Genomic DNA, 57671 nt, shown 5'->3' on the forward strand with positions numbered 1-57671 from the left:
ACCGCATTAACATGGTTATGCCGGGTGAAACGGGTTACTGGGTATTTGGCGGGGAAGAAGCCGCCGGTACCCCTGGGGGCCGCACCGGCTCCGGCTCATCCGCAAACCCGGCAAACCTGCCCTGGGTGGATGCGCTCTGGGAGTCAATCAGACGATCGGCAACAGACTAGACGCGGTGCCCGCCGCCGTCGTGTTCCTTCCGGGACATGGCCAAAAGGGCAGGAAGGTTGGCAGCGCAAGTGGAAGAGAACACGGCAGCCATGCCGCAGGAATCCCGCCAGCCATCAGCACACGACCTCGATGTCCTCAGCCGCCAGCTGGGCAGGCCGGTGCGGGACGTGGTGGAGATTCCCGCACGCTGCGTATGTGGGAATCCGCTCGTGGCGGCCACGGCGCCCCGGCTCAGCAACGGGACCCCATTCCCCACCACGTTCTACCTGACCCACCCGGTCATCACGTCCGCTGTGTCTCGCCTGGAAGCGGGCGGGCTGATGAATGAGATGAATGATCGGCTGACCGCGGACCAGGAACTTGCGGATGCGTACCATGGTGCCCACGAGGCCTACCTGCAGGCGCGCAACGAGATCGCTGGACGTTCCGGGACCGGTGCCGTGCCTGAAATCGACGGGATCTCCGCTGGCGGCATGCCCACCCGCGTCAAGTGCTTGCACGTCCTGGTTGGCCACTCGCTGGCTGCCGGTCCCGGGGTCAACCCGCTGGGAGATGAGGCCCTGGAAGCAATTTCAGAGTGGTGGACCAAGGATCGTTGCTACTGCGATGGCGCCTGGGACACTGCGGGCGAGGCGCCCTCGAGGGATCTTAGCCGTCATGGTCCTCAAGGTTTGCCTGACATCGTGGGTCGCCCGGCACCGGTCCGTAAACCCAAGGCCGCGTCCGTTAGCGAAGTGGTGGAGGACGCATGAGCCGCGTTGCTGCCATTGACTGCGGAACCAACTCCATCCGTCTCCTCATTGCCGATGCCTCGGCGAACGGGGCACCCGGGCCGCTGACCGACGTCGTGCGTGAAATGCGTGTGGTGCGGCTTGGCCAGGGCGTAGATGCCACCGGAGAACTTGCTCCCGAGGCCTTGGAACGCACCTTCTCCGCCACGGCGGACTATGCAGCGCTTATCCGCGAACACGGTGCCACGCGCGTGCGCTTTGCAGCCACCTCGGCCACCCGCGACGCCAGGAACCGCCAGGTTTTCGTTGACGGGATCCGTGAGCTTCTGGGTGTGGAGCCTGAAGTTATCTCGGGTGATGAGGAAGCTGCGCTGTCCTTCGCAGGGGCAAGCAGTGTTTTGCCGGTAACGGGGGATGACGCCGTGCTGGTGGTTGACCTGGGCGGTGGCAGCACTGAATTCGTCCTCGGCGATGCCCATGGCGTGATTGCTGCGCGTTCGGTGGACATTGGCTGTGTACGGTTGACCGAACGGCACCTTCGCAGCGACCCACCTACGGCGGCGCAAATTGCAGCGGCAGAGGCCGACGTCGACGCCGCACTTGCCCTCGCGGCGAAGACGGTACCGCTGGACCGTGCCACAGCCGTGGTTGGCGTCGCGGGTTCCATCACCACCATCACTGCGCACGCCCTGGGCCTCAGCGAATACCAGCCGGACCGGATCCACGGCGCCTACCTGGACATTGAAACCATCAGCGACGCGTGCACCAGCCTGCTGGAGATGACCCGCGACGAGCGGGCGGTCCTTCCCTACATGCACCCGGGCCGCGTGGACGTTATTGGAGCTGGAGCCCTGGTGTGGCGGCGCATCCTGGAAAGGCTTGCTGCGGCGGGCAACGGTGCCATCGGCGGTGCAATTTCGAGCGAGCACGACATCCTGGATGGGATTGCCCTGAGTATCCGGGACTCCGCATGACCCTGCGATGCAACCGCCTGCTTTCTGCTGCCCTGGCCACGATGCTGGCCGGGGGAGCGTTGGCGGGTGCGCTGTTGACTGCACCGGCAGCGATGGCGGACGCCTGGCGGGACAAGGAGTACTGGCTCAAGGAATCGGGAATCACGAATGCCTGGCAGGTCTCCAAGGGTGCAGGAGTCAAGGTCGCCATCATCGATAGCGGCGTTGACGGGAACCACCCTGACCTCAAGGGCGTCGTCGTGGGCGGAACGGACGTTTCCGGAGCCGGGGCGCCCAACGGACAGAAAAGCATAGGCGCCAAGACAGAGCACGGAACCCTTGTGGCCACCATGCTGGCCGGGCGCGGCCACACCACGCCCACAGCTTCCCCGTCGCCCTCAGCCTCGCCGACGGTTCCTCCTGCCGGGGGACCGGACGGGATCATCGGCGTCGCGCCTGAAGCGGAGATCCTGGCAGTGTCCACCTGGCTGGGGTCACCTAATCCGGGAGGCAAGACGGACCAGGAACAGATTCCGGACGCCGTGCGCTGGGCCGTGGACAATGGCGCGAAGGTCATCAATATCTCCCTGGGCAGCACCTCACCGGTTTGGCCCCAAAGTTGGGATGCGGCCTTCCTGTATGCCGAGCAAAAGGATGTGGTGATCGTCGCCGCCGCGGGCAACCGGGTGGGTGGCAACGTGCAGGTTGGCGCTCCTGCCACCATTCCCGGCGTGCTCACCGTGGCAGGGCTCGACGGCGATGGCCGGGCCAGCGTCGACTCCTCCTCCCAGGGAATCAGCATTGGTGTTGCAGCACCGGCAGAAAATCTGTTGGGCGGCCTTCCCGGGGGCGGATACGCGCAATGGGCTGGAACGTCCGGGTCCGCGCCCATAGTTTCCGGCGTGGCCGCGCTCATCCGGTCCAAGTGGCCTGACATGAGTGCGAAGCAGGTCATCAACAGGATTGTGAGCACGGCCAAGGACGCCGGTGCCCCTGGCAAGGACCCCCTTTACGGCTACGGCGTGCTCAACGCAGAGGCAGCGCTGAAGGATCAGGTAGAGACAACAAGCACCAATCCACTCGGATCGATCGCGGACTGGATCCGCGTCCATCGGCGAGGTGACTTCAGCACGCCCTCCGAGGCCCCTGTGGCCAGTCCTACAAGCGCGGCACCCACCTTGGCAGATCCGACGGTTCCCGTCGCCGCTACTCCTGCACATGTGGATGACGCCCTTCCGGCCGCTGTCGTACTCGGATTCGGCGGCATTTTCGCAGTGATCATCGTGGGCGCATCCATTCAGTTGCGCAGGGTCGCCAAGAACCCTTCCACTGCCGGGGAAGAGGCTGAAACGGGAACGCTGGAAGCGGTGGATCCACCCACCCGGAAGTAGCTAGTGAAGATTTTCACAAAGTGCTGTACTCTGGTTTCATGGCAACCACCCCAGAGCTCATTGACCGTCCCCGGGTTCTCGTCGTCGGCGGCGGCTACGTCGGCCTGTACGTAGCCCTTAAACTGCAGAAGAAGATCGCGAATGCAGGTGGCATCGTCACCGTCGTAGATCCACTGCCCTACATGACGTACCAGCCGTTCCTCCCCGAGGTCGCTGGTGGCAACATCGAGGCACGCCACGCCGTCGTCTCCCACCGTCAGCACCTCAAGCAGACCGAACTCATCCAGGGCCGCGTCACCAGCATCGACCACGCAAACCGCACCGCGGTTGTGGCTCCTGCCAATGGTGAAGCTCCGTTCGAGGTTCCGTACTTCGACGTCGTCATCGCAGCCGGTGCCATCACCCGCACGTTCCCCATCAAGGGCCTCGCCGACAAGGGCATCGGCCTGAAGACCATTGAGGAAGCCGTAGCGCTTCGCAACAAGGTGCTGGAGCGCATCGAAGCCGCTTCCACCATGACGGACCCCGCAGAGCGCGCCAAGGCCCTCACCTTCGTGGTTGTCGGTGGCGGTTTTGCAGGCATCGAGTGCCTCACCGAAATGGAAGACCTCGCCCGCGCAGCGGTCAAGAAAAACCCGCGTGTCCGCCAGGAGGAAGTGCGCTTCATCCTCGTCGAAGCCATGGGCCGCATCATGCCCGAGGTCACCGCATCCCAGGCCGAGTGGGTCGTAGAGCACCTGCGTAGCCGCGATATCGAGGTCCTCCTCAACACCTCCCTGGACAGCGCAGAGGGCAACCTCAAGCTGATCAACCTCCCGGACAAGACGTCTGCCGGTGAAGTCGAAGCTGACACCCTCGTGTGGGCTGCCGGTGTGCAGGCCAACCCGATGATCCGCTCAACGGACTTCCCGCTGGAACCGCGCGGCCGCGTCCGCGTCCTCCCGGACCTCCGTATTGCCGGCGACGAAGGCATTGTCGAGAACGCTTGGGCAGCCGGCGACATCGCCGCTGTTCCGGACCTCACGGGCAAGGGCCTGCCGGACGGTACCTGTGTGCCGAATGCCCAGCACGCGCTCCGCCAGGCAAAGAAGCTCGCCAAGAACCTGTGGGCTTCCCGCTGGGACAAGCCGCTGCACGACTACAAGCACAAGAACCTTGGTGCTGTTGCCGGCTTCGGCGAGTGGAAGGGCGTTGCCAACATCAACCTGCTCGGCCGCATTGGCCTCAAGGGCGGCCTCGCATGGCTGGCACACCGTGGCTACCACGGCATGGCGATGCCCACGGTTGAGCGCAAGTTCCGCGTAATCTTCGGCTGGATCCTGGCCTTCTTTGCTGGCCGCGACACCACGCAGTTGATTGACCTGGACAACCCACGTGGCGCATTCGTTGCAGCTGCAACCCCGGCCCCCAAGCCGGCTGCTGCACCTGCACCTGCTCCCGCGCCTGCTGTTGCGGAAAAGCCTGCCGAGGACAAGACTCCGGTATCGGCTGACGCCAAGTAGTACACGTCCGACGACGGCTGCTCCCTCAGGGGAGTGGCCGTCGTCGTTTAAGCTGTTGCCATGCCTGGCGAAACCGATCTGAAGAACCTCCTGGAGTCCCTGCATCCTGTCATCAGGGATGGTGACTATGTGTACGCTCTCTGGCCGCACGGCAAACCGCTGGAAGGCGACATCGAGGCCGCCGTCCGGGAGGCCGAAGGTTTGACCGTGGTGCTGCGGCGCGACGAAGCAGACAGGCTTGGTCTTTCCTACGATTTCGTGGCCGCCTGGATCACGCTCCAGATCCATTCCGCCTTGGAGGCGGTGGGTTTGACGGCGGCCGTGAGTGCGGCGCTGACGCACGCAGGCATCAGCTGCAACGTCCTGGCGGGCTTTCATCATGACCACTTGCTGGTGCCCGTAGCGGAAGCGGACCGAGCGCTGGACGTGTTGCGTTTGCTGGCCCGGGGAGTGGTCCTGCGGACGGAGCGGCCAGAAGACCGTCCTGAGATCCTGGAACTGACCGCCCGGGCCTTTTCGGTGTCTCCAGTGACCGGCGAACCGGTCCAGGGGACGCCCTTGGAGGTTGGATTGCTGCGCGAGCTCTTCGAGTGCGACGAGTACATTCCAGAGTTGAGCATCGTAGCTGAGATCGGCGGGGACATTGTTGGCCACGCCATCAGTACCCGTGGCTGGATCGGCGACCTGGAACTTGTGGGGTTGGGTCCCATCGGAGTGCTTCCCCAGTTTCAGCGACGCGGCGTCGGCTCGGCCCTCATGCGTGAAACCGCCGCGCGTGCCACGGCGGCAGGGGAGCCTGCCATAGCTTTGTTGGGCAGCCCCCTGTACTACCCGCGCTTCGGCTACGTGCCCGCCACCTCCCTGGGTGTGGAACCGCCGGAGGCTGCCTGGGGCGATCACTTCCAGCTACTGCCGCTTCCGGCATGGCCCGACGGCGTTCGGGGGACCTTTCGCTACGCGGCGCCATTCGAACGCGTGTAGCTGGGATACCATGGTGCGGGCGCCCCAGTAGCCCAATTGGCAGAGGCAGCGGACTTAAAATCCGCGTGTTGTGGGTTCGAGTCCCACCTGGGGCACAAATGGAAGGGGAGGAGGTCACCTCTCCTTCCATTTCTTGCCCCAGTTTATTGGCCGCATTCTTCATACACTTTTCCCAGCAGGCTCGTAGATTCCCCACAGGCAACGAGTGTTATAGGGATGTGACCTGAATCACTTATCTTCCCGGATCAATTGCACTAGTTTGAGTCTTAATCAGGAACACCTGAGTTATCGCATCAAAGGCAGTTCGCACCTTTCGATCGAGGAGACAACGAATGTTTGATCTTTCCCAAGCGGCGCCCCGAGCCGCCAAGCTTACAGCGCTTGGCATTGGGGTTGCCCTCCTGGCCACAGCTTGTGGTGGGTCCTCCACGCCAAGCCAGACCGGGTCCAGTTCCGCCGCCGCTGCAGGCATCTCCTGCCCGGCTCCGAGTGCAGGGGCGGGAGCCGGCAACAGCCAGGCTGCTACCAACACGGGACCCGTACCTCCCTCGACCACCACTACCGCCACTCCTCTCAAGCTTGGATCGCTGCTGCCGACGACGGGGTCGCTCGCGTTCCTCGGCCCACCCGAAATCGCTGGCGTCAACCTCGGTATCAAGGAAGTCAATGATGCCGGCGGCGTCCTGGGCGCTCCTGTTGCCGTTGTGCACCGTGACTCCGGTGACACCAAGACCGACATCGCAACCCAGTCCACCACCGCCCTCCTGGGCCAGGGCGTGAGCGCAATCATCGGTGCAGCTTCGTCCGGTGTTTCCAAGACTGTTATCAACCAGATCACGGGCGCTGGGGTCATCCAGTTCTCGCCGGCGAACACGTCCCCTGACTTCACTACATGGGACGACAAAGGCCTGTACTGGCGTACTGCTCCCTCCGACGTCCTGCAGGGCAAGGTCCTCGGCAACTACATGGCTACCTGTGGTGCCCAGACCGTGGGCATGATCGTCCTCAACGACGCCTACGGCACGGGGCCTGCAGAAGAACGTCAAGGAAGCCTTTGAGGCCGCTGGCGGCAAGGTTGTAGCCGAGGAACTCTTCAACGAGGGTGACTCGCAGTTCAGCAGCCAGGTGGACAAGGTCATCGCCGCCAAGCCCGATGCCATCGCACTGATCACCTTCGACCAGGCAAAGAGCATCGTCCCCCTGATCACCGGCAAGGGAATCAAGCCCACGCAGCTGTTCATGGTTGACGGCAACACCTCGGACTACAGCAAGGACTTCCAGGCCGGCACCTTGAAGGGCGCACAGGGAACCATCCCCGGTACGTTCGCCAAGGACGCCTTCAAGCAGAAGCTCCTCGCCATCGATCCTGCACTGAAGGATTACAGCTACGCAGGCGAGTCCTACGACGCCGTGAACCTGATCTCGCTGGCCTCTGAAGCTGCCAAGAGCACCAAGGGCACGGACATTGCAGCCAAGCTCAAGGACGTTTCCCAAGGTGGCGAGAAGTGCACCGACTTCGCCTCCTGCGTAACCCTGCTTCGCCAGGGCAAGGACATCGACTACGACGGCCAGTCGGGTCCGGTAACGTTCTCCGACGCCGGTGACCCCACCGAGGCGTACATCGGTATCTACGAATACCAGGACAACAACACCTACAAGCCGGTCCGCGAAGAGTTCGGCAAGCTCTAAGCCAAATCCTGACCAGACCGCAACCGGAACAGGTCCCCTTCCTCTCGGAAGGGGACCTGTTCTGCTTCATGGGGTGTGTTGTGGGGCTGGTATGCGTGGTCGGGGGTGGTTTTGGGGCGTAGAGCAGGCCTGGCAACGGGCATACGAAGGAGGGCCTCGCAACGGCCGCACATGAAGGAGGGCCCTGGGTATACCCAAGGCCCTCCGTGCGTGCGTGATGCGGCTCCTAGACCTCGTCGGCCAGGGTTCCCAGGTACAACTGGATGACCTTGGGGTCTTTCATGAGTTCGCGACCCGTGCCTGTGTAGGCGTCCTTCCCTTGGTCCAGGACGTAGCCGCGGTCGCAGATCTGCAGGCAGCGGCGGGCGTTCTGTTCCACCATGATGACTGAGACGCCGGCGCGGTTGATCTCATGGACCCGCAGGAACGTCTCGTCCTGCTTGACGGGGGAGAGGCCCGCCGATGGCTCGTCGAGCAGGAGTACCGCGGGATCCATCATGAGTGCCCGCCCCATGGCTACCATCTGACGCTCCCCGCCTGAGAGGGAACCGGCCCGCTGGGCACGTCGCTTGGCCAGTTCGGGGAAGAGGCTGGCAACGAAGTCGAACCGCTCGGCGAAGTCCTTGGGCCGCTGGAACATGCCCATCTGGAGGTTCTCTTCGATGGTGAGCGTGGCGAAGACGTTGTTGGTCTGGGGTACAAAGCCGACGCCCTGCGTGACAAGCTTGTTGGCCTTCAGGCCGGTAAGATCCTGCCCTCTGACCACCACAGTGCCGGAGTGGACCTTGACCAGGCCGAACATGGCTTTCAGCAGGGTGGACTTACCGGCGCCGTTGGGGCCGATAATTCCAATCAGTTCGCCCTTGCGGGCCTCGATGGAGCAACCATTGAGGATGTTGACGCCGGGAATGTAGCCAGCCACCAGGTTGGTGACTTTGACGACGGAATCGCTGGCGGGTGCATCTGCTGAGGCGGGCATTGCGCTGGTGCTGCTCATTTCCCGTCCTCCTTCTTGGTTTCTACGATGTCGGAGAGGATACCTGCGTCTTCCGTTCCCACCACCGACTCTTCGTCGGCCTCAAGTTCTGCTTCGAGCACCTTGATGCCTTCTGCGTCACCGAGGTCGACGTCGTGGTGTGCGCCGAGGTAGGCGTCGATCACGGCAGGGTTCTTCATGACCTCGCCGGGAGGCCCTTCGGCCACGATCTTTCCTTCTGCCATGACTACTACCCAGTCTGCGATGTGGCGCACCATGTTCATGTCGTGCTCCACGAACAGGACCGTCATGCCTTCAGCCTTGAGGTTCTTGATGTGGTCCAGGAGGGACTGCGTCAGTGCCGGGTTCACGCCGGCCATCGGCTCGTCGAGCATGACGAGCTTGGGCCTGACCATGAGGGACCGTGCCATTTCCAGGAGCTTACGCTGGCCGCCGGAGAGTGAAGCGGCGTAGTCATCCTTCTTGGTGTCCAGCTTGAACTTCTCCAAGAGCACGTGTGCCTGTGCTGTGATCTCCTTCTCGCGGCCACCCCAGATGCCTTTGAACAGGGCTTTGGAAAGACGCTCGCCTGGCTGGTCCGCGGCACCGAGCCGCATGTTTTCCATGACTGTCAGCTTGCCCATGACTTTTGTCAGCTGGAATGTCCGCACCATGCCCATGCGTGCCACTTTGTAGGACGAGACGCCGGCAATGCTGTTTCCTTCGAACTGCCACTTGCCCGTGTTTGGGGTGTCGAAGCCGGTGAGCAGGTTGAACAGTGTGGTCTTGCCGGCACCGTTCGGCCCGATCAATGCAGTGATCTTGTGGCGCGGAATTTCCAGGTATTCCACGTCCACGGCGTTGATGCCGCCGAAGGAACGGGTGACGTTTTCGGCCACGACGATGGGATCGCGCTTCTTGCAGCCCGGGGTGTTTTCCCCGACCGCAATGGGGCGGGAATCGGTCATGTAGTCGATGCCTGCCTCGTCGCTTGGCGTAGCGGGGTGGGCAGAACTACCACTGTTGGAAGGCGTAGCTGGGTTCATTGGGTTGTTGCTGTTGTGTTCGTTGGTCTCACTCATGCGAAAGCAAGCTCCTTCTTATTGCCGAAGACGCCTTGCGGGCGGAAGATCATCAGGAGCATCAGGGCCACACCAACAAGGATGTAGCGCAGCTGGCCTGCCTGCACGGTGGTCAGCCAGGTGATGACTCCGGATTCGATGAGCCCATAAAGCAGGCTCTGCGTCAGCGAGAGCACTACCCAGAAGATCATGGCTCCGATCACCGGGCCCAGGACGGTTGCCATGCCGCCGAGCAGGAGACAGGTCCAAAGGAAGAACGTGAGCTCCGTGCCGTAGTTGGATGGTTGGACGGCGCCGCGGGGGAGGGTGAAGATCATGCCTGCAAGGGCACCCAGGATGCCGCCGATGATAAGGGCCTGCATCTTGTAGGAGTAGACGTTCTTACCAAGTGACCGAACGGCATTCTCGTCCTCGCGGATGCCCTTCAGGACGCGGCCCCATGGGCTGCGCATCAGCAGCCAGACAAGCAGGCAGCAGATAATGACCAGGCCCCAACCGACAACGCGGATGAAGAAGTCACGGTTGTTCATGCCCATGTAGGACCCCTCGGGGAAGGGATTCATGGAGTAGAAGCCACCCTCGAACGCGGCCAGTCCGTTTGCCGAACCCGTGACGCTGGTGAGCTGGTTGGTGGTGACAACGTAGCGCACAATTTCTGCTGCTGCGATCGTGACGATAGCGAGGTAGTCCGCCCGCAGGCGCAGGGTCGGAATGCCCAGGATAAAGGCGAAGATCACCGAACACAGGACCGCGATAAGCAGCCCGATGAAGAACGGCGTCTTGAAGGTCAACGTGGAGATGGCGAAGCCGTAGGCTCCCACTGCCATGAATCCGGCCTGGCCGAAGTTCAAAAGGCCTGAGTAGCCGAAGTGGACGGCGAGGCCCAGAGCAGCAAGTGCGTAGGCCGCCGTCGTCGGGCTGAACAATTCGCCAAGGGCGCTGGAAAGAATAAATCCGAAGTCCATGGCCCGCTCCTAACCCACACGCTCACGCCGGCCGAGGATACCCTGCGGTCGGAACAGAAGGACAACAATCATGATGAACAAGGCGCCAACGTACTTGAGGTCGGCGGGGAGGCCAAAGACAGTCGTCAACTCCACGAAGATCCCGACGACGATGGAGCCGATCAGGGCACCGAAGACAGTTCCCAGGCCACCGAGCGTCACGCCGGCGAAGATGAGCAGCAGGATTTGCGAGCCCATGTCGAAGGTCACGCCGGGCCGGTAGTAGGCCCACAGGATGCCGCCGAGGGAAGCGAGGACGCCGCCAACAATCCACACGAGCCGGATGACCGAGTCGACGTCGATGCCGGAAGCAGCCGCCAGGGCAGGATTGTCTGCCACCGCCCGGGTTGCTTTGCCCAGACGGGTCTTCAACAGGACGATGCCGATCAGGGCAATCACCACGGCACTGATCAACAAGGACCACAGGTTGTTCGGAGAGATGGAGATGGGCCCGATCTGGACCTCTGCGCTTTGGGCTCCGGGCAGCTGTTGGGTGGCGCCGCCGAAGAAGAACTGGATGACGTAGCGGATAGCCAGTGCCAGGCCGATGCTGACAATCATCATGGGCACCAGGCCCGAGCCGCGCCGTCGCAGAGGCCGCCAGAGCCCGGCATCCTGGACATACCCGAAGAGCCCGCCGCCGATCAGCGAGAGCAGGATGGCCAGCCAGAACGGCAAACCAAAACCGTTGAACATGAATACCAGGACAGCGCCCATGGTTACCATCTCGCCGTGGGCGAAGTTGGTAAGGCCTGTGGTACCGAAGATGAGGGACAATCCCACGGAGGCAAGTGCCAGGAGCAGGCCGAAGCTCAGTCCTGCAACGAGGCGATTGAGGAGGTTTTGGCCAAAGTCCTGCTGCTGGACGACGATGCCTTTGCCGAACGCGAAGATCACCGACAGGTTGGACGTTTGGTTGAACGTGACATCGCGGGGATTCTCCTGGCCGTCGGCCAGCTTGATGCCCTCCGGCAAGGTGGAGGTATCCAGCTCAACCCTGTACGTGCCCTGCACCGGGACGCCGATGCTCCAGGCGCCGTTGGCTCCGGAGGTTGCTTCGCCTTCGAATCCGTTGCCCGAGGCCTTGATCTTCACGCCCGGTATGGGAGCACGGGCGTCGTCGCGGAGGAAGCCGCTGATATTGTTCTGGAAATTCGTTGGGGATGGCGAAGGCGAGGGGGTGGTAGCCTCCGCCGAAGGGGCGGCGATCAACAGAGTGGCAATGAGGGCTGCGAAGAACGCCCCCACGGCTCTCTGCAGTCCCTTGGACCGTCTCATGGACGGGTCGCGCAGTGTGCTTCTCAAAATGGAAACCTCCACAGTGGGGGTGGTCCCGGCTGCGCCATTGCAGCCGGTGCGAACGGTCATGGGGCTTGTGAACAGTTCTTGCCTAGCTGCCTCGATTGTGATCTAAGTCACCCATGTGTGGCCTATGTTACCGCTCGGTGCGGCTAAAAAATGCACAGCATAGAGGTCAGAAGATCGCGATCGGATAACAACTGTGAAGCTATAGGCAACAAGCAATCTTCCACATTCGTGTCACGGTTGAGTTTCGTCTGGGTGAACAAGGGAACTTTCCCTGCCTTGGGCGCGTGGTAATTGGTACCGTGAATTATCACTTAGCCCTTTTTCAGGAGGACACCCGCAATGGCACTTGGCGGAAACCCTATCTTCAACGGAAAGAATTTCCGTGGAGCCAAACAGGCACCGCCTGTTCCGCAAAATCCGTACTCCAACCCGTACGGCCAACAGTTTAACCAGGCACCTGGCCGCGCGCCCGGACAGGTCCTCGACGCCCAGTCAGCTTGGTCCGCTCCGCAGCAGAACATGACCAACGAACAACTGCAGCAGATGTACAACCAGCCTGCAGCAGGACCCGCCGAAACCGGGCGGATGACCTACGACGACGTCATCATGAAGACCGTCGCGTGCCTTGTGGCCCTGGTCGTCGGCGCCGGCATCACGCTCTTTGTGGCTCCGGGCCTGTCCACGATGCTCATGATTGTCGGTGCACTGGGCGGTTTCGTCCTGGCACTGGTCAATACCTTCAAGAAGCAGCCTTCTCCCGCGCTGATCCTGGCCTATGCGGGCCTTGAGGGACTCTTCCTCGGTGGCCTGACCCGGATTCTTGACGGAATGTTCCCGGGCGTGGGCCTCCAAGCGGTCATCGGCACGCTGGCCGTCTTCGGCGTTACGCTGCTGCTGTTCAAGAGCGGTAAGGTCCGGGCAACGCCCAAGATGGTGCGCTTCTTCATGATCGCCACCATCGGCTACGCGGTCTTTGCGCTGATCAACCTCGTCATGATGTGGACCGGCGCGGTCCAGGAACCGTTCGGCCTGCGCACGAGTATCACGATTGCAGGCATCCCGCTGGGTGTCTTCATCGGCATCCTGGCGATTGGCCTGGCAGCTTTCTCGCTCATCATGGACTTCACCAGCATCGAAGAAGGCGTCCGTGCCGGCGCCCCGGAGCGCTACTCCTGGATCGCTGCCTTCGGCCTGACCGTCACCCTGGTTTGGCTCTACGTCGAAATCATTCGGCTCCTGGCGATTCTGCGCGGCGACGACTAAGTCCGCCCGGGTTCAGGAAAAATGCCCCCGAAATTATTTCGGGGGCATTTTTTTGTCTAAACGGGTTCAACCATGGGCGCCGTCCCAGAAGGCCTCAACCCAGGCGTTCGAAAACAACAGCCATTCCCTGGCCGCCTCCCACGCATAATGTGGCCAGGCCAAGGGTTCCGTCGCGTTCTTTCAAGCCATTGAGGAGCGTAGTGGTCATGCGTGCTCCAGTCATGCCGAAGGGGTGGCCCAAGGCAATGGCGCCGCCGTGGACGTTGAGCTTCTGTGGGTCGATGCCCAGTTCACGGGCGCTGGCAACCACTTGGACCGCAAAGGCTTCGTTGAGTTCCACGAGGTCGATATCGTCAATCGTCAGTCCTGCCAGTGCCAACGCCCGCCGCGTTGACTCAACTGGCCCCATGCCCATGAGTTCGGGTGAGAGGGCTGAAACGGCGGTGGAGACAACGCGCGCGAGCGGTTGTAGTCCAAGCTCGCGCGCACGGGAGTCACTCATCACCAGGACGGCGGCGGCACCATCGTTCAAGGGGCACGCATTGCCCGCGGTTACTGTACCTTGGGGCCGGAAAACGGGCTCAAGGGCGGATACGGCTTCCAAGGTCACTCCTGCCCTCGGGGAGTCATCCTGCTCAACCAGGGTCCCGTCCTTGCGCGTGTATGGTGTGATTTCGCGGGCGTAGAAGCCCGAGGCGATGGCTGCTTCGGCGCGATTCTGGCTCAGCACGCCCCACTCGTCCTGCTCTGCCCGGCCTATTCCGTAGCTGGTGGCCACATTCTCGGCTGTCTGGCCCATGGCGACATAGATATCGGGAAGCCTCCCGCCAAGCCGCGGATCCGTCCAGGGAATGTTCGACGCCGCCCGGGCAGCTGTCCGCTGGGCTGCTGATTCGAAAAGTGGGTTGTGGTTGCCGGCGTCGGTCTGTCCGGCCCCTGCCCAATTCTGGTATCTCGAGACACTTTCCACGCCGGCCGAGACGATCGCGTTCGCTTCACCGGCCTTGATGGCGTGGAATGCCATGCGAAGAGTCTGGAGGCTGGACGCGCAGAACCGGTTGATGGTCGCCGCCGGTACGCGGTCCAGTCCTGCAAGGACAGCGACGACGCGGGCCATGTTGGAGCCCGCTTCGCCGCTGGGTTCGGCGCATCCCAGCAGGATGTCATCAAGGCCGCCTCCATCTTCGGCGGCAGGATCGAAACCTGGAACTTTCGCGAATGCGGCCTGCACCATGGCGGTCGCAAGGTCGTCGGGGCGTTCGTCCTTGAGGGAGCCTTTGAAGGCCCGCCCGATTGGACTTCTGGCAGTGGAAACGATGACAGCCTCAGTCATGGCCCCAGCTTACGCCCGGCATCTGGAATGAAGACGGGCGTAAGCATGGGCGGTCAAGCCAAGCGAAGGGCGCCTGCTGCCGGAGTCACCGTGAAGATGTCAGGGGCGGTAAAGCCGCTCTCAGTGAAGGAACGCACGACGGCGTCGCGCACCTGCTGCTCCCGGCCTACCGGAGTCAGGGCGATGGCAGAGCCGCCGAAACCTCCGCCGGTCATGCGGGCGCCGATCGCGCCGTTGGCCCGGGATGTCTCCACCGCGAGGTCCAGCTCGGGGCAGGAGATCTCGAAGTCGTCGCGCATGGACATATGGCTGGCGTCCAGCAACGCACCAATGCTGGCCGGGCCTTCGCTGTTGAGGGTTTCCACGGTCTGGAGTACCCGGTCGTTTTCGGTGACGACGTGCCGGACCCTGCGAAGGGTTGTCTCATCCAGCAAGCCAGCGGCTTCCTCCAAGGATTCCACGCCGACGTCGCGCAGTGCTTTGACACCGAGAATTTCGGCACCCAACTCGCAGGAGGCGCGCCTGGAGGCGTAACCGCCGTCGGCGTGTGAATGCGACACCTTCGTATCGATGACCAGCAGGACCAGGCCCGATGCCTCGGCGTCGAAGGGGACAAGGTCAACGTGCTGGTCCCGGCAATCCAGGAAAACAGCATGACCCTTGGCTCCGCGCAGTGAAGCTGACTGGTCCATGATGCCGGTGGGTGCGCCGACGAACATGTTCTCAGCGCGCTGGGTGGCAAGCACCAGATCCTCCGCGCCTAAACCTGCCCCTGTGAGGTCGTTGAGGGCGGAAATGACGGCACATTCGATCGCGTGGGAGGACGAGAGCCCCGCACCCAGCGGCACGTCCGAATCGAGCAGCAGGTCAAAACCGGGAACGTCGATGCCACGCTCTTTCAAAGCCCAGGCAACGCCGAGCGGGTAGCGCGACCAACCGTTGCCGGATCCCGGCTCCAGGTTTGAGAGATCCGCCTCCACCAAGCCGTGGCCGCCGAACAGGGACAGCAGCCGCACCGTGGAGTCCGTACGAAGCCGAACAGCCACCTTGGCAGTCTTATCAATCGCGAACGGCAGGACGAAGCCCTCGTTGTAATCCGTGTGTTCACCGATCAGGTTCACGCGCCCCGGTGCCTGCCACACGCCGTCGGGAACTGAGCCGAAAGTTTCCTGGAAGCGGGCCGAAAGCACGCTGGTGTCAGTGGTGGTGCTCATGCTCGTGTGCCTTCCAGGGTGTCGGTCAACTGTGTGGTGTCGGTGGCTGCGGCGACATCGCGGAGTCGCTGCGCCACAGCTTCGGGGGTGGTGTCATTGATGAACGCGCCCATGGCTGCTTCGGAGCCTGCCAGGTACTTGAGCTTATCGGCAGCGCGGCGCGGTGAAGTCAGCTGCAGGTGCAACTGGCCGGCGGGGCGCAGGACCGGGTCCAGCGGTGCCTGGTGCCAGGCGGAGATATACGGCATGGGTGTGGGGTAGAGGGCATCAAGCCGCTTCAGCAGGTCCAGGTAGACGTGGGAGAGCTCGTCGCGTTCTTCACCCGTCAGGGCCGCGAGGTCAGGGACGCTGCGGTGGGGGACCAGATGGATTTCCAGAGGCCAGCGGGCGGCGAAAGGCACGTAGGCACTGAAGTGCTTGGCTTCGAGGACCATGCGGCTGCCATCCTCGCGTTCTGCTTTGAGCAGTGACGCGCCGAGCGTTTCTTTCGCGTCGACGTCGTCGTAGTATTTGCGGGCTACCGCGCCCAGAGTGGCAGCCCGGGGCGTGACGTAGGGGTAGGCGTAAATCTGGCCGTGGGGGTGGTGCAGCGTGACTCCGATATCGGCGCCGCGGTTCTCGAAGGGGAAGACCTGCTTGATGCCGGGCAGGGCACTCAACGCCTCTGTACGTTGCGCCCATGCCTCGATGACGGTGCGGGCGCGGGTCTCTCCCAATTCGGCGAAGGATCCGGTGTGCTGCGGCGTGAAGGCCACAACTTCGCAGCGACCGAAGGCGGGCCCGGTGACCCCGTGGCCGGCGAGTCCGTTGCGGGGGATCTCCGGGATGTCGCCCAGTGCCGGTCCCAGTGAGGGGAATCGGTTTTCGAACACCACGACGTCGTAATCCGGGGCGGGGATCTCGGATGGGTTATCAGCAGTGGTGGGGCAGATAGGACATTGGTGGGCCGGGGGGAGGTGGGTGCGGCTTTGGCGATGGGCTGCCACAGCTACCCATTCGCCGGACAGGGCGTCGTATCTGACCTCTCCGGGCTCGCCACGTGCCGGAAGCCCGCGGTGGTCCACCAGCGAGTCCGGTGTGCGCTCGGGAGTTCCGGGGTCGTCAAAGTAGATCAACTCACGGCTGTCAGCGAGGCGGGTTCGGGTCATACGGATCATGGGTCCATCATCCCACAAAGTAATCAAAAACGCATAGTTTCAAACAAAAGTTAACAAGTTGATCCGGGGAAGTGAGCAGGCATGCAGTACGGTATTGCCATGCCTGCCTCTCCGCCCCCTGCATCGTTGCCAGACGCCCAAAGCCCGGCCGAATCAGCACCCCGCCGCTTCGCCACCGGCCGCCAATTCGAGCTTCGACGGGACGATGCGCTCGCCGTCGTGACCGAGCTTGCTGCAGGCCTTCGGCTGTACTCCCGCGGAGGCATCCAACTCACCGAAAGTTACGGTGATGCCGAGATTCCGCCAGGCGCCACAGGCATCACGCTCGCCCCGTGGGCCAACCGGGTGGAGGATGGCGTCTGGTACCTCAACGGCAAGAAGCAGCAGCTCGATATCACCGAGGTCTCACGCAACAACGCCAGCCACGGACTTCTCCGGAACACGGGCTACACCCTGGTGGACGAGTCCGAGTTCTCGATGACACTGGAAGCAACTGTCTTCCCCCAGCACGGATACCCTTTCCTTGTCCGGCACATCGTTCGGTATGAGCTCGACGAAAACCTGGACCTTCGTGTCTCACAGACGATGGTCAACGATTCCCAGGACGATGCTCCCGTGGTCCTGGGCGCCCACCCCTATCTTCGGCTGGGGGAGGTGGCCGCCGAAGACTTGGTCCTGACCGTCAAGGCAGCCACCCGCCTGGTAGCGGACGAGCGATTGATTCCCCGCAGCACCGCTGCGGTGGAGGGCGACTTTGACCTTTCTGCGGGTCGGGCGCTGGGCAGCTTGGACATTGACGTCGCCTTGACGGACCTGACGTTCGACGGCGGTGTGGCCCGCCATACGCTGACCGCGCCGGATGGACGCAGCGTGTCGCTGGAGCAGGACCAGAACTGCCAGTATGTCCACGTATTCGTCACGGACACCTTCCCTGGCCGATCAAAAGTAGTCGCTATTGAGCCCATGACCGGTCCAGCCAACGCCTTTAACAGCGGGGATGGTTTGCGTTGGCTTGCGCCGGGGGAGACCTTCACCATGGCGTGGGGGATTACCGCCTCCCTCTAGGCCACCTGTGCGGCGGGCCGGTTTCCCATACAGGGCGGGCTGCGGAATTATGGGTTCATGACGCCAACACCGGACGCCAAATCACGTTCTGACCGACAAATAGCCCAAGACATTCCCTACGGGGTGCGCATTGCGGCAGCATGGTCGTGGCGCATGGGCCTGATCCTGCTGATGATCGGCGCTCTGGTCTGGCTGCTGGGCAAGGTCAGCTTCCTCATCATTCCGGTGATGGTGGCGGCCCTCCTCGCCGGACTCCTCTACCCGGTGGTGCTCTGGCTGCGCAAGCGGAATCTGCCCAACGGTGCGGCGGTGGCTATCACAGTGTTGGGTTTCATCGGTGTTATCGGGGGTGCCCTTGCGCTGGTCGGCAGGCAACTTGTCTCAGGATTCGGGGAGCTTTGGACCGAGGCGCTGACAGGAATCCAGCAGATCCAGGACTGGCTGTCTGCCGGCCCCCCTGCACCTGACAGCAGACCAAATTGACCAGTACATTTCCGACGGCGTCACAGCCCTGCAGGACAACAGCAGCAGCATCCTTAGCGGTGCCCTGTCCTTTGGCAGCACGGCCGGACACTTTGCCGCCGGATTGGTCCTGGCCCTGTTCATCCTGATCTTCTTTCTGCTCGAAGGCAGCCGTATCTGGGGCTTCCTGGTCCGACTCCTGCCCAAGACAGCCCGAAGGGCCGCTGATGGTGCCGGACGGCGCGGCTGGACCTCCATGGTCAGCTATGTGCGGATCCAGATGTTCGTTGCCTTCGTCGACGCCGTGGGCATCGGAGCCGGTGCCGCGATCATCCAGGTTCCGCTCGCGCTTCCGCTTGCGGTCCTGGTGTTCATCGGTTCGTTCATTCCCGTGGTGGGTGCGCTGGTTACCGGTGCGATCGCCGTCCTGCTGGCCCTTGTGGCGAACGGACCCGTGAATGCGCTGATCATGCTGGCCATCGTCCTGCTGGTCCAGCAGCTTGAAAGCCACATCCTGCAGCCGCTGGTCATGGGTAAGGCTGTGGCCCTCCATCCCGTGGCAGTGATCCTTTCGGTAGCTGCCGGATCCTATCTCGCGGGCATTCCCGGAGCATTGTTCGCAGTTCCGCTGCTCGCCGTAGTAAACACGGCGGTTCGCTACATTGCCGGCCGGACGTGGGAACATGATGAAGGATTGGGCGCGGCCGAGCTGCAGCCTGGAGACGCATCGTCGGAAACTAATGGCGACTCCAACTTCAAGGAAGTCCACCTTCCTGGAGCCGGATCCCGCAGCGGCAGCAGCGCTGCCGGCAAGACCAAGGCCGCAGATAACACCTCCGTCCAGGAGCCTGCAGTTGACACCAACAAAGGAGAATAGTCAGTGAATACCCTCGATACCCTGCCCGTCACGCTGGACGATGTCCTCAAGGCGCAGGAGCTGCTCGAGGGCATTATTACCAAGACTCCAGTGGAGTCGTCCCGTGCGCTGGGCAGCCTCGTGGGCGGCAATGTCTTCTTCAAATGCGAGAACCTGCAGCGTGCCGGATCCTTCAAGGTCCGCGGCGCCTACGTACGGATGGCACGCCTGACTGATGCCGAGAAGAAGCGCGGAGTGGTGGCTGCCTCTGCAGGCAACCATGCCCAGGGCGTAGCCGTAGCCGCAAAGAGCCTTGGCATCAACGCGCGCATCTATATGCCGCTCGGTGTCGCGCTGCCCAAGCTTGCTGCAACGCGCAGCCATGGCGCCGAAGTCATCCTTCACGGCCACAATGTGGATGAGGCTTTGGCTGAAGCCCAGCGCTACGCCAACGAAACAGGCGCAGTCTTTGTGCACCCCTTTGACAACGTGGACGTCGTCGCCGGCCAGGGCACCATCGGACTGGAGATCCTGGACCAGATCCCCAACGTGGACACCATCCTCATGGGCGTCGGCGGCGGCGGACTGCTTGCAGGCGTCGCAGTGGCCATCAAGGCACGGGCCAAAGAGCTCGGTCGCGAGATCCGGGTCATCGGAGTGCAGGCCGAAAACGCGGCCGCTTATCCTCCGTCCCTCGCCGCGGACGCCCTGGTGCCGCTGAAAAAGGTTTCGACCATGGCTGATGGCATCGCAGTAGGCCGGCCGGGGCAACTTCCTTTCAGCATCATCCGCGAGCTCGTGGACGATGTTGTGACGGTGAGCGAAGATTCCCTTGCCCGGGCCCTGATCTTCCTGCTGGAACGGGCCAAGATGGTCGTGGAGCCGGCAGGCGCGGTGGGAGTAGCCGCCCTGATGGATGGCAAGATCGAAAACCCGGGGAACACCGCCGTCGTGCTTTCCGGCGGCAACATCGATCCGATGCTGATGCTCAAGGTCATCCAGCGCGGTCTGTCGGCGGCGGGCCGGTTCATGACGGTTCGAATGATGCTGGATGACCGCCCGGGCTCACTGGCGACGATCGCCCGCATCATTGCCGAAAACGACGCCAACGTCACAGGCCTGGACCACACGCGCCTGGGTGGTTCCATCAGCATGGGCGATGTCTCCATCACCATCAACCTGGAAACGAAGGGCCACGAACATGGCGAGCAGGTCCTCGGCGCCTTGAGGGCCGAAGGCTTCCAGCCGATCGTGGTGCACTGACGGGAGTCGCGGATATGGTGCTCGAAACGCCTGACGGATCCAAGGCCGAGGCCAAGGAGACACTCGCGGGCCGAGCCAAGGGCGGCCTGCTGTTCATGGGCAGCTTCGTGATCCTGCTGTACGTCATCGAGTTCCTGAACACGCTGATGAGGCATGGCCTTAACGGTACTTTTGGGCTTCGTTCCCGCAGCATGGACGGAGTGCTGGACATCCTGACTTTCCCGCTGCTGCACGCGAACCTCAACCACTTGCTGTCCAACACCCTGCCCCTCATCATCTTCGGCTTCCTGGTTTTCCTGGCCGGTATCAGGGTCTTCCTCACAGCCTTGGCCTTCAGCTGGCTGGGTTCAGGCCTGATGGTATGGCTGATTGGTGGAGGAGGAGTCACGGTGGGGGCGTCGGGGCTGGTGTTCGGGTTCTTCGCGTTCCTGCTGGTCAGGGGATTCTTCAACAGGAACTGGTGGCAGATTCTGCTGTCCGTGGTCCTCTTCATGGCGTACGGCAGCATCCTCTTCGGGGTGCTGCCCACCGTCATGGGCTTTATTTCGTGGCAGGCCCATTTGGGTGGGGCCATTGGAGGGATTGTCGCGGCCCTCCTGTTGCGTCCCAAGTCCAAGCTCGCAGCCTGAGCCAACTAGGTCGCAGCAGAGCGCGTTTTGAACGCCCAAAACGCGCTCTGCTGCGACCTAGTTGGGGAGGCAGGCACGAAAAACGCCGGCCCACCCTGCAAAGGGGTGGACCGGCGTCGGGCTTTTTCGCGCTGCCTAGGCGACGTACGGCTTGGCGGAAACGATCTCCACCGGAATTTCCTTGCCGTTGGGGGCGGTGTAGCTGAGCTTGTCGCCCTCCTTGTGGCCGATGATGGCAGCGCCCAGCGGAGACTTCTCGCTGAAGACATCGAGGTCGGAGTCGCCGGCGATCTCCCGGGAGCCGAGCAGGAACGTCTCTTCGTCCCCGGCGATGCGGGCAACAACCAACATGCCAGGTTCTACGATTCCGTCATCGGCAGGAGCTTCGCCCACCTGGGCATCGCGCAGGAGCGCGGTGAGCTGACGGATGCGGGCTTCAATCTTGCCCTGCTCTTCCTTGGCTGCGTGGTATCCGCCGTTTTCCTTGAGGTCGCCTTCCTGGCGGGCGGCTTCGATCTTCTGGACGATTTCCGCCCGGCCAGCGCCGGAAAGGTGGTCCAGCTCAGCCTTCAAGCGGTCGAAAGCTTCCTGGGTAAGCCAAGCTGCTGTGGCGCTGTTGGTGGTAGACACGGATTTCTCCTCTTGATCTGACAAAGCAAAGACCCCGCCGAGGTGGCCACTCGTGAAACTCAGTAACCAACTTAACGGGGTGAAGGTTTCATCCATTGTAGTAAATCCTCTGGACGAACCCAAACTGGTTGAGTTGTGGGTCACATGATTGTTATTTCCCGCTGTCCACGATCCAGCAATTATCCACTACTCCAGAGACGGCAGGGGACTCGGTTCTCAACACTGTGCGTTGGGCTGTTGTGCTGCCGCCATCGGCACCGTCCTTGGGGTCATTGGGGCCGATCTCAATCACTTTCCAGCCCACCACCGCAAACTTGGAATCCATGGCCTTCACGGCGCATTTGGCCGTGGCTCCCGGGTATTTAGTGACCTGGTAATCTACCTCGGCCCGTGTGCCATCCACGGTGCTGTAGCCGATGTCCTTGAACGTCACGGGGGCTTGTGCCGAGGACGTTGCCACCCATGCTGCGAACACAATTCCAAGGACCAGGGCCACGATGACGATGTTCCGCTTCGATGTGCGGGTCAAGCCGCGCTTTTGACCACCGTAGCGATTGGCTAGGCTGTTGCTTGCCGGTAGTTCGTTGGCCAATTGGTCCTCTGAAGTCACCTATCCAGTTTAGTGCGGATCCCGGCGCCTCCTGCACAGTCCTGATTTTGCACCATCCATGAAAGAGGAGCCGTCAAGTGACAGCGTCCAGCAGTTCCGAGCAGCAGCTGCGGCTGCTCGCCGTCCACGCTCATCCGGACGATGAATCCAGCAAGGGTGCAGCCACCATGGCGATGTATGCCGCTGCAGGAGTAGACGTCATGGTCGCTACCTGCACAGACGGTTCCCGGGGCGACATCCAGAACCCTGGCATGGTGGACGCTCCGCACCCCAAGCGCGACATGGCAGGTGCCCGCCGCTTGGAAATGGCCAATGCGGCTGCCGTGCTTGGGATTCGGCAGCGATGGCTTGGCTTTGTGGACTCCGGCCTGCCCGAGGGCGATCCCCTTCCACCGCTTCCCCCGGGATGCTTTGCCCTGCAGCCATTGGAGCGTGCCACGGCACCGCTGGTCCGTCTGGTCCGGGACTTCAAGCCGCACGTCATCATCAGCTATGACGAAAACGGTGGCTATCCGCACCCGGACCACATCATGGCCCACAAGGTTGCCGTCGAGGCGTTTGAGGCAGCGGGTGACGCCGCACGCTACCCGGGAACGGGGGAGGCGTGGGCGCCCAGCAAGCTCTACTACGACCGCGCCTTCAGCCCGGAGCGCTTCCGTGCGCTGCACTTTGCGCTGGAGGAGGCTGGGCTGCAGTCGCCCTATGCTGAGCGGCTGGCAGCCTGGCTTGAAGCAGACGCCGAGGGCCACACTCCTCCCGCTCCCGCGCACCAGACCACCACGCAAGTGGACTGCGGCGACTTCTTCGAGGCCCGCGATGACGCTCTTCGGGCGCACCGGACACAGATCGATCCGATGGGTTTCTTCTTTGCGGTCTCACCTGACCTGCAGCGGAAGGTATGGCCTTGGGAGGACTACACGCTGATCAAGTCCAGGGTGTCCACCGATCTGCCCGAAAAGGATCTGTTTGCGGGGATAAGATAGGTGTTGCCACCAGTTTCTATCGTTTGTAGAAATCGGCGGCGGCCATCGAACAGCCCAGTTCCACGCTGAAGTCAGTCGACATGCATCAGCTCCCATAGAAGGTTTGAACGTGCACCACTTGATCCTCGCCTTGACCGTCAGTCCGTCGCCGGACCCCACCGGGACGCTGCGGCCTGGCCTGTCCGAGGACCAGGTGACGCCCGGAACCTGGGGCTTCGTCCTCACGGCCTTCATCGTGATCCTCACGACCTTCCTCATCGTTGACATGGTTCGCCGTATCCGCCGGGTCCGGTACCGTGCGCAGGTTGAGGAGGCGCGCTTGGCTGCGGAAGGCGGAACCCTTGATGGTGCGGGCGGCGACGCCGGCACCACGGATGAGAACGGCGATGCCGCACCCGGAAACCGCTAACCCACGCGGAAACAACTGGCCCGGGGCTGCGAATGTCCTGGGTTCGGAGCCCTCTGCCTATTTGCGCCAACACGCAGGTAACCCGGTCTTCTGGCGTCCTTTCGGCGATGAAGCGTTTGCCCTTGCCGCCGCCCGGGATGTCCCTGTCTTCCTCTCCATCGGATATGCGGCCTGCCACTGGTGCCACGTCATGGCCCATGAGTCCTTTGAGGACCAGGAAACTGCGGACTACCTCAATGCGCACTTCGTGCCCGTCAAAGTGGATCGCGAAGAACGGCCGGACGTCGATTCCGTCTACATGACGGCCACGCAGGCCATCAGTGGTGAGGGCGGCTGGCCAATGTCCGTTTTCCTGACGCCGGAGGGCCTCGCCTTCCATGCGGGCACGTACTTCCCGCCCGTTCCCTTGCCTGGCCGGCCGTCCTTCCGGAATGTGCTTGAAGCGGTCCATGAGGCGTGGGTTGAGCGCCGTGAAGCTGTTGAACAGAACGCGAGGGGACTGGCCGCGAACATGGCCAGCGCACAGCTGTCCTCTGCCGTTCGGCTTGACGGACCGCCGGAGGTGGTGGATGCCCAGCTGCTTTCAGATGCAGTAAGGGTTTTGGCCCGCTCTGAAGACCCCGACGCCGGTGGGTTCGGCAGCGCTCCCAAGTTTCCGCCGTCGGCGGTTCTTGAGTTCCTGATCCGCCACGCCGCGGCCCTGTCGGAGACTGCGGAGGATGCGCAGGGCATGGCTGGGCGTGCGCTGGCCGGGATGGCACGTTCGGCATTGTGCGACCAGCTCGACGGCGGTTTCGCCCGGTACTCGGTCACGGCGGATTGGTCCGTGCCGCACTTCGAGAAGATGCTCTACGACAACGCCCAGCTTCTGCGCGTCTATGCCCACTGGGTGCGGCTTGGAGGCAATGAGGTGTTCCCGGCTGAGGAAGCTGCGGAGGTAGCGTCCAGGTGCGCGGACTGGATGCTGGCCTCGCTGGGGCTGCCTGGGGGTGGCCTGGCTTCGTCGCTGGACGCCGATACGGTGGTGGACGGTGTGCACCACGAGGGGGGATCGTACCTCTGGACGCCGGGGTCGTTGCATGAGGTCCTCGGCCCCGACGATGGCCAGGACGTGGCCCGCATGATGAATGTTGGCGCCCAGGGGACCGTCTCGGAATTGGGTTCGCCGCTGCATCCCGGACGGCCCTTGTCCGCCTCAGAGTCCAGGCTCTGGCAGCGGGTCAGTCCTACCCTCCTTGCCGCGCGGGATCTCCGGAACCAGCCTGCAAGGGACGAGAAGGTCGTGGCCGGTTGGAACGGGCTCGCGATAGCGGGGCTTGCCGAGGCCGGAGCCGTGCTGGACCGCCCGGATCTCGTGGCTGCCGCCGGGAAGGTTGCTGCCTATCTTGAGAACGTGCATTGGAATGCCGAAGACGGGCTCCTGGTCCGGGTCTCGCACGATTCCCAGGCCCGTGGCATCGGGGGACTCCTGGAAGACTACGCGTTCTGCGCAGAGGGCCTGTTTTCCCTGTACTCGGTGACGGGGACAAAGCGCTGGTACCGTCTTGCGGAACAACTCATCCGGGCCGCTGAAACGCGTTTTGTGGACGACGGACACCTTGCTGATTCGGCGGGGGAGTCAGCGCAGGTGTTCAACGCCCAGGGGCAGCGTGCTGCCCTGGATCCGTTCGACAATTCCACGCCCAGCGGGGCAGCCGGATTTGCTGGAGTGCTGCTGACGTATTCGGCGTACTCGGGCTCGCACGCGCACCGGCTCATGGCGGGGAACATCCTGGGCCTGCTCCCTCCGCTGGCTACACGCGCACCCCGGGTTGCCGGTTGGCTCCTTGCTACGGCGCAGGCGGCGCTGGCGGGTCCGGTGGAGGCCGCCGTCGCTGGTTCCGACTCATCCCTGCGGCAGGAATTGCACAGCGCGCTCTTGAAGTCCGCCAGCCCGGGCATGGTGGTTGCCGTGCAAATGGACGACGCCGGGTCCCCGGCTGGTGAGGGTGAGGTTCCGCTGCTGATTCATCGCACGGGTGCGCCAGATGGCTCGCCACAAGTGTATTTGTGCCGGGATATGGTGTGCGGGAGGCCCGTGGGGACTGTCGCGGAGGTGCAATCCATGCTGGCGCGGATGGCCTCCGGCGCTAGCTGAGGACGGCCATCATGATGGCAACGAAGTGGGCCGCGAACGCCAGGACAGTGAACGCATGGAAGAGTTCGTGGAACCCAAAGTGCTGGACACTGAAATTCGGCTTCTTGATGGCGTAGAAGACCGCCCCGGCGATATAGAGGGCGCCGCCGATGCAGATGAGCGCGGCAGAGGGGGCGTTCGCTGTGAAGAACTGGGGGAGGTAGAAGAGCGCCCCGCAGCCCAGCGCAATGTAGATCGGGACGTATAACCAACGCGGAGCGTCGGTCCATAGAACCCTGAACAGGACTCCGGCTATGGCAGCGGACCAGATAATCCACAGCAGGGTGACGGCCTGGGAGCGCTCCAGAAGTGACCAGGCCAGCGGCGTGTAGCTTCCGGCGATCACCAACATGATGTTCGTGTGGTCCAGGCGCTTGAGCACCAGCCGGGTCTTCGGGGACCAGTTGCCGCGGTGGTAAACGGCGCTGACACCGAACAGCAGGACGCCTGTTACCGCATAGATCGTGGAGGTAATCTTTCGGTCGGTTGTGGGGGCAAGCGCCACCAGGACGATTCCGGCCGCGAGGGCGAAAGGGGCGGCGACGGCGTGGATCCAACCGCGCCATGCGGGCTTGATAGTGAGCAGCTCGGCCATCATTAAAGAGTAACCTCCGCTCCGGTAAGTTACTGAAGAGTAAGTCTGGCTGGATGTGAATGCGACCCGGCCCTGCACCTGCGAGGCAGTTCGGGAAGGTAGCCTTGGATGTGCGCCGTCGTCGTAAAAGCAAGGAAGTCAGGTGAGAGTCCGGTGGAGCTGCCCGGTTTCCTCTATGGCTTCTACGAGCGCCAGCTCCTTCGCTCCCTGAAGCAGGACCGCATCCCCAGGCACATCGGTGTCATGGTGGATGGCAACCGCAGGTGGGCCCGCCAGTTCAATGCGCCAACCAGCCAGGGACACCAGGCCGGCGCGGACAAAATCCACGAATTCCTTGGCTGGTGCCAGGAGCTTGGCGTCAAGGTAGTGACGCTGTACATGCTGTCCACAGACAACATGAACCGCTCCGGCGAAGAGCTTGACCTGCTCATGGGCATCATCGCCAACACCATGGACCGGCTGGACGAAAACGAGGACGTCTCCGTGCACGCCATGGGTGCGCCAGAGCTTCTGCCGGACTACTTGGCCGAACGCCTGAACAAGCTAACGGCCCGCACTCCGGTCCACGAAAAAATCCACGTGAACGTGGCAGTGGGCTATGGCGGGCGGCGTGAAATCGTCGATGCCGTGAAAGAACTGCTCCGCGACGCCGTCGCCAAGGGGCGGACCATGTCCGACGTCGCAGATGAACTTTCGGTGGACGACATCTCAAGGTTCCTTTACACGCGCGGCCAGCCGGACCCGGACCTGGTCATCCGCACGTCCGGTGAGCAGCGGCTCTCCGGATTCCTGATGTGGCAGAGCGCCTACAGCGAGTTCTACTTCTGCGAAGCCCTCTGGCCCGCATTCCGCAAGGTCGATTTCCTCCGGGCGCTCAGGGACTATGCCGGGCGCCAACGCCGCTACGGAACTTAGGTGCGCTTCGGTTCACCAAAATTTTACGATCCGGACATGCGACTTGCCGATGACACATTACGGAAATGAATGTGCCGAGGATTACGTTAATCCCATCAGCAGGCAAAACCGCCCGCTGATCGGGGAGGCCAGTAGATGGAGCGAACTATCGCACCAGTTACATGGGAGGCCACGCCCGGCCTTCCGGCCGAGCCGCTTCACCATTAGGCCGGGCGACCGCCCGGGGCTGGAGTCGATGTGGCTATTTCTGAGCAACTGCCCGCAATGGTTTCCGACGGGGAAAGTGCAGCTACCTCTCGCGCCAAGAGGGTCTCACAAAAAGCGCGGACCGCACCATCCGCCACAGGCCGCAGCTATGTGATCGATACATCCGTCTTGCTCTCGGATCCGCACGCATTGCTGCGCTTCGCTGAGCACGAGGTCATCGTCCCGATCGTGGTCATCAGTGAACTGGAAGGCAAACGCCACGATCCCGAACTCGGGTATTTTGCCCGCAAAGCCTTGCGCCTCCTGGACGACCTCCGCATTGAACATGGCGGACTGGACCACGCAATACCTATCGGTGCCGACGGCGGCATGCTCCGGGTAGAGATGAACCACATTTCCACGGAGGTCCTGCCCGCAGGCTTCCGCGGAGGCGACAATGACAGCCGCATCCTGGCCGTAGCCAAGAACCTGGCCAACGAGGGCCACAACGTGACTGTGGTGTCCAAGGACCTCCCCATGCGCGTCAAAGCCTCGGCCATGGGATTGCACGCAGACGAATACCGCAACGAACTGGTCAAGGATTCCGGCTGGACCGGCATAGCCGAAGTGGAAGCCAGCGAAGACGAGATCACCACGCTTTACGGCCACGAGCCCGTTTTCATCCCTTCCGCCGCTGAACTTCCCGTCAATACCGGGCTTGTCCTCCTGTCCAACCGTGGCTCGGCACTGGGCCGCGTAGGGGCCGACAAGCAAGTCCGCCTCGTCAAAGGCGACCGCGACGTGTTCGGCCTGCATGGCCGTTCGGCGGAACAACGGCTCGCCATCGACCTCCTCATGGATCCCGCAGTGGGCATTGTCTCCATCGGTGGGCGGGCCGGCACCGGCAAATCGGCCTTGGCACTCTGTGCGGGCCTCGAAGCCGTCCTGGAGCGGCGCGAACACCGCAAGGTGGTCGTCTTCCGGCCCCTTTACGCTGTAGGGGGCCAGGAACTTGGATACCTGCCCGGGTCTGAATCGGAAAAGATGAACCCTTGGGCGCAGGCCGTGTTCGACACCCTGGGAGCGTTGGTCAGCCAGGAAGTCGTGGAAGAAGTCATGGACCGCGGCATGCTCGAGGTGCTGCCTCTCACCCACATCCGCGGACGCTCACTGCACGACGCCTTCGTGATCGTGGACGAGGCCCAGTCCTTGGAGAAGAACGTCCTCCTGACGGTGATGAGCCGCATCGGCCAGAACTCCAAGATCGTCCTCACCCATGACGTCGCCCAGCGCGACAACCTCCGTGTCGGCCGGCACGACGGCGTGGCCGCCGTCGTCGAAACCCTCAAGGGACATCCGCTGTTTGGCCACATCACCCTGACCCGGTCCGAGCGGTCGCCGATTGCGGCCCTGGTGACGGAGTTGCTAGAAGGGGCCGAAATCTAACCCCATCGACCAGGTGCCATAGCGGCGAAGGCCAGGCATCCTCTGCGTGCTAGCTCGTTCCTCGCTTTTGACGCACGCTGCCGGATGCCTGGCCTTCGCCTTGTCAGGCGGCCCGCCGGAAGTTGCTAGATGGCTATGTATTGGGAAAGGGCTTCGTGGCCGAGGACTTTGAGGGTCCAGTTGGGGCGGATGAACGTTTCCGGGGTGAGGCGGACTCTTTGGACTTCTTCGACTTTGTCGCCCCAGCCGTCGCGGACGAGGCCGTTGAGTTCGTAGCCCAGACGCAGGGAGACGCCCAGGGATTGCTTGTTCCAGACGGCAGCCTCGGACTCCGCAACTTCCGCTTTCAGGTAGTCGAAGGCATAGCTTACGACGGCGGCGCGCATCTCTTTGCCGAAGCCCTGGCCTTGCGCGGACCGCTTGAGCCAGGAGCCCGTGCCCACGGTCTTTAGCGTCTTGAAGTTCTTGGCGCCAATGTCCTGAACGCCCAGGAAGTCGTCGTTGTGCCAAACGCCAAGGAGGAGGGTCCAGGCGTCAGGCGTGAATCCGGCCCTGCAGCGCCAGTACCACTGGGCCATGTTGGGAGCGAGTTCGTCGTCCGGGAGTTCTGCCCACGGCGTGCTGAACGGGCTCTTGCCGGGCTCATGGACGCCGGAACGGGCGGCCGCGACGGCAGCCGGGATATCGGCGTCGAGAACTGGACGGAGAGTCAGCCGGGGCGTCGTGAGCGTGAGTCCGAAGGGCGGCCAGATTTCCGTGAGCGTGGTCATCGGTGCAGCTTAGCCCGGCTGTCGAGGGCATGCGAGTCACAGGGCTGGTGCCAGCCTCATGAGTGGTGAACCCGCTATTCCGTTGTTGGCCAACCAAGGAATAGCGGGTTCACGACGTTTGCGGATCCTGGGGATGTCAGGCTGCTGGGCCGATGTCCCAGGAGATATGGCGCCGAACGTCGGTCAGGTTCATTGATTCGGCAAGGAAAAGATCGTCCAGCATGTATTCGTCAACGGCCAGAATCTTTAGCCAATGACCTTTGCCAGCCGTATCGCCGTCCAGGCTTTGGCTGGCCACGCAGACGCCCGTCCCGGCATCCACGCGGATCAGCGTCCGCCCCGGGTGGGCCAAAGGTTGGGAAGGATCCAAGGGCACGTAGGTCCGGCCACGGGTCACCACCGTTTCCAAGGCCAAGCGTCCCTCATGGTCAACTTCCCGGGGCTCTTCCAGGGACACGGGATTGGAATCCGGGAACTCCAGCGGGACGGGCGCATTGCCGGCAAGTTCCACCGGATCCAGTGCTGCAGCCAGCCGTCCGTTGCCGAAGGACGGTTCGCCGTATGCCGCCTCCGGGCGCCTCCGGACCAAGCCAGCGCCATCATAGACCGGGGTCACCAGGTGGGCAGGAAGCAACCATGAGCGTCGCGTCGCACTGACGTAGAGGTCGTCCCGGGAATCATTGATGCCCGTGGTGCTGTGCAGCAGCTTTCCGTCAGGAGTTTCCAGCCGCAGCGCGCCGGGCCGCCTGAGCCATGCACGGACCAGATTGGCGCCCGTCCCGGGCCGTTCGAGGTATTCGAAACGCAGACTCGTCCATTTCCACGGGGAAGAACGGCAAAGGTTGCGGAATGTGGAGGACAAGTCCTGCGGTTGCCCGTTGTTGCCGTTGGCCGGGCCAAAACCTGTTCCGAAACCTGATCCACCTGCACTGTAGCGGCCCATATCCACAGTTTACCTACGCGTTCAACCCGGCCCTTGGAGTAATTCGGGATAGCATCTGCAGGGTGATCCGACGACTCGCCGACCTCTGGGACGCCAGCCCACTGGGCTTCTGGCTGGTGGTTCTTGCCTGTGCGTACTTCGTGGTGATGGCCGTGCGCCTGACCATTATTGATATCCGGAGTCATCTGCTGCCGAACCGGATCGTCTTTCCCTCCTATGCGGTGGGCGGGGTACTGCTGCTGGGCGCTGCTGTCCTGGTGTTCTTTGGCGGCCCGGATGCTGCGCTGGATGCCTCGATGTTCGGTATCCCCGGGCTAGGAGTGCTGGCCGGTGGCGGCGTGCTGTGGCTGTTCTACTTCCTGCTCCGCTTGGTCTATCCCCCCGGTATGGGGTTTGGGGATGTGAAGCTGGCCGGAGTGCTTGGGCTCTACCTCGGCTACCTTGGGTGGGCCCATGTCTTCGCCGGCACCTTCGCTGCTTTCTTGCTCGGCGGGTTGTGGAGCCTGGTGATCCTTGTGTCCAGGCGCGGAACACTGGGTTCGGCAATCCCGTTCGGGCCGTTCATGCTCGCAGGAGCCTTGGTGAGCATGGTGCTTTTGCCTGCTTGATTCTTGCAGTCGCACCCGCAGCCAACTGCGGCCGAACTGCAACGCTTCCCGTATTCTCAGCGTTCACCGGGCTGCGGCATGCTTAGCACTGTGCACGCTTGACGCACTGGCCTCGACAGCAGGATTGATGTGAAGGATTTTTGACTCCATGGGCGCACCGGAATTTATCCTCAAGCTTCGGGAGAAGATCGGGAATGACCCCCTGTGGTTGCCGGCGGTCAGGGGAGTGGTTTTCGACGACGATGGCCGGGTGCTGCTCTGCCAAAGGGCGGACAATCACCACTGGACGGTGATCACCGGCATCCTTGAGCCAGGCGAGCATCCCGCACCCGGCCTGGTCAGGGAAATCTTCGAGGAAACTGCGGTTGTGGCAGAAACTGAGCGGATCATCGCCGTCGGGGTTGTAGGTCCGGTGACCTTTCCGAACGGCGACATCTGCGACTTCCTGGACATCACTTTCCGCTGCAGATATATTTCCGGCGAAGCCCAGGTAAACGATGATGAATCGATCGCCGTTGGCTGGTTTGGCCTGGATGAACTGCCTGACATGAGCGAGGGAAACCTTCAAGCCATCAGGCTTGCCACGGAGCCCGAAGGCCCCGTGGCGTACCAGGTGGAGGACTAAGCTATGTGGCGCCGGCGTCAGCTGGTGCCCGTCTGGGCTTCTGCCCATGGCCCGGGAACGCCAACGGCCGGCACCCTTTTCGAAGAAGGTGCCGGCCGTCGTCGTGCTTTGGGTTTTAGGCCAAACGTCAGGCCTTGTGCGCCGGGGACGTCATGGTGGTGACGTCCAGGGCCTTGTCGAGTTCTGCCTCGGAGACCTTGCCTTCGCCTTCACCCACGAAGCCGAGCTTCTCGGTTGCCTGGCGGATGGTGAGGCCCTCCTTGACAGCGATCTTGGCAATCTTGGCGGCGTTCTCGTAGCCAATGAACTTGTTCAGCGGCGTCACGATGGACGGGGATGCCTCAGCCAGGAAGCGGGCGCGCTCCACATTGGCGGTGATGCCGTCGATCATCTTGTCGGCCATCACGCGGCTGGTGTTGGCCAGCAGGCGGATGGACTCCAGGAGGTTGGCGGCCATGACGGGGATGCCTACGTTGAGTTCGAAGGCGCCGTTGGTGCCGGACCATGCGATCGCGGTGTCGTTGCCGATAACCTGGGCGCACACCATGATGGAGGCTTCGCAGATAACGGGGTTGACCTTGCCCGGCATGATCGAGGAGCCCGGCTGAAGGTCCGGGATGGCGATCTCGCCGAGGCCCGTGTTGGGGCCCGAACCCATCCAGCGGAGGTCGTTGTTGATCTTCATGAAGGAGATCGCGATGTTGCGCAGCTGGCTGGAGCCCTCGATGAGGCCGTCGCGGTTTGCCTGTGCTTCGAAGTGGTCGCGGGCCTCGGTCAGCGGCAGGCCGGTGTCGGCTGCGAGCAATTCGATGACGCGCTCCGGGAAACCGGCAGGAGTGTTGATGCCGGTGCCAACAGCGGTGCCTCCAAGGGGGACCTCGGCGACGCGGGGGAGTGCTGCGTTGATGCGCTCGATGCCGTAACGGACCTGGGCGGCGTAGCCACCGAACTCCTGGCCGAGCATCACCGGCGTGGCATCCATGAGGTGCGTGCGGCCGGACTTGACGACGTCCTTGAACTCCACGGCCTTACGGTCCAGGGAATCGGCCAGGTATTCCAGGGCCGGGATCAGGTCATTGATCAGGGCCGAGGTGGCGGCAACGTGCACGGACGTCGGGAACACATCGTTGGAGGACTGCGAAGCGTTCACGTGGTCGTTGGGGTGGACCACTTTGTCGCTGCCCGCAGCTGCGAGGGCACGCGAAGCGAGCTCTGCGATGACCTCGTTGGTGTTCATGTTGGAGGAAGTGCCCGAGCCGGTCTGGAAGACGTCAATCGGGAAGTCGCCGTCGTACTTTCCGGTCGCTACCTCATCGGCAGCTGCGGCGATGGCCTCGGCGAGCTCACCATCGAGCACCCCCAGTTCGGCGTTCGCCAGTGCAGCGGCCTTCTTGACGCGTGCAAGGGCTTCGATGTGAGTGCGCTCAAGCGTCTTGCCGGAGATGGGGAAGTTCTCCACAGCACGCTGCGTCTGGGCGCGGTACAGGGCGTTCACGGGGACGCGAACTTCGCCCATCGTGTCATGTTCAATACGGAACTCAGTGGTGGAAGTCATGGGGCTAGCTTAGGGCGACTTAATGGTTCACAGAAAACCCGGAATGGAGTGCTACGTGCTCCGGCCTGACGACCGGAGCACGGCCGACTAGAGCTTGCCGATCCCGGAAACGAGGGCCGCGCGGCCCTCATCGAGCTTGTAGGACAGGCCCACGACGGCGACGCGGCCGTCGTCGATGGCGTCGGAAATCACACGCGAACTGTCGGCCAGCCGGGCCGCGGTTTGCTTGACGTGCTCCACCACCATGTCGTTGACGTCTTCCTGGTCATTGCGCTTGGCAGTCAATACCGACGGCGTGATGCGTTCCACCAGGTCACGAATGAACCCAATTGGCATCTCACCCGTTTCCACCGCGGCCTTGGTGGCCTTCACGGCTCCACAGCTGTCGTGGCCGAGAATGACGATCAGTGGAACACGGAGTTCGGCAATGCTGTATTCAAGCGAACCAAGGACGGCGTCATCAATCACCTGCCCCGCCGTGCGAACCACGAAGGCGTCGCCCAAGCCGAGATCGAAGATGATCTCTGCGGCAAGCCTGGAATCCGAGCAACCGAAGATGACGGCAAAGGGATTCTGGTTCTCCACCAGGGACGAGCGTCGCGATGCATCCTGGTTGGGGTGTAGGGATTCACCGGAAACAAAACGTTCATTGCCCTCTTGGAGGCGGCGCCAAGCAAGGGCGGGAGTCAGATAGGTAGGCACCTGATTACTTTACGGCCCGGAGGCGGCGGCTCGTAAAACTGTTGCGCTGCGTGTGCTTATGAGGTCGGCGCTGCAGAGGCCGAAGCTGCAGCGGCCTGGTCCGCGGACTTAACCACGGCGGCAGCGAGGGAAGCGAATTCTTCAAGGTTCGCCGTGCCGCTGAGAATGATGGTGGTTCCGTGGTAGTCGAGCACCATGCTGCGCTTGTCCTTGCCGGAATCGTGGAGCTCCCAGTCCTGGCCACCGGCGTTACGGGTGCCCGTCAGGGGCAGGTTACCTGTCTGCTGCAGAACCCACGTGGGATTCGCCTTGTTGGTCTGGGTGAGGCCGATGAAGGACTCCTTGGGAGTCAGGTAACCAACTTCCCAAGTGGGCACGCCCGTCCCGGTGCCGGATTCCCAACGGGCGTAGTTCGGCTTGAATGTGTCGCCGGTTTCCGGCGTGACAGGTGTGAATCCCGCCACATCGGCAGCGTTGCGGGCTATGGAAGCTACGTCAACGGCGGGCCGAAAGCCCTCACCCTTGGGTGCAGGGTTCATCAACACAATAGGAAGGAATGCGAGGACACACAGCACCAGCGCAATGATCATGCCAATGACGGAGGCATTGGCCCGCTTGGCGGCTTTTGCCGGAATGACGGGTTTATAGGGGGCATCCACAGCGTCCGGGACGCTGCCGGGGTTTGCCTCTGCAGCCTGGGGCTGGTTGCCGGCGGCGGGCTTGTCCTGCGTTTCACTCACACCTCCATAGTCCCTCATCCCGGCTATGAACACACAACCGGGAACCTCACCGCAGGAACTGCCCGCCGTGGTCATCCAGCGACTCCAAACGCATGCGGCGACTATGATCGTTCATAGAGGGACCCCAGGTTGCCTCGTGCAACCGTGTCCGGTCCCGTGAATCGTCACTCGAAGAAGAGGTTCAAGTGTCTCCTGCACCAATGACCCAGCAGTATTCCACGATTTCGCCGTCGCTCGCCGTCGGCACCGACGAACCCGACCGCAACCTGGCGCTGGAACTCGTCCGTGTCACCGAGGCCGCGGCAATTGCCGGTGGCCACTGGGTAGGTTTCGGCGACAAGAACAAGGCAGACGGCGCCGCCGTCGACGCCATGCGTTCGTTCCTTCACACCGTCCACTTCAATGGAGTCGTGGTCATCGGTGAAGGCGAAAAAGACGAAGCCCCCATGTTGTTCAACGGCGAGCAGGTTGGTGACGGCACCGGTCCCGAATGCGACGTCGCGGTGGACCCCATCGACGGAACCCGCCTGACCGCCCTCGGCATCAACAACGCCCTTGCCGTCCTGGCAGTAGCAGAGCGCGGCTCCATGTTCGATCCGTCCGCGGTCTTCTACATGGAAAAGCTGGTCACAGGCCCCGAAGCTGCCGACATGGTGGATCTGCGCCTGCCCGTGAAGCAGAACCTGCACCTGATCGCCAAGGCCAAGGGCGTCAAGGTCAACCAGCTCAACGTCATGATCCTGGACCGCGACCGGCACCGCCCGCTCGTGGAGGAAATCCGCGAAGCCGGTGCACGCACCAAGTTCATCATGGACGGCGACGTCGCAGGTGCCATCGCCGCAGCCCGGTCCGGAACCGGCGTGGACGCACTGATGGGCATCGGCGGAACCCCCGAAGGCATCGTTGCCGCCTGCGCCATCAAGTCCCTCGGCGGTGTTATCCAAGGCCGCCTGTGGCCCACGTCGGACGACGAAAAGCAGAAGGCCATCGACGCCGGACACGACCTCGACCGCGTCCTTTCCACCAACGACCTCGTCACCTCGGACAACTGCTACTTCGCAGCAACCGGTATCACCGACGGCGACCTCCTCCGCGGCGTTCGCTACCAGAAGGACCGCGTCCTGACGCAGTCCATCGTGATGCGCTCGAAGTCCGGAACGGTGCGCTTCGTTGATGCCGAGCACCACGCCAGCAAGTGGGAGACGTACGCGCGCAAGCCGTAACCTTCCCATGGCGTAACGCGCCTTTGGACGCAAATAGCGCCCCATCGCTCTGCGGCTATCTCCTCGTACCTCGTCGATTTGATGCCGCTCCCGCGATGGGGCGCTTTTCGCTGTCCGGAGGCGTAAGTGCCGCGACTTCCGGCTTCGCGCTGTTGTGGGATCAGCGGAGTTTGTCGCGGAGCTTTCGGGCCAGTTGGTAGGCGCCGTAGCGGAGTTTGTTCACTGGGAGGTCCCAGGTGCCGGGGTAGGCTACTTCGCGGCCTCCGAAGGACTTCTTGAAGGACGTGAAGCCTGCCCACTTATGGTCCGGCTGGTCTTCAGGGGCCACACCCCAGAGGTCCACGTGCTTCAGGCCCTTCTCCTTGGCATCTGCCATGAGGTTGACCAGGAGCGGAATGCCGGCGCTGAGCTTGCGGTGCGTGTCGTCCAGTGCGGCATGGGCATAGGTGCGCGTGTCCGAGGAATCGTAGGTGAACGCGGCAGCGATCGGCTCGCCCTCCAGCTCAGCTATGAACAGCGTTCCGGCGCCGGAGGGTAGCAAGCATTCAGCCACCTGGGTGAGGTACTCATCGCTTTGTGGCTTGAAGCCGTTGCGTGCTGCCGTCAGGTGGAGGAAATGCAGGAGAACCTTGATGTCTGCAGGATCCTGGGATGCCCGGAACGTCACGCCCTTCTTGTGGATGTTGCGGTAGAGGTTCCGGTTGGTCGGCTTCATTCCGCCAAGAACGTCCTTGAAATCGCCCTCAAGGTCCACGATCCAGCTCAACTCCGGCTGCAGGTTCACGGGCGCCGGCTGGAGGCCACGGGCACGGAGGAGTGCATCGGCCTCGGACGCTGTGAAGCCTGCTGACACAGGTTCCATGCGCACGAAGACAGCACGTTCCTTCTTCGCCAATTCCACCAAGGCAGCCGTCGCGGCGTCGAAGGCGTCCACGGACTTTGCCACGGGCCCATAAGGGGCGTAGATAACCTTGCCGGCCGGGTTCTTTTCCTCAATGGCGAGGAAGCTCCAGCCGGGGCCGGACTGCTCATGGACCCGGCGGCCGAGCGAACGCTGGACGTCAGCCCAAGCGGGCGACTGCAGAAAAAAGTCCACGGCTCAGTTACCCAGTCCTGTGGTCACGGCGAAGGCAATACTTGTTTCGGTGGCGCCTTGCACAGGATGAACATTCACCGGGTTCTCCACCTCAGGGATGAACGCGGCGCCGCCGCGCTGCAGCGGGAGGTCGCTCTTGGGCGAGTCGAGGACCACGGAACCGGCAACAACCACGACGACGGCGGGTCCGGACTGTGCCAGCGGCACCGGTTCGGCGCCCGGGCCCGAGTTCGATCCGCTGGAGTTGGAACTCCTTGAAGGGCGGGCGGTACAGTTCCTGGCCAAACTCTGTTCCACTGGCCTCAACGCGGGGTACGCCCATCGATTCAAAGCGGATGGTCTTGATCAGTTCCGGGACATCCACATGCTTGGGCGTGAGTCCGCCGCGCAGCACATTGTCCGAGGAAGCCATGACTTCCACGCCCAGGCCGTGCAGGTAGGCGTGAACGTTGCCGGCCGGCAGGTACACGGCCTCGCCCGGCTGAAGGGAAAGGTGGTTGAGGAGCAGGGAAATGAGCACACCGGGATCGCCGGGGAAAGCTTCATTGATTCCCAGCATTGCGGCCAGCGCATCTTCGTGGGGCTCTTGGGGTGCGCCTGCACGCAGGACGGCTTCTACCTCATGAATGGCATCCGAGACGTCGCTGCCGCCCTCAATCAGGCGGGTGAAGGCAGCTTTGAGGGCATCGGATTCGTTGGGAAGGCTGAGGTCGGAGATGACGTCGCTGATGATTGCGGGGACCTCCACTGCGGCGGAATCCAAAACCGAGGCAAGGTGCTCAAAAACGCTTTTGGCTGCTGCAGGGGAGCGGAACCCGCACAATGCCCGGAACGGCGTGAGCGCAAAAATCATCTCCGGTTTGTGGTTATCGTCCCGGTAGTTGCGTTCGGGGGAATCAGCGGGGATCCCTGCGGCGTTCTCGCGGGCGAAGCCTTCGCGCGCTTGCTCCAGGCTCGGGTGCACTTGCAAGGAAAGTGGCTGTTCTGCGGCCAGGATCTTGGTGAGGAACGGTAGCCGGGGGCCGAACTCGGCCAGGCTGTCGGTTCCCAGGAAGTGGGTTGGGTTCGAGGCGATCAGGGCATCGAGCGGTTGTGTAACCCCATTCGGATGAATGGCTGTGGACGGCGAATCGGGGTGGGCGCCGATCCACATTTCTGCCTCCGGGCCACCTGACGACGGCCGCCCCAGCAAGCCGGCGATCGCCGTCGTCGAACCCCACGCGTAGGGCCGCAAAACATTCTCAATCTGATACACGAAGGAAAGTCCTTATCGTCGCGCTGAACGTAGGGTGGTGGTGCTGCTGGGGCTACAGCGGGGCGCATTGCCCATTGGTTGCCACGAGGTCCCGGATGCCTTGCTCGTCGCCCTGGGCCTTGAGGCCGTTGAGCAGTTCTTCGGTGATGGGCGTACCGTCCGGCGTGGTGGTCACCGGCGTGAAATCAGAGGACGACGGCGACGGCTGCTGGCCCGCCGGCAGTCCGGCCGGGAGGCTGCCCTGGACCGGGCCCGCTGCCACGACATGAGAGCCCGCCTTGGCGTCGTTGGACACCATGGAGTCATCGGCCTTGGGACTGTCCTTGGACGTCAACAGCTCCTGGACTTTGGAGTGGATCAGATCGAAGTCCGGCACCGTGGAGAAGGAGGCATCGAAATCGGGAGGACCAATAGTGAGGCGCTTGACCGGTTGGCTCTTGGACTTCAAGGCAAGGTCCACAAAGCTTCCGAGCTGCGCGGAGGAGATGTTGGATTCCACCACCTTGGTGCCTGCGTTGGCGATGTCCTCGAACTTGGTCAGCAGCGTGCCGGGGTCCAGCTGCTTGAGCATGGCCTGCTGTACGCATTGCTGGCGTGCAATGCGGGCGTAGTCGTCAACGAACTCGCGGGAACGGCCATACCAAAGGGCGTGGAAGCCATCCAGGTGCTGGTCGCCAGCCGGGATCCAGCCATCGGGCATGCCGTGGATCCCGTTGGCCTCGTCAGTGACGGGACCACTGATGGGTACCCAGCCGCCAGCCTTGATGCGGATGCCGCCCATGGCATCGATGAGCTTTGCGAACCCGTCCATATCCACCAGCACATACGCCTGCACGGTGATACCCAAGGTCCCGGATACAGCTTCCAGGGTGGCCTGTGCGCCAGGATCGGCAACCCCCGGGTACAGGTCCTTGTGATTGTTGGTGACCTCGGTGTTGACGGCGTTGATGAGGCATTCATCGCCGCAGTTATAGCCGTCGGGGTAGATCTTCCGCATGGGGGAGTCCTCGCTGAACTGGGCGTTCTGCAGGTTCCTGGGCACGGAAATTATGGCACTTTCACCGGTTTTAGCGTCGACGCTGATGACCGAAAGGCTGTCCGGACGCCTACCCGTACGGTCATCACCGGCGTCGCCTCCCATCATCAGGAAGTTATAGCGACCATCCACGGGATCGATGGCAGGGCCGGCGTTGAATATGCTGCCGATCGCGTTGCGGCTGACATTCAGGACATACGCGAGGTACCCCAATGACCCGCTGGCCAGGACTGTTGTCACGGCAAGGACGACGGCAATGATGGGCCGCATCCCCGGTGCCAGCAGGTTGGGCCTGATGATCCGCAGGGTGTTCAGGAACAGATAGGCCCAGCCCAATGCAAGGGCAACGAGGACAACGATGATGAACAGCGATCCCACCGGATGGGTGACGATGCTGAGCAGCATGCTCCGGTTCACCAAAGCGATCAAGAGCGTCAGCAAAGCCAGCGCCCACACAGTGAGGGTGATGCGCAGGGCGAGGCGGCCCAGCTTGCGGTCACCTGCCACGATCTGGGCGCTGCCGGGGATGAAGAGCGTGAGGAGGACCAGCACGAAGGCGCGTTTGGTCCGCACCGGGGCGCTGGCCCCGGCTGGATAGCGGACTGGATCAGTCAGCGCGGCGCCGGACTGATTCGAATTCTTGTGCATGGTGGTCATCCGCTGCCTTCCTAGCGGCTGCTCCGGGCGGAAGCGTTGGCAGGGGAAAAGACCTCTTCCACCTTGTGGCGCAGGTTTTCGCCCTTCTTCGTGGCGACGTCGTTCAGCTCCTGCGCGAAGCGGAGCAGGTCCTCACGAAGACGGACGGCAAGGTCATCCGTGCCGGAGGCGAGCATCCGTACAGCCAGGAGTCCTGCGTTGCGGGCCCCCGCGATGGAGACTGTGGCAACCGGGACCCCGGCAGGCATTTGCACGATGGACAAAAGTGAGTCCATGCCGTCCAAGGTCTTCAAGGGAACGGGGACGCCGATCACGGGCAGGGGAGTGACCGAAGCCAACATTCCAGGCAAGTGCGCTGCGCCGCCTGCTCCGGCGATGATGACGCGCAGGCCGCGCTCGTGGGCAGTCTGGCCGTAGCGGATCATCTCGGTGGGCATGCGGTGCGCCGAGACGACGTCCGCCTCAAAGGGGATGCCGAACTCAGCCAGGGCGTCCGCAGCGGCTTCCATGACGGGCCAGTCGGAGTCCGAGCCCATGACGAGACCTACGAGTGGGGCTGTTGATGCTGATGTCATTCGGTCTCCTCGGGGGTGGTCTGTGCGGGCATCCGGCCGTCGCGGATGATGTTGGCCACTGCAGTGGCGCGTTGGCGGACGGAATCTACCTCCGAGGCAGACGTGCCGGCCAGGTTGACATGGCCGATCTTCCGCCCTGGCCGCACGGACTTGCCGTAGCAGTGCACCTTCGCTGCCGGCTCGTAAGCCAACGCCATGGGGAAGGCCTCGAAGAGGTTCTGGTTGTCCCCGCCCAGGAAATTCTTCATGACAAATATCGGCGCCACTGCATCCGTGGCGCCCAGGGGCAGGTCCAGAACCGCACGCAGATGCTGTTCGAACTGGCTGGTGATCGATCCGTCCTGCGTCCAATGCCCCGTATTGTGGGGGCGCATTGCGAGTTCGTTGATGAGGAACCCGGCACCAACCCCAGGGGTCTCGAAGAGCTCAGCAGCCATGACTCCGGTAACACCGAGTTCGTTGGCGATCCGTAGTGCAGCCCCCTCGGCAGCCGCGGCAACCTCGAGTGGAATGTTCTGGGCGGGGGCGATAACTTCATCGCACACACCGTCAACCTGGATGGTGTGAACTACGGGCCAGGCACGCGATTCGCCGCTCGGCGTGCGGGCTACAAGGGCGGAAAGTTCGCGGCTGAAGTCCACCTTTGCTTCTGCAAGCAGGGGACTCATGGCCTGGAACCAATCCGCAGTACCAGCGGCATCATCGGCGGAGTCAACAATGCGGACACCCTTGCCGTCGTAGCCGCCGCGCGGTGTCTTAAGCACTACGGGCCAGCCGATCTTGTCGCCGAATGCCACCAGTTCTTCTACTGAGTCAACGGCGGCCCACTCCGGGTTGGGCAGCCCGAGGCGATCGATGGCCGCGCGCATCACGAGTTTGTCCTGCGCATTCACCAGGGCGTCGGGTCCGGGCTGCACATTGACGCCGGCGTCGATCAAGGCACGCAGATGTTCCGTGGGAACGTGTTCGTGATCGAAGGTCAGGACGTCCACGCCCTTGGAGAACTCAAGGAGGGCGTCCAGGTCTTTATAGTCGCCAATGGGGGCGTTGGCCACAGCGGGGACAGCCGAAACGTCCTCGCCCTCAGCCAAAACCCGTAGTTCGAAGCCTAAAGCGGTAGCAGGCGGGGCCATCATGCGTGCGAGCTGGCCGCCGCCAACAACACCAATTACTGGAAAAGTCACAAGGTTCAGCCTACCGAACCAGTGGCCCGAACACTGATTCAGCCGCTGTAACGTCCCCTGGGTAGATTAGGGAGATCTGGTTTCCGCCGTTGGTTTGGTCCGGTTTTCACAGTGGCGCAGGCCCCGGTATCGGCGTTCTCACAGGGGACTCAAAGGGAACGGTTGGAAATGGGCGCTAAAATGGATGTGGCCCATCGGCCCACTTTTCAACGGCCATGGAGGGTCATGATCACCACACTTGCAGATCGCATCCGCGGACTTGCCTCGCTTTTTTGGCGCGAGGTAGCAAAGTTCGGCGCCGTAGGCGGTGTTGCTTTTGTCATTGACTCGGCAGTTTACATCTGGCTGTTTTCGGGCCCGATGCACGGAAGCGAAGTCTGGGCCAAGGCCATTGCGACGATCGTTGCAAGCGTGTTCTCCTGGGTAGCCAACCGCTTCTGGACCTTCCGCCACCGCAAACAGGCGAACGTGGTCCGTGAGGCCGTTCTGTTCGCCGTCATGAACTTCGTCGGGCTGCTGATTGCTTCCGGTTGTGTGTGGTTCGCCAAGTACGTGCTGGACTTGAATGACAAGCCGTCGCTGTTTATCGCAGGGAGCGTCGTCGGACTTGTGCTGGGCACCATTTTCCGGTTCTTCGCATACCGCTTCTGGGTCTTCAACGAAGAGCTGGATGCCGAGCCGGCTTACTCCCACGACCACGAGATCCTGGAGCTCCATCACAAGGAGAAGTCAGTTGCCGAGGCGGGCACCGGAGGTCCTGCAACCGGCGAATTGCCCTCCATCAAGAACTGATCTCAGGATCGGCTGACGCGCTCATTCTCAAGCAGGTGCGCGGTCACTTCCAGGTCGGGATGCACCAGCACCACTGAGCCGTCTTCTTTCCACGCGCCCAACGCTGCTGCCAGGGCCCGGCTCCAAACCATCGGCCGCCCGAACCAGAAGCCGGACGCCCGGTTCCTGGGGAGCGGCGAATCCGTCCAGAAGGCTGTCATGGGTGTGGCCCGCGCTGCCGCGGACGGCCGGAAGGCCGGCTTCCGGTTCGTTGTGTGCCATGAAGACGTCACCGTGGGACCGGACTTCCGCAGCAAAATCCACGACGCCGGGCGGCAACTCGCCGGGCCAGCGCATCGCAAGTGCCGCGAGGGGTACGGCGACGACCGCGTCAAAGCCGGCCCCGGCGCCGTCGTCGGGAGTATCTGTCACCAGCAGGTCCGCTGCAGTGCCGTCGAAGACTACCTCCATGCCCAACTGCCACGCGGCAAGCGCCCACACGAACGATTTCCAGTGTGCCGGGAGGTCCAGCCGGATAGCCTTGCCCGGCTCGGCGTCCAGTTCGTCCTGCAGCAGGTTGCTGGTTTTTGCAACCCAGTTGTCCAAAACCCGCCCGGAGAGCTCTACGCGCTCGGAATCAGGGCCGTACCAGGTCAGCCTCGGGGATGTGGAATGGCCGGATCGCAGGGTGGTCATCAGGTTCGCTGCCGGGATGCTCATGCATCAATCCTGCCACGGTGGGGGCGTCGAGCCGCAGGAGAATGTGAAATGCAACACACCTCCGTTAAGTCCAGTCGATGGACATCCTGTGTCGGTCTTGGGAATTCCGCGGAATGTCAGGAGTTGTTCATCCAAAGTGATGCGGGGCTTCCGTTTTAGCCTCAGCCAGCCCGCGCCACGGCGGAAAACGTTGGGCGTGGCGCATCCCACGTTTCTACAGATTCTTGATTATTATCCCGGCGCGGCTTGACTGGTGGGTAGTTACACGCGTGTAATTAGTAATCAACGCCGCTGCACAGATTCCCGGAACACCGCCGGAAATCGGAAACACATCCAAGCAGCAGCTGCAAAATCAGGAGGGACGCCATGGGGCAAGCGTTGCGTATCCAGGAAGATGCAGTCGTCGCAGAACATGCGTCGGTGAAATACCGTTCGCGGGAAGTGCCAGGGGACTGGTACGTGGACCCGGCGGACCCGGAAGCGGCAGACCGATACAACCAGAACGTGCAGCAGTCGTTGGAGGATCAAGCAACTGCCCTCCTCGCTGCGCACGAAGCGTTGATCGGGGACCTGCCTGCCGGGGCCGGACGAAGACTTGGACGACCCTCCCATGGAGTTGCGTCGTCCCCAGGAAATTCCAGGACAGCCGGTGTGGATCGGACTGCCGGGCCAAAGTGACTTCGATGACGAGGGCGAACTCGGTTGGCAGACTGACGCCCTGTGCGCCCAGACAGATCCGGAAGCATTCTTTCCGGAAAAGGGCGGATCAACCAGGGACGCAAAAAAGGTCTGCGGAGCGTGCAACGTCCGGTCGCAGTGCCTTGAGTACGCCCTCGCGAACGACGAACGATTCGGCATCTGGGGCGGGCTCTCCGAGCGCGAACGTCGCCGGTTAAGGAAGCGGGCAGTCTAATTCTTAAGGAAGTACACGTTACCGCCGTCGTGGTTGCCCACGACGGCGGGAGCTATCTCCCCAGGACCTTGGCGGCACTGTCGAACCAGACGCGTTCGGCAGATGCCGCCATTGGCATTGATACAGGATCCACGGACAACTCCCTCGACTTGCTTCGTGAGGCCTTGGGTCAAGCAAACGTCACCACATTCGTCCAGCCCAAGTCTGGCTTTGGCGCCGCTGTCCAGGCCGGCCTGGACGAGCTTGCTCCCAGGGATGCCGGCAGGAATGAGGACGTTGCCAAAAGCGCAGAATCGGCCGGTGCTGTCCCATGGATCTGGCTCCTTCACGACGACGCCGCTCCTGCTCCTGATGCCTTGGCCGAGCTTCTCCACGCAGTGGAACGGACCACTTCGGTAACAGTTGCCGGCTGCAAGCAGCTTGGGTGGCAGGACGACCGTCATCTGGTGGACGTTGGATTATCCACCAGCCGCTGGGCCGAACGCCTCACACTGATCGACGCAGACGAAGTAGATCAAGGGCAATATGATGCCCGCTCTGACACTTTTGCCGTGAACTCTGCCGGAATGTTGATCCGCAGGGACGTCTGGGAGCAGTTGCAGGGCTTTGACCCTGCCTTGCCCGGCAGCGGCGACGACGTCGATTTCTGCTGGCGCAACTGGCTTGCGGGAAACCGTGTGGTGGTGGTGCCAAGCGCGCGCATGTTCCACGTGGAGCACCGCCCGCACGGTCTTGGTACGTCCTCCGCGGCGCGCAAAGCGCAAATTCACATGCGCCTCAAACACACGCCGTGGTGGAACCTGCCGTTCCAGGCAGTGGGGGCGCTCCTGGGCGCACTTGTCCGTCTGGTGCTGAGCATTCTGGTCAAGGAGCCGGGCTACGGATTCTCCCAGTTCACGGCCACTATCGCCGGCTTGGTGCGGCCCTTGGCTATCGCAAGAGGCCGCCGGATTGCGGCGAGGACCCGCCGCGTTCACCGTTCGGTGGTCCGGGGCCTACAAACGTCCTCGCGTGAAGTCCGCGCCAACCGGCGTTCCCTGCTGGAGGCCATCCGCCCAAGCGAGGAAACTACCGTAGCCTCCGATCTTCTGGCCCCCGAACCCAGCGGCGATGCCTCTGACGATTTCGAGGCGCTGGCCACCAACGAACGCGGGTGGGTTGGCACTGGTGCAGTTGCTGCTGCCCTCATCACGTTCGCCGCTTCTTTCGTTGGACTCTTCGGCCTCCTTCGCACAGGAACCGTGGCCGGAGGAGGACTCCTCCCGTTGTCCGGGTCACCCTCCGATATCTGGGCCAACGCCTCTACATGGTGGATTTCCCTCGGTGCGGGACTGCCTGGGCACGCCGATCCCTTCGCTTACGTGTTGTGGCTTCTTTCCTTGTTTGGGGGTGGCGATGGCAACTCGGCAACCGTGTGGTTGCTGATACTGGCCATGCCACTCTCTGCGATCGGTGCCTGGTTCGCTGCCGGGGCCTTGACCGCCCGGCGCCGGTTCCGGGTTGTTGCCGCTCTTGCCTGGTCCGGGGCACCTGCCCTGCTGGTAGCCATCAACCAAGGCAGGCCGGGAGCCTTGGTGGCCCACGTGCTGATGCCTTTGCTGCTGCTGGCGCTGATACGCGCGTCCGGTTCTGCGATAGGCCGGGCCAATGCCGCAAGGGCGCCTTTCACGCGTCGCCCCTCGCCCGTGCTCGGTAAACCGGGAATTAACGGCACGCCGTCCTGGACCGCAGCGGCGGCTGCCGGCTTGGCGATGGCTGCAATCACTGCATCCGCGCCGTCGCTCCTGGGGCCACTGACGGTGGTCGTCGTCCTGGTGGCCGTGGTGCTCGGAACGCGGGGAAAGACACTCTGGTGGTCGCTTTTGCCCAGCGCCGCGCTCTTCATTCCCTACGGCATTTCGGTTCTTGACCGCCCCCGCTCCTTGCTTGCCGATCCGGGCCTGCCGCTCAGTTTCGACGCTGCACCACTGTGGCAGCAGTTCCTGGGCCAGCCCCTGGCTTTCGACATCGACGGCGGCCTCACCGGTCTTGGGATGTTCGGACCGGGCGCTGTGCCTTGGGCTCTGGTGCTGGCTCTGCTGGTGAGCGTCCCTGTACTTCTCTTGGCCGTAGCGGCCCTGTTCCTTCCCGGCAAGCGCACCGCCCTTGTCCGCGTCTTCTGGTTGGCCGCGCTGGCTACGTTGGCCAGCAGTTGGCTGATGGGCCATGTGGCCACCGGAGTCAACAACAACGTGATTGTTGGTCCGTTCACCGGCCCGGCGGTTTCTGCAGCCGGAATCCTGCTGCTCGGTGCGGCGTTGCTCGGTGCCGATAAGCTCTTTGCAGTTCCCACCAGGACTTCTGATGCTGCCCGCTGGAAGTCGCCCTTGCGGCGCGTGGCGTCGGGTGTTGCCCTTGCGCTGCTGCTGGGCGGACCCTTGGCCGGGATTGCGGCATGGGCGGGACAAAACGTCCTGCGGCCCGTCTCTGAGGCCCCGGTCGCTGCCGATACACCTGACGCCCCTGGGGCAGAGGCGGGTAAGAAGCTATCCTTGGGCGCTGCACGCCAGGTGCGGCCGGTGGACAACGGCACCTTGCCGGCCACCGCCGTCGACCGCGGAGAGGGACCGGAACGTACGCGGACGTTGGTCATCACCAGCGGCGAGCAGGGCGCCTTTACGTCCTCTCTGATGCGTGGTGCCGGGACTACGTTGGACAGCCTGTCTACCATCGCCTCGGCCAGGACCATTATTGGGGCGCCCGGCCGTGAAGAGATTGCTACCGACGACGCCGCTACCGCGTCCCTCCGCAGGGCAGTGGCCACCATTGTGGCGAGCACAGGTGTGGACCCCCGCAACGATCTGGAGCAGCTCGGTGCCGGTTTTGTTGTGCTCAAGGCCGCTGATGACGCCGCCCAGCTGACCGCCAGCAGGATCGACGCCGTTCCGGGCCTCGTTGCTGTTGGACAAACCGACGCCGGGTGGTTGTGGCGCGTAACCCCGAGGAATTCCTCTGCCGCCACCGCTGCAGACACGGCCCACAGGGTTCGCATTCTCAGCGCGCAGGGTGAGGCCATCGGCTCCCTGCCCTCAGCAGAGGTGTCCGTGGACGCAGCAGTGCCGGCAGGCGACGAAGGCCGCCGGGTGGTCCTGGCTGAACGGTCCGATCCTGGCTGGAGTGCTTGGATGGATGGGCGCCAGCTGAAGTCGACCACCTCCGGGTGGGCGCAGGCTTTCGAACTTCCGGCCACTGGTGGCGACCTGGAAATCCGGTACACCAACCCTTGGGGCCTTTGGTTTGGCATCCTGCAGGCCGTGGTGTTCGGCCTGACCGTGCTGTTGGCCGTTCCGATGCCCGCACGCCGCTCGCGAACCGGCATGTCGAGGGACGAAGTCTCCCTCCGTAAGGAGTACAGCAGTGTCTGAGGACCCAAAGAAGCAGGTGGACGATAACGCGACGCGCGGTTCCACGAAGAATGCCCGCAGTTCCACCAAAGATGCACCCAACTCCACCAAAGATGCCCGTTCCGGCAAGGGCGCCCGCAGTTCCAACAAGGGCATCATCACAGGGGTTTTATCCGCAGCGGTGATCCTTGCCGCGGGAGGCGGAGCGGTTGCGGCAACCTCCATGGTTCCAGGGCCCTCAGGCGGGTCTGCAGCGGACATCCGGCAGGCCGACGTTCCGGCGGGCCGCTCCCTGGGCGTCTGCCCGGAACCAGCGCGCCTTGTCACCGGAACCGATGTGGACACCGATGCTGAATTCAGCCCGGTTTCCACCACCGCCACCAGTGCGCTCAACGCACTGGTCCTGAGCAATCCCGCAGGCACCATTCCGGGCAGTAAAGTGACGTCGTTGGCAGGCGGCGCAGTTGCTGAAATTGCAAAGACGCCCACGAGTACCCCATCGCCCACTTCCGGTCCACCGGTTCTGACGGCAGCGGCGGCGACCATCAGCCCGGTGACAGCTCCTACCGTGGTGGGTGCTGACCCGCTCGGGAACGAACAAGCCTCCTTGGCCGCGAACCTGAGCTATTCAGCCAACGACGGCGACCTCCGTGGCCTTGCGGCGGCTCCGTGCCAGCAGCCCGGAAATGATGCTTGGCTGTTGGGCGCGGACACCGCGCTTGGCCGGACCGCGGTCCTGAACCTCAGCAATGCATCCGAGACGCCTGCCACCGTCAACCTGGACCTCTTCGGCGCCCAGGGGCAGATCCAGGCGCCGGGCGCACGGGGTCTTCTTGTGGCTCCCGGGACAACGCGTTCGGTAAACCTTGCCGGCCCTTGCCCCGGGCGAATCCCAACTGGCAGTGCACGTACGCAGCTCGGGCGGACCCGTTGCAGGGACCATTCAGCAGAGCGTGCTGCGCGGACTGGTGCCGGGCGGGGTGGAGTTCCTCGCCCCGGGTTCCGGGCCGTCCAACCTCCAGGTGATGGCCGGCGTCGACATCCAGGATGCAGCGGCGATCAAGGCACTTGGCAGTAAATCCGGCTTTGCCGATGCCGTTCCGGCGCTTCAAATAGCCGTACCCGGGTCCACGGACGCCGTGGTTCAGGTCCGGCTGTACGGCGCGAACGGTGAGCGCCAGCTCCCCAATGGGGGAGTAGTCACGGTCAAGGGCGGCACGGTAGCTACGTTGGACCTGGACGGCGTTCCGGCCGGCAGCTACACCGTGAGTGCGAGTTCCGATGTCGCGTTCGTCGCTTCAACCCGGATCACACGGGGGGCCAAAGCGGAGGATCCAACGGATTTCGCGTGGTCGCCGTCTTCGGCCAGGCTGGGAAGCCAGCATGTGGTGGCCGTGCCCCGTGATGGGCAGAACTCCTTCAGCTTTGGCGTTCCTGAGGGACGCGCAACTGTTAGCTACGCACCGGTGACAGCCGATGGGAAGGTGGGCAAGTCGGTGGACGTGGACATGTCCGGTGGCACAACATCGCTGATCGAGCTTCCAGCAAAATCCGGACAAGCAGTGGTTGCCGGGTACGTGGTTTCAGCATCCGGGGACCCTGCGTATGGGGCACTTATCCTGGGTAGGCAGGACCGCGCCGACGTCTCGGTGCTGGGCATCCAGGATGCTGCTGCGGGGCTCGAGAAAGTTCCTGTGACGGTGGGCTACTAGGTGGGTTGGGACCCGCGGGCGCTACTGGTAGCGACGCCGGTACACCGGATCCAGCGTCTCCGGCGGTACCCCGAGCATTTCCGCGGTGTACTCCACCACGACGTCGTGAACGAGGTCCTGGAGCTCTTCCCGTGTTCCGGCTGTCTGTTCGACGACACGGCGGTACACAGCGATCATGGGTGCTTCGCCTCGGCTGCCCGGAGTGTAGGAGCCCATGGGGGCTGCCGCGCCTTCGGCGACCAATTGCTCCAGGTTCGGCGGGATTTCGTCGACGGCGAAGAGCACGCCATCCAACTGCTTGCCCCACATATCCTGGAGGCGTTCGGCTGAGTCCAGCACCATGTCATCGAAACGTTCGGCGCGGGTCCGGAAGCCGGGAAGACTTGGGAGCATGAGTTCCCCACGCAATCCTCTGCCGTGACGGTTTCTCCGGCGCCGCCGGAAACCGCGGACATCCGTGCCGGTGTGTTCCTTTGCCTGATCGCCTGCGGCGTCAGTCCACCGGATTGTGAAGCCAGGAACATGTGGCTGTGACTGCATATATCGACTTTAGTCCCGAGGAACCGCCAACGCGACATCATGGCGACCAGCGCGCCGTGACCGGCGCTGACTGCACCTTCCGGGTGGGCACGGCCAGCCAATGCGCAGGTTATGGGCCAAGGGGCGCTAATCTGGGATGTTGTGGGTGCTATTCGTCAGTGTTCAAGGTCCGCCTGCCGCCAATCCGCGGTGGCTACTTTGACGTACGTGTATGCCGAGTCCACAGCGGTCCTCGGCCCGCTGGCCATGTACGCCGAACCGCATGCGTACGATCTTTGCGCCCAGCATGCGGAATCCCTGACAGTCCCGCGGGGCTGGGAAGTGCTGCGCCTGGCTATGCCAACGACACCTCCGGAGCCTGGCCCCGATGACTTGCTGGCTCTTGCCAACGCGGTGCGGGAAGCAGCTTCAGCGGCAACGGACACCCCACCGCGTTCCAGTCGGCCGCATGTGGAGCCTCCCGCCATGGTTGAAGGTGCGCGCCGCGGCCACTTGCGGATACTGCGCGAACCGTCCTAGGTCCGTCCTGACCCTGCCACACACGGCGACCCCGGACACGTACGACCACCCCGGACACGCACGGCAATCCCGGACTCAAATCTTCGTCGGCTCCTTGGTGGATGGTCCTGCGCTGTAGGCTGGAATCTGCAGATAAATCCGCCAGCGGCGCCATGCCCGCGCCATCCAGGGAGCATCATTCATGCCAAAGGTCAGTCCTGAACTGTTGTCCATCCTGCGCTGCCCAGTGACGGGTTCATCGCTGGTCCAGGAGGGGGAGGACCTTGTGTCAACGGCTACCGCCGAGAACGGTGAAAAGGTCCGTTACGCGATTGAGGACGGCATTCCCCTGCTTCTGCCGCCGGAACTGCTGGCTGCTTCCAACGCCGCAAGCTCCAGCCAGCACAACGCCAAGGCCTGAGTACTTCCAGAACAGCAATCCCGCACGGTACGCCTAAACATCCATAAGGACTTCCATGACTTTCGACTACAAAGTGGCTGACATTTCCCTTGCCGAGGCAGGCCGCCACCAGATCCGTCTCGCTGAGCACGAAATGCCGGGCCTCATGTCCCTTCGTGCTGAGTTCGGCCCGTCGCAGCCGCTCAAGGGCGCCCGCATCGCCGGTTCGCTGCACATGACGGTCCAGACAGCCGTCCTCATCGAAACCCTCACCGCCCTGGGCGCCGAAGTTCGTTGGGCCTCGTGCAACATTTTCTCCACCCAGGACGAAGCCGCCGCCGCCGTCGTCGTCGGTAAGGGCACGCCGGAAGATCCGCAGGGTGTTCCCGTGTTCGCGTGGAAGGGCGAGACCCTCGAGGAATACTGGTGGACTGCAGAGCAGATCCTTACCTGGCCCGGAGCGGACGCCAACCCGGAGCTGGGTCCCAACATGATCCTGGACGACGGCGGCGACGCCACCCTGCTGCTGCACAAGGGCGTCGATTTCGAGGCTGCAGGCGCCGTTCCCGCAGCCACCGAGGAAGATCCTGAAGAGTACGTCCTCATTCTGGACCTCCTTCGCCGGACCCTGGCCGCGGACCCGCAGAAGTGGACACGCGTGGCGGCACGGATCCAGGGTGTCACTGAAGAAACCACCACGGGCGTGCACCGTCTGTACCAACTCGCCGAACAGGGCAAGCTACTGTTCCCGGCCATCAACGTCAACGACTCCGTGACCAAGAGCAAGTTCGACAACAAATACGGCATCCGCCACTCGCTGCCGGACGGCATCAACCGTGCAACGGACGTCCTCATGGGCGGCAAGGTTGCCGTGGTTTGTGGCTATGGCGACGTCGGCAAGGGTGCGGCAGAAGCACTACGCGGCCAGGGTTCGCGCGTTGTGGTTACCGAGATAGACCCCATTTGTGCCCTGCAGGCCGCCATGGACGGCTACCAAGTGGCCAAGCTGGAATCTGTCCTTGCCCAGGGTGACATCTTTATCACCACCACCGGCAACAAGGACGTCATCATGGCCGAGCACATGCTGGGCATGAAGAACAAGGCGATCGTGGGCAACATCGGCCACTTCGACAACGAGATCGACATCGCAGGTCTTGCCAAGGTTCCCGGCGTCAAGAAGGTGGAGATCAAACCCCAGGTTCACGAGTGGGTCTTCGACGCCGGCTCCGACTCCGAACGGTCGATCATCGTGCTGTCTGAAGGCAGGCTCCTGAACCTGGGCAACGCAACGGGCCACCCGTCCTTCGTGATGAGCAATTCATTCACAAACCAGACGATCGCGCAGATTGAACTCTGGACCAAGAAGGACCAGCCGGCCGGGGAACGCGAATACCAGAAGCAGGTCTACGTCCTGCCCAAGATCCTGGATGAAAAGGTAGCCCGCCTGCACCTGGATGCGCTTGGCGTGGAGTTGACGGAACTGAGCAAGGATCAGGCGGATTACCTGGACCTGGATGTTGCAGGCCCATACAAGCCGGAGCACTACCGCTACTAGGCCAAGTTCAGTTTTGCGGTGCCAGTAACCTCCAAGCGGTAGCCCCAACCCCGCAGTGAAAGGCCGGACACGTGACCAGCGTGGCCGGCCTTTCGGCTAGAATTGGGTGTTCAGTATTGCTTGCCGGGGGACAGGAAGACGGGAACCATGACGGAAGTCGCCAAACGGAAAACGGGCAAGATCCTTGCCATTGCAGGGGTCTTTGCGGCCATCGTCGTGGGCGGTATTGGCGTTGCCACCGTTCCTGGATTGCTGTCCGGTTCCACCCCCAATGGCGTGGCCACAACCCAGTCCACTCCGACGCCGGAGGCCAAACCCGTCGAACTGGGCATCACACCGCTGGATGGCGCTGTGGAGTGGAATCCAGTGGTTGGCCCGCAGATCAAGGCCGTCAACGGCAAGGTCAAGGATGTTGTGCTGGCGCCGGTTGAAGGCGGTACACCTGTGCAGGGGAAGACCAGCGCGGATGGCAGCACATGGACAACCCTTGAGGTCCTGAAGTTCAAGACCCAATACAGCTATTCCTTCACCATTGTGGACACCGCAGGTAAGGAAACGAAGAAGACGCAGACCTTCACCACGGTTTCTGCCGCCTACGAGGCCGATGCTTCCATTTATCCGCGTAACGGCACAGTTGCCGGCTCGGGCCAGCCGATCGAAATCAACTTCAGTGAACCTGTGGTTGACAAGGGCCGCGATGGAAAAGCGCGTTGCCATCACCGTTTCATCTGGCCAGCCAGTGGCGTGGCATTGGTACTCGGACAAGAAGGTCCGCATTCGTCCGGAGGCCTTCTGGGCGTCGGGAACCACGGTCACAGTGGATATGAAGCTCCTGGGCGTCGATTTCGGCAACAAGATGATCGGCAACGGCGATGTCGTTTCCACTTTCACTACCGGACCGCAACGCGTGGCTGTGGTGGATGACAACACCAAGACCATGAACGTGTACTTCGATGGCCAACTGATGCACACCGCACCCGTATCGCTGGGTGGCGAAGACTGGCTATCGCCCACCGGCTATGCCGTGATCCTTGAACAAGAACGCAAATCCAACTTCAACGCTGGAAGCATCGGCCTCAAACCCGGGGACAAGGGCTATTACGCTCCAATGGTGGTGGACTATGCCAACCGCCTCACGTGGTCCGGCGTCTATGTCCACCAAGCCCTGGAGTCCGCTTGGGGCGCCATTGGACGCGTGAACGTTTCCCACGGCTGCGTTGGCTTGCTGCCCGAGGATGCTGCCTGGTTTTTCAACAACATGAAAACCGGTGATGTGGTGCAGATCCTGAATACTGGTGCGCCGGCTGTGGAGCCCTTGGAGGGGTTCGGCGACTGGAACATCCCCTGGGCCAGCTACGCCCAGCGGTAGCCTCCATCTCCAGCCGGGGACAGAATTGCTGTTAATATCGAGGCAGTGATTATTTCTTGCGGTCTTTGATTCTCCTTTCCGGTTCCGGCACCTGGCCGGACCTGTTATTTGTGCTGCCCTCCGTGGTGATTACGAGTCTTCCCTAGGGGAACCCGCGCAGGGTTCCCGGCTCCTTCCACCGGATTCCATTTCATCGCTTGGAGCACTAATGACTATTTCGCCAACCCTTCGCCCGGACTGCAGTAATTGCTTCGCCCTTTGCTGCACCGCCCTTGGCTTTGCCCGCTCAGCCGATTTCGCCATCGATAAACCGGCTGCTTCAGCCTGCCCGAACATGGCCAGCGACTTTTCCTGCACCATCCATCAACGTTTGCGGCCCCGCGGATTCAGCGGATGTACTGTCTTTGACTGCTTCGGCGCAGGCCAAGTGGTTTCCCAACGCACGTTTGGGGGTACGAGCTGGGTCCAGGATCCGGAGTCCAAGGCCTCGATGTTCGCTGTCTTCAAGATCGTCAAGCAACTGCACGAAATGTTGTGGTACTTGGCCGAAGCTGAACAACGCGCTTTCGATCCCGAGCTGGCGGCCACCGCCCGCGGGCTTTTCACAGATATCGAAAGCACATCCCAAGGCGAGGTGTCCGCAGTCCTGACTGCCGACGTCGGACATTTACACGCCCGGGTGCGTGCCCTTCTGATGGAGGTCAGCGAGGAGGTGCGCGCTTCATATGCGGCTGACGGCCGTGAAATGCCCGACGCCGGAATCCACCCGGGTGCCGACCTCATGGGTGCCAATTTGGCAAAGCGGCAACTATGCGGCTCGGACCTCCGCGGTGCCTACCTGATAGGGGCAAACCTGGAGCGCAGTGACTTAACCGCCGTTGACCTCCTTGGCGCCGATCTGCGCGATACCCGTCTCCACGGCGCCAACCTCGCAAGGTCCCTCTACCTCACCCAACCGCAAATCAACGCCGCCCAAGGAAAGCGGGAAACGCGCCTGCCTGAAAGGCTCGCTACGCCTGCCCATTGGCACTAGGAGTATCGGCGAAGGGCCGCGGCGTTGTCTCAGCCCTGGGTAAACGGCAGCTTGCGGAGCCTTTCGCCGATGGCTGCGTTGCGCTGTTCCGCCGTGCGGAGGCGGGCAAATTCGCGGTTGCGTCGCTCACCGAGGACCGCCCCTATGTAGTCCTCGGGAATCGTTCCCGCTGGCGGTGGCGGCGCGACGTAGTTGGCCAGCTCGGAGGCCAGCGCTGCGGCCATCCTGGCGCGTGAGGATGGTGCCATGAGGTACGCCTGCTGAACGAAGGTTCCGGCCCGGCGGGCTGTGGCGTCGGGGATCCGGCCTATGTCCGCTAAGGCCACCCATGGTTGGAGGTATGGCGGAGCGCCGGGAAAGATCCTCGGCTCGGAGGGCACGCGCTGCCGCAGGGAGTAAGTGCCTGCTACGACGTCGCCGAGGCGCTTGGACTTGTCGTTGAAGAGCGCCACTCCGATAGCGAGGCCACCGAAAGTCATGTAAATCTCGAGGAACCCGAGCAGCCCACGGATGACCGCGTGCCGAAACCGGATGGAGCCGCCGTCGTCCCTGACCACACGCAGGCCCGCGGCCAGCTTCCCCAAGGAGCGGCCGCGGGTGAGCGTCTCCACACCGACGGGAACGATGACGAAGGAGAAGACGACACAGGCCAGGACCATGGCCCGGACCGCGGCTTCATCGAGATCCCGGGCGGCGGAGAGGACCAGGATGATGAGGAGGATCAGGAGCAGGACGTTGGCAATGACGTCCAGAATGAGCCCCAGCGCGCGGGCGGCGAAGGACGCCGGGCGCAACTCCAGGACCACTGCCTCGCCTGTGATGATTGAACTCAAGTCCGCCCCCGGTGGCCAGCAATCGCGGCGGGCGCATCATGTACCCGCATCAACGAGTCTAGCCGCGACCATCAGGGCAGACAGGAATAGGGCAGGCAGGGATAGGGTGGTGCCGTGGACATCGATGCCTTTTCGGCCGTGCATGGGGACAAATGGTCGCGGCTGACGTTTTTGGCACATAAGCGGCGGCTCACTGGGTCCGAGGCCGACGAACTATTGCGCCTGTACCAGACTGTCTCCGCACATTTGTCCCTTATCCGCTCGGTGGCTCCCGAGACGGCCCTGTCCTCATCGCTGTCTGCCGCGCTTGCCCAGGCTCGAACCAGGTTCACCGGGGCACGTTCGAACTTCATGGAAGACCTCGCCCGTTTCTTCGTTATCGCCTTGCCGGCGGCGTTCTACAGACTCCGATGGCTAACAGTGTGGTGTGGGATGTTCTTCGTGCTGGTGAGTGGGGCGTACGCCCTGTGGATCGGGACGTCGCCCGAGGCGCTGCGGGCCGCGTTTGGCGGCGATGACAGGGTGCGTCAGTACATTGAAGACGACTTCATCGACTACTACTCGGAGAATCCGGCTGCGTCCTTTGCCGGCGCGGTCTGGACCAATAACGCCTGGATTTCAGCCCAAGCCGTTGCGTTCGGAATTACGGGGTTTTGGGTGCCCATGATTCTCTTCCTCAACGCCCAGGGCGTGGGTGCGGCAGCCGGCGTGTTTGCCTCCGCGGGAAAGCTGGATGTCTTCTTCAGCTACATCCTTCCGCACGGGCTCATGGAATTGACCGCGGTGTTCATCGCCTGCGCAGCCGGGCTGAAAATTTTTTGGTCGATGGTCCGGCCCGGACCCCGGACCCGGATGCAGGCCGTGGCGGACGAAGGGCGTTCGCTCATCACGGTTGCCCTCGGGTTGGTCCTCGTTCTTCTCATCTCGGGCCTGGTGGAAGCATTCGTGACACCAAGCCCGTTGCCTGTCTGGATGAAGATCGCGATCGGGGCGCTGGTCCTGGTGGCCTTTTGGACGTACACCCTGGTTGTGGGTGGACGTTCATTCCGCTCGGGCGCTACCGGCGATCTTGACAGCCATGACGCCGGCTACCGGGGGATTGCTGTCTAGGCGGACACGCCCGCACCTTACAGTTGCGTTTCGATCTTGCCCAACGCGGGGTGGCTCCTCGTCTCCGCCCAAAGCCGGACTGTAGGCTCGAATGCAGACAAGAGTGCCGGCAGTATGGTCAGGCCGGTGGGATGCCTACGGAAGTGAAACCGCTGTGAGTGACAAGAGCCCAAAACCACAAGATCCGGGGACGGACGTCCACGAGGACCCCGACGAGCCGGCCTTTGACTGGATGAAGCCCAAGGCGCCTGGTGGTTCTTCTGCTGCTCCCTCAGGTCCGGTCCCGGTTCAGCCCGAGAGCCGCGCTGACCGGAAGGCTGCCGAGGCTGCGGATGTTGAGCCGGAGCCACCGCTTTTCGCGGAGACGGTGGCAGATGCGCCCGCAAGTCGCCAACCGGCACACTATTCGGAACCGTTGCCGACGTCGGCCCTCCAGGTTCGTCCGCCGGAGGACGAAGTTGCCAGGCGTAATGCGGAACGCGAACAGGCTGCAAAGGTCAAGCCGATCGGCCCCCGCATTTTCCAGGTATTGCTCGCCGTCTTCTTCCCTGTGATCCTCTTGGTGCTGGCTGTCCGCGCAGTGACCAGCCCCCTCTTCCTCTGGGTTGAATACAACCGGCCGGGTTTCCCCGGAGACGGTTACGGGTTCAGCACGGACGATCGCATGACTTACGGCTCCTATGCTGTGGACTACCTGAGCAATTGGTCCGGGCCCAGATATTTGGGTGGCTTGGTAAACCAGGACGGCGCCAAGCTTTTCAAGGACAGCGAAGTCGCGCACATGGCGGACGTAAAGATGGTCATTTTGTCCTCGTTCGGTGCCGGCCTGCTGCTCATTCTTTTGAGCATCATCGCCATTGCCTACTTGCGTAAGCGCAGTACAGG

At 62.8% G+C, this 57671-nt stretch carries 47 protein-coding genes, 1 tRNA gene and 7 pseudogenes (2 of these 55 running past the window's edge); 32 read left to right on the plus strand and 23 right to left on the minus strand.

Annotation, left to right across the window (positions count from 1 at the left end; genetic code table 11):
- From LDP01_RS16560 to LDP01_RS16595, 8 genes and pseudogenes are all read left to right on the plus strand, one after another.
- A protein-coding gene (locus LDP01_RS16560; protein ID WP_224091556.1) for an FtsB family cell division protein crosses the window boundary here: on the plus strand, window positions 1–170 show its 3' portion. 634 nt of this gene lie to the left of the window's left edge; only the last 170 of its 804 coding nucleotides appear in the window; the start codon falls outside the window, past its left edge; its stop codon occupies window positions 168–170.
- Window positions 171–239: 69 nt separating this feature from the next.
- Window positions 240–923, plus strand: coding sequence for a DUF501 domain-containing protein (locus tag LDP01_RS16565; RefSeq protein ID WP_224091559.1), 684 nt, complete (start codon window positions 240–242; stop codon window positions 921–923).
- A complete protein-coding gene (locus tag LDP01_RS16570; RefSeq protein WP_224091560.1) occupies window positions 920–1876 on the plus strand; it encodes a Ppx/GppA phosphatase family protein in 957 nt (318 codons plus the stop codon). Before LDP01_RS16565 ends, LDP01_RS16570 begins: the two co-directional genes overlap by 4 nt.
- On the plus strand, window positions 1873–3246 hold the full coding sequence (locus tag LDP01_RS16575) for a S8 family serine peptidase (RefSeq protein ID WP_224091561.1): 1374 nt from the start codon (window positions 1873–1875) through the stop codon (window positions 3244–3246). The genes LDP01_RS16570 and LDP01_RS16575 overlap by 4 nt, the downstream gene beginning before the upstream one ends.
- Before the next feature lie 38 nt (window positions 3247–3284).
- The gene (locus LDP01_RS16580) at window positions 3285–4748 is read left to right on the plus strand and encodes an NAD(P)/FAD-dependent oxidoreductase (RefSeq protein WP_224091571.1); all 1464 of its coding nucleotides are present in this window, start codon (window positions 3285–3287) and stop codon (window positions 4746–4748) included.
- Window positions 4749–4808: 60 nt separating this feature from the next.
- Window positions 4809–5729 carry an N-acetyltransferase gene (locus LDP01_RS16585; RefSeq protein WP_224091575.1) on the plus strand — a complete coding sequence of 307 codons (921 nt, stop codon included), beginning with the start codon at window positions 4809–4811 and terminating at the stop codon, window positions 5727–5729.
- A gap of 21 nt (window positions 5730–5750) precedes the next feature.
- Window positions 5751–5824, plus strand: a tRNA-Leu gene (locus tag LDP01_RS16590).
- Between the two features lie 237 nt (window positions 5825–6061).
- A pseudogene (locus tag LDP01_RS16595) lies at window positions 6062–7418 on the plus strand (ABC transporter substrate-binding protein).
- Window positions 7419–7644: 226 nt separating this feature from the next.
- Here the strand turns inward: LDP01_RS16595 and LDP01_RS16600 are convergent.
- Genes LDP01_RS16600 through LDP01_RS16615 form a run of 4 tightly spaced genes read right to left on the minus strand, consistent with a single transcriptional unit; the run spans window position 7645 to window position 11758 of the window.
- A complete protein-coding gene (locus LDP01_RS16600; protein WP_224091581.1) occupies window positions 7645–8415 on the minus strand; it encodes an ABC transporter ATP-binding protein in 771 nt (256 codons plus the stop codon).
- Window positions 8412–9476 carry an ABC transporter ATP-binding protein gene (locus LDP01_RS16605; protein WP_527249073.1) on the minus strand — a complete coding sequence of 355 codons (1065 nt, stop codon included), beginning with the start codon at window positions 9474–9476 and terminating at the stop codon, window positions 8412–8414. The genes LDP01_RS16600 and LDP01_RS16605 overlap by 4 nt, the downstream gene beginning before the upstream one ends.
- Window positions 9473–10441: a branched-chain amino acid ABC transporter permease gene (locus LDP01_RS16610; protein WP_216924904.1), complete on the minus strand. Its 969-nt coding sequence runs from the start codon at window positions 10439–10441 to the stop codon at window positions 9473–9475. Before LDP01_RS16610 ends, LDP01_RS16605 begins: the two co-directional genes overlap by 4 nt.
- Window positions 10442–10450: 9 nt before the next feature.
- Window positions 10451–11758 (minus strand): branched-chain amino acid ABC transporter permease, encoded by a 1308-nt coding sequence (locus LDP01_RS16615; protein ID WP_224091583.1) that lies wholly within the window; start codon window positions 11756–11758, stop codon window positions 10451–10453.
- A gap of 369 nt (window positions 11759–12127) precedes the next feature.
- Here LDP01_RS16615 and LDP01_RS16620 point away from each other — a divergent pair, with 369 nt between their 5' ends.
- On the plus strand, window positions 12128–13051 hold the full coding sequence (locus LDP01_RS16620) for a Bax inhibitor-1/YccA family protein (RefSeq protein ID WP_224091585.1): 924 nt from the start codon (window positions 12128–12130) through the stop codon (window positions 13049–13051).
- 94 nt (window positions 13052–13145) lie between these two features.
- On the opposite strand, the gene LDP01_RS16625 is transcribed toward LDP01_RS16620, so the two are convergent.
- From LDP01_RS16625 to galT, 3 genes are read right to left on the minus strand one after another with little or no spacing between them, the layout of a single operon-like run.
- The gene (locus LDP01_RS16625) at window positions 13146–14384 is read right to left on the minus strand and encodes an acetyl-CoA C-acetyltransferase (protein WP_224091588.1); all 1239 of its coding nucleotides are present in this window, start codon (window positions 14382–14384) and stop codon (window positions 13146–13148) included.
- A 53-nt stretch (window positions 14385–14437) separates the two neighbouring features.
- Window positions 14438–15598, minus strand: a complete 1161-nt coding sequence (galK, locus tag LDP01_RS16630) for a galactokinase (protein ID WP_224091589.1) — start codon at window positions 15596–15598, stop codon at window positions 14438–14440.
- Window positions 15595–16755: a galactose-1-phosphate uridylyltransferase gene (gene galT, locus LDP01_RS16635; RefSeq protein WP_224091591.1), complete on the minus strand. Its 1161-nt coding sequence runs from the start codon at window positions 16753–16755 to the stop codon at window positions 15595–15597. The genes galK and galT overlap by 4 nt, the downstream gene beginning before the upstream one ends.
- 81 nt (window positions 16756–16836) lie before the next feature.
- Between galT and LDP01_RS16640 the strand changes: the two genes are divergently transcribed.
- The 4 genes and pseudogenes from LDP01_RS16640 to LDP01_RS16655 all read left to right on the plus strand — a co-directional run bounded on the left by LDP01_RS16640 (window position 16837) and on the right by LDP01_RS16655 (window position 21030).
- A complete protein-coding gene (locus tag LDP01_RS16640; RefSeq protein ID WP_224091593.1) occupies window positions 16837–17820 on the plus strand; it encodes an aldose 1-epimerase family protein in 984 nt (327 codons plus the stop codon).
- Window positions 17821–17877: 57 nt separating this feature from the next.
- Window positions 17878–19159 (plus strand): annotated as a pseudogene (locus tag LDP01_RS16645) (AI-2E family transporter).
- Window positions 19160–19162: 3 nt separating this feature from the next.
- Window positions 19163–20401 carry a threonine ammonia-lyase gene (gene ilvA / locus LDP01_RS16650; protein WP_224091594.1) on the plus strand — a complete coding sequence of 413 codons (1239 nt, stop codon included), beginning with the start codon at window positions 19163–19165 and terminating at the stop codon, window positions 20399–20401.
- A 14-nt stretch (window positions 20402–20415) separates the two neighbouring features.
- Window positions 20416–21030: a rhomboid family intramembrane serine protease gene (locus LDP01_RS16655; RefSeq protein WP_224091595.1), complete on the plus strand. Its 615-nt coding sequence runs from the start codon at window positions 20416–20418 to the stop codon at window positions 21028–21030.
- 135 nt (window positions 21031–21165) lie between these two features.
- Here LDP01_RS16655 and greA read toward each other — a convergent pair whose 3' ends face one another.
- Together greA and LDP01_RS16665 are read right to left on the minus strand one after the other, a co-directional pair.
- The gene (gene greA / locus LDP01_RS16660) at window positions 21166–21660 is read right to left on the minus strand and encodes a transcription elongation factor GreA (protein ID WP_216924913.1); all 495 of its coding nucleotides are present in this window, start codon (window positions 21658–21660) and stop codon (window positions 21166–21168) included.
- Window positions 21661–21811: 151 nt separating this feature from the next.
- Complete coding sequence (locus LDP01_RS16665; protein WP_224091596.1) at window positions 21812–22270, minus strand: DUF4307 domain-containing protein; 459 nt, start codon at window positions 22268–22270, stop codon at window positions 21812–21814.
- A 77-nt stretch (window positions 22271–22347) separates the two neighbouring features.
- On the opposite strand from LDP01_RS16665, the gene mca reads away from it, so the two are divergent.
- The 3 genes from mca to LDP01_RS16680 all read left to right on the plus strand — a co-directional run bounded on the left by mca (window position 22348) and on the right by LDP01_RS16680 (window position 25799).
- Complete coding sequence (gene mca, locus LDP01_RS16670; RefSeq protein WP_224091601.1) at window positions 22348–23253, plus strand: mycothiol conjugate amidase Mca; 906 nt, start codon at window positions 22348–22350, stop codon at window positions 23251–23253.
- Window positions 23254–23362: 109 nt separating this feature from the next.
- A complete protein-coding gene (locus LDP01_RS16675) occupies window positions 23363–23662 on the plus strand; it encodes a hypothetical protein (protein ID WP_224091603.1) in 300 nt (99 codons plus the stop codon).
- Window positions 23640–25799, plus strand: a complete 2160-nt coding sequence (locus LDP01_RS16680; protein WP_224091605.1) for a thioredoxin domain-containing protein — start codon at window positions 23640–23642, stop codon at window positions 25797–25799. Before LDP01_RS16675 ends, LDP01_RS16680 begins: the two co-directional genes overlap by 23 nt.
- On the opposite strand, the gene trhA is transcribed toward LDP01_RS16680, so the two are convergent.
- Entirely contained in the window at window positions 25792–26433 is a 642-nt protein-coding gene (gene trhA / locus LDP01_RS16685; RefSeq protein ID WP_224166822.1) for a PAQR family membrane homeostasis protein TrhA, read from the minus strand. The two genes, LDP01_RS16680 and trhA, sit on opposite strands and share 8 nt — an antisense overlap.
- Before the next feature lie 108 nt (window positions 26434–26541).
- Here trhA and LDP01_RS16690 point away from each other — a divergent pair, with 108 nt between their 5' ends.
- Window positions 26542–27348, plus strand: coding sequence for an isoprenyl transferase (locus LDP01_RS16690; RefSeq protein ID WP_224091617.1), 807 nt, complete (start codon window positions 26542–26544; stop codon window positions 27346–27348).
- A gap of 237 nt (window positions 27349–27585) precedes the next feature.
- Window positions 27586–28980 carry an RNA 5'-3' helicase PhoH2 gene (gene phoH2 / locus LDP01_RS16695; RefSeq protein ID WP_224091618.1) on the plus strand — a complete coding sequence of 465 codons (1395 nt, stop codon included), beginning with the start codon at window positions 27586–27588 and terminating at the stop codon, window positions 28978–28980.
- A gap of 125 nt (window positions 28981–29105) precedes the next feature.
- Here the strand turns inward: phoH2 and LDP01_RS16700 are convergent, their stop codons facing one another.
- Both LDP01_RS16700 and LDP01_RS16705 read right to left on the minus strand, forming a co-directional pair.
- On the minus strand, window positions 29106–29750 hold the full coding sequence (locus LDP01_RS16700) for a GNAT family N-acetyltransferase (protein WP_224091619.1): 645 nt from the start codon (window positions 29748–29750) through the stop codon (window positions 29106–29108).
- Window positions 29751–29886: 136 nt separating this feature from the next.
- Entirely contained in the window at window positions 29887–30693 is an 807-nt protein-coding gene (locus LDP01_RS16705; protein ID WP_527249074.1) for a hypothetical protein, read from the minus strand.
- Window positions 30694–30755: 62 nt separating this feature from the next.
- Here LDP01_RS16705 and LDP01_RS16710 point away from each other — a divergent pair, with 62 nt between their 5' ends.
- Together LDP01_RS16710 and LDP01_RS16715 are read left to right on the plus strand one after the other, a co-directional pair.
- Complete coding sequence (locus tag LDP01_RS16710; protein ID WP_224091620.1) at window positions 30756–31301, plus strand: prepilin peptidase; 546 nt, start codon at window positions 30756–30758, stop codon at window positions 31299–31301.
- A 148-nt stretch (window positions 31302–31449) separates the two neighbouring features.
- The gene (locus LDP01_RS16715) at window positions 31450–31926 is read left to right on the plus strand and encodes an NUDIX hydrolase (protein ID WP_224091621.1); all 477 of its coding nucleotides are present in this window, start codon (window positions 31450–31452) and stop codon (window positions 31924–31926) included.
- Window positions 31927–32053: 127 nt separating this feature from the next.
- On the opposite strand, the gene LDP01_RS16720 is transcribed toward LDP01_RS16715, so the two are convergent.
- From LDP01_RS16720 to LDP01_RS16730, 3 genes are all read right to left on the minus strand, one after another.
- The gene (locus LDP01_RS16720; RefSeq protein WP_224091622.1) at window positions 32054–33481 is read right to left on the minus strand and encodes a class II fumarate hydratase; all 1428 of its coding nucleotides are present in this window, start codon (window positions 33479–33481) and stop codon (window positions 32054–32056) included.
- Window positions 33482–33568: 87 nt separating this feature from the next.
- A complete protein-coding gene (locus LDP01_RS16725; RefSeq protein WP_224091623.1) occupies window positions 33569–34183 on the minus strand; it encodes a carbonic anhydrase in 615 nt (204 codons plus the stop codon).
- A 56-nt stretch (window positions 34184–34239) separates the two neighbouring features.
- On the minus strand, window positions 34240–34923 hold the full coding sequence (locus tag LDP01_RS16730; protein ID WP_224091624.1) for a DUF4245 domain-containing protein: 684 nt from the start codon (window positions 34921–34923) through the stop codon (window positions 34240–34242).
- A gap of 200 nt (window positions 34924–35123) precedes the next feature.
- Here LDP01_RS16730 and glpX point away from each other — a divergent pair, with 200 nt between their 5' ends.
- Window positions 35124–36146: a class II fructose-bisphosphatase gene (gene glpX / locus LDP01_RS16735; protein ID WP_216924934.1), complete on the plus strand. Its 1023-nt coding sequence runs from the start codon at window positions 35124–35126 to the stop codon at window positions 36144–36146.
- A 160-nt stretch (window positions 36147–36306) separates the two neighbouring features.
- Here glpX and LDP01_RS16740 read toward each other — a convergent pair whose 3' ends face one another.
- The 5 genes and pseudogenes from LDP01_RS16740 to LDP01_RS16760 form a co-directional block, all read right to left on the minus strand.
- Entirely contained in the window at window positions 36307–37242 is a 936-nt protein-coding gene (locus tag LDP01_RS16740; RefSeq protein ID WP_224091625.1) for a lipid II:glycine glycyltransferase FemX, read from the minus strand.
- A 3-nt stretch (window positions 37243–37245) separates the two neighbouring features.
- Window positions 37246–38497: pseudogene (manA, locus tag LDP01_RS16745) on the minus strand (mannose-6-phosphate isomerase, class I).
- 52 nt (window positions 38498–38549) lie between these two features.
- On the minus strand, window positions 38550–40190 hold the full coding sequence (locus LDP01_RS16750) for an LCP family protein (protein WP_224091627.1): 1641 nt from the start codon (window positions 40188–40190) through the stop codon (window positions 38550–38552).
- An 11-nt stretch (window positions 40191–40201) separates the two neighbouring features.
- Entirely contained in the window at window positions 40202–40765 is a 564-nt protein-coding gene (gene purE, locus LDP01_RS16755; protein WP_224091629.1) for a 5-(carboxyamino)imidazole ribonucleotide mutase, read from the minus strand.
- Window positions 40762–41949, minus strand: a complete 1188-nt coding sequence (locus LDP01_RS16760; protein ID WP_224091631.1) for a 5-(carboxyamino)imidazole ribonucleotide synthase — start codon at window positions 41947–41949, stop codon at window positions 40762–40764. Before LDP01_RS16760 ends, purE begins: the two co-directional genes overlap by 4 nt.
- A gap of 225 nt (window positions 41950–42174) precedes the next feature.
- Here LDP01_RS16760 and LDP01_RS16765 point away from each other — a divergent pair, with 225 nt between their 5' ends.
- Window positions 42175–42741, plus strand: a complete 567-nt coding sequence (locus LDP01_RS16765; RefSeq protein ID WP_224091633.1) for a GtrA family protein — start codon at window positions 42175–42177, stop codon at window positions 42739–42741.
- Window positions 42742–42743: 2 nt separating this feature from the next.
- Here the strand turns inward: LDP01_RS16765 and LDP01_RS16770 are convergent.
- A pseudogene (locus LDP01_RS16770) lies at window positions 42744–43440 on the minus strand (TIGR03089 family protein).
- A 366-nt stretch (window positions 43441–43806) separates the two neighbouring features.
- Between LDP01_RS16770 and LDP01_RS23555 the strand changes: the two are divergent.
- From LDP01_RS23555 to LDP01_RS24000, 3 genes and pseudogenes are all read left to right on the plus strand, one after another.
- A pseudogene (locus LDP01_RS23555) lies at window positions 43807–44353 on the plus strand (WhiB family transcriptional regulator).
- Window positions 44354–44382: 29 nt separating this feature from the next.
- Window positions 44383–47757 carry a glycosyltransferase gene (locus LDP01_RS16785; RefSeq protein WP_224091637.1) on the plus strand — a complete coding sequence of 1125 codons (3375 nt, stop codon included), beginning with the start codon at window positions 44383–44385 and terminating at the stop codon, window positions 47755–47757.
- A 16-nt stretch (window positions 47758–47773) separates the two neighbouring features.
- A pseudogene (locus LDP01_RS24000) lies at window positions 47774–49448 on the plus strand (DUF5719 family protein).
- 21 nt (window positions 49449–49469) lie between these two features.
- Here the strand turns inward: LDP01_RS24000 and LDP01_RS16795 are convergent.
- Window positions 49470–49988, minus strand: a complete 519-nt coding sequence (locus LDP01_RS16795) for a metallopeptidase family protein (protein WP_224091639.1) — start codon at window positions 49986–49988, stop codon at window positions 49470–49472.
- 111 nt (window positions 49989–50099) lie between these two features.
- Between LDP01_RS16795 and LDP01_RS16800 the strand changes: the two genes are divergently transcribed.
- From LDP01_RS16800 to LDP01_RS16825, 5 genes and pseudogenes are all read left to right on the plus strand, one after another.
- The gene (locus LDP01_RS16800; RefSeq protein WP_224091641.1) at window positions 50100–50507 is read left to right on the plus strand and encodes a DUF3499 domain-containing protein; all 408 of its coding nucleotides are present in this window, start codon (window positions 50100–50102) and stop codon (window positions 50505–50507) included.
- A 181-nt stretch (window positions 50508–50688) separates the two neighbouring features.
- On the plus strand, window positions 50689–50907 hold the full coding sequence (locus LDP01_RS16805) for a Trm112 family protein (protein WP_224091642.1): 219 nt from the start codon (window positions 50689–50691) through the stop codon (window positions 50905–50907).
- Window positions 50908–50962: 55 nt separating this feature from the next.
- Window positions 50963–52441 (plus strand): adenosylhomocysteinase, encoded by a 1479-nt coding sequence (gene ahcY / locus LDP01_RS16810; protein ID WP_224091643.1) that lies wholly within the window; start codon window positions 50963–50965, stop codon window positions 52439–52441.
- A gap of 147 nt (window positions 52442–52588) precedes the next feature.
- Window positions 52589–53810 (plus strand): annotated as a pseudogene (locus LDP01_RS24005) (L,D-transpeptidase).
- Between the two features lie 208 nt (window positions 53811–54018).
- On the plus strand, window positions 54019–54843 hold the full coding sequence (locus tag LDP01_RS16825) for a pentapeptide repeat-containing protein (RefSeq protein WP_224091644.1): 825 nt from the start codon (window positions 54019–54021) through the stop codon (window positions 54841–54843).
- Between the two features lie 29 nt (window positions 54844–54872).
- Here LDP01_RS16825 and LDP01_RS16830 read toward each other — a convergent pair whose 3' ends face one another.
- Complete coding sequence (locus tag LDP01_RS16830; protein ID WP_224091645.1) at window positions 54873–55676, minus strand: RDD family protein; 804 nt, start codon at window positions 55674–55676, stop codon at window positions 54873–54875.
- 114 nt (window positions 55677–55790) lie between these two features.
- Here LDP01_RS16830 and LDP01_RS16835 point away from each other — a divergent pair, with 114 nt between their 5' ends.
- Window positions 55791–56786 (plus strand): stage II sporulation protein M, encoded by a 996-nt coding sequence (locus tag LDP01_RS16835; RefSeq protein WP_224091650.1) that lies wholly within the window; start codon window positions 55791–55793, stop codon window positions 56784–56786.
- A 154-nt stretch (window positions 56787–56940) separates the two neighbouring features.
- On the plus strand, window positions 56941–57671 hold the 5' portion of the coding sequence (locus tag LDP01_RS16840; RefSeq protein ID WP_224091658.1) for a TIGR01906 family membrane protein. The gene runs 382 nt beyond the window's last position; only the first 731 of its 1113 coding nucleotides appear in the window; its start codon is at window positions 56941–56943; its stop codon lies off the right edge, out of view.

It is taken from the genome of Arthrobacter sp. StoSoilB13 (genome assembly GCF_019977255.1).
GTDB lineage: Bacteria > Actinomycetota > Actinomycetes > Actinomycetales > Micrococcaceae > Arthrobacter.

Coding starts and splice junctions, on each gene's coding strand:
- LDP01_RS16570 (WP_224091560.1), top strand. CDS start 920: ATGAGCCGCGTTGCTGCCATTGACTGCGGAACCAACTCCATCCGTCTC.
- LDP01_RS16575 (WP_224091561.1), top strand. CDS start 1,873: ATGACCCTGCGATGCAACCGCCTGCTTTCTGCTGCCCTGGCCACGATG.
- LDP01_RS16580 (WP_224091571.1), top strand. CDS start 3,285: ATGGCAACCACCCCAGAGCTCATTGACCGTCCCCGGGTTCTCGTCGTC.
- LDP01_RS16585 (WP_224091575.1), top strand. CDS start 4,809: ATGCCTGGCGAAACCGATCTGAAGAACCTCCTGGAGTCCCTGCATCCT.
- LDP01_RS16600 (WP_224091581.1), bottom strand. CDS start 8,415: ATGAGCAGCACCAGCGCAATGCCCGCCTCAGCAGATGCACCCGCCAGC.
- LDP01_RS16605 (WP_527249073.1), bottom strand. CDS start 9,476: ATGAGTGAGACCAACGAACACAACAGCAACAACCCAATGAACCCAGCT.
- LDP01_RS16610 (WP_216924904.1), bottom strand. CDS start 10,441: ATGGACTTCGGATTTATTCTTTCCAGCGCCCTTGGCGAATTGTTCAGC.
- LDP01_RS16615 (WP_224091583.1), bottom strand. CDS start 11,758: ATGAGACGGTCCAAGGGACTGCAGAGAGCCGTGGGGGCGTTCTTCGCA.
- LDP01_RS16620 (WP_224091585.1), top strand. CDS start 12,128: ATGGCACTTGGCGGAAACCCTATCTTCAACGGAAAGAATTTCCGTGGA.
- LDP01_RS16625 (WP_224091588.1), bottom strand. CDS start 14,384: ATGACTGAGGCTGTCATCGTTTCCACTGCCAGAAGTCCAATCGGGCGG.
- galK (WP_224091589.1), bottom strand. CDS start 15,598: ATGAGCACCACCACTGACACCAGCGTGCTTTCGGCCCGCTTCCAGGAA.
- galT (WP_224091591.1), bottom strand. CDS start 16,755: ATGATCCGTATGACCCGAACCCGCCTCGCTGACAGCCGTGAGTTGATC.
- LDP01_RS16640 (WP_224091593.1), top strand. CDS start 16,837: ATGCAGTACGGTATTGCCATGCCTGCCTCTCCGCCCCCTGCATCGTTG.
- LDP01_RS16655 (WP_224091595.1), top strand. CDS start 20,416: ATGGTGCTCGAAACGCCTGACGGATCCAAGGCCGAGGCCAAGGAGACA.
- LDP01_RS16680 (WP_224091605.1), top strand. CDS start 23,640: ATGCCGCACCCGGAAACCGCTAACCCACGCGGAAACAACTGGCCCGGG.
- trhA (WP_224166822.1), bottom strand. CDS start 26,433: ATGGCCGAGCTGCTCACTATCAAGCCCGCATGGCGCGGTTGGATCCAC.
- LDP01_RS16690 (WP_224091617.1), top strand. CDS start 26,542: ATGTGCGCCGTCGTCGTAAAAGCAAGGAAGTCAGGTGAGAGTCCGGTG.
- LDP01_RS16700 (WP_224091619.1), bottom strand. CDS start 29,750: ATGACCACGCTCACGGAAATCTGGCCGCCCTTCGGACTCACGCTCACG.
- LDP01_RS16705 (WP_527249074.1), bottom strand. CDS start 30,693: ATGGGCCGCTACAGTGCAGGTGGATCAGGTTTCGGAACAGGTTTTGGC.
- LDP01_RS16715 (WP_224091621.1), top strand. CDS start 31,450: ATGGGCGCACCGGAATTTATCCTCAAGCTTCGGGAGAAGATCGGGAAT.
- LDP01_RS16720 (WP_224091622.1), bottom strand. CDS start 33,481: ATGACTTCCACCACTGAGTTCCGTATTGAACATGACACGATGGGCGAA.
- glpX (WP_216924934.1), top strand. CDS start 35,124: ATGACCCAGCAGTATTCCACGATTTCGCCGTCGCTCGCCGTCGGCACC.
- LDP01_RS16750 (WP_224091627.1), bottom strand. CDS start 40,190: ATGACCACCATGCACAAGAATTCGAATCAGTCCGGCGCCGCGCTGACT.
- purE (WP_224091629.1), bottom strand. CDS start 40,765: ATGACATCAGCATCAACAGCCCCACTCGTAGGTCTCGTCATGGGCTCG.
- LDP01_RS16765 (WP_224091633.1), top strand. CDS start 42,175: ATGATCACCACACTTGCAGATCGCATCCGCGGACTTGCCTCGCTTTTT.
- LDP01_RS16795 (WP_224091639.1), bottom strand. CDS start 49,988: ATGCAGTCACAGCCACATGTTCCTGGCTTCACAATCCGGTGGACTGAC.
- LDP01_RS16800 (WP_224091641.1), top strand. CDS start 50,100: ATGGGCCAAGGGGCGCTAATCTGGGATGTTGTGGGTGCTATTCGTCAG.
- LDP01_RS16805 (WP_224091642.1), top strand. CDS start 50,689: ATGCCAAAGGTCAGTCCTGAACTGTTGTCCATCCTGCGCTGCCCAGTG.
- ahcY (WP_224091643.1), top strand. CDS start 50,963: ATGACTTTCGACTACAAAGTGGCTGACATTTCCCTTGCCGAGGCAGGC.
- LDP01_RS16825 (WP_224091644.1), top strand. CDS start 54,019: ATGACTATTTCGCCAACCCTTCGCCCGGACTGCAGTAATTGCTTCGCC.